Source organism: Mucilaginibacter angelicae, assembly GCF_042434235.1.
GTDB lineage: Bacteria > Bacteroidota > Bacteroidia > Sphingobacteriales > Sphingobacteriaceae > Mucilaginibacter > Mucilaginibacter angelicae.
Genome location: NZ_JBHLTS010000064.1, coordinates 1 through 56,539 on the forward strand (window position 1 = coordinate 1; position 56,539 = coordinate 56,539).

General features: G+C 43.1%; 51 protein-coding genes. 38 read left to right on the forward strand and 13 right to left on the reverse strand.

Going from position 1 to position 56,539, the window contains the following annotated elements:
• Positions 1–151: 151 nt before the first annotated feature.
• The 3 genes from ACFFGT_RS20520 to ACFFGT_RS20530 form a co-directional block, all read right to left on the reverse strand.
• Positions 152–580 (reverse strand): hypothetical protein, encoded by a 429-nt coding sequence (locus ACFFGT_RS20520; RefSeq protein ID WP_377024380.1) that lies wholly within the window; start codon positions 578–580, stop codon positions 152–154.
• 111 nt (positions 581–691) lie between these two features.
• A complete protein-coding gene (locus tag ACFFGT_RS20525) occupies positions 692–1,444 on the reverse strand; it encodes an SDR family oxidoreductase (protein ID WP_377024381.1) in 753 nt (250 codons plus the stop codon).
• Positions 1,445–1,563: 119 nt separating this feature from the next.
• Complete coding sequence (locus tag ACFFGT_RS20530) at positions 1,564–2,304, reverse strand: SDR family oxidoreductase (protein ID WP_377024382.1); 741 nt, start codon at positions 2,302–2,304, stop codon at positions 1,564–1,566.
• Positions 2,305–2,889: 585 nt separating this feature from the next.
• Here ACFFGT_RS20530 and ACFFGT_RS20535 point away from each other — a divergent pair.
• Positions 2,890–4,167 (forward strand): thioredoxin family protein, encoded by a 1,278-nt coding sequence (locus tag ACFFGT_RS20535; RefSeq protein WP_377024383.1) that lies wholly within the window; start codon positions 2,890–2,892, stop codon positions 4,165–4,167.
• Positions 4,168–4,338: 171 nt separating this feature from the next.
• Here the strand turns inward: ACFFGT_RS20535 and ACFFGT_RS20540 are convergent, their stop codons facing one another.
• On the reverse strand, positions 4,339–4,749 hold the full coding sequence (locus tag ACFFGT_RS20540) for a single-stranded DNA-binding protein (RefSeq protein ID WP_377024384.1): 411 nt from the start codon (positions 4,747–4,749) through the stop codon (positions 4,339–4,341).
• Between the two features lie 24 nt (positions 4,750–4,773).
• The gene (mutY, locus tag ACFFGT_RS20545) at positions 4,774–5,820 is read right to left on the reverse strand and encodes an A/G-specific adenine glycosylase (protein ID WP_377024385.1); all 1,047 of its coding nucleotides are present in this window, start codon (positions 5,818–5,820) and stop codon (positions 4,774–4,776) included.
• Between the two features lie 421 nt (positions 5,821–6,241).
• Here mutY and ACFFGT_RS20550 point away from each other — a divergent pair, with 421 nt between their 5' ends.
• From ACFFGT_RS20550 to ACFFGT_RS20560, 3 genes are all read left to right on the forward strand, one after another.
• Complete coding sequence (locus tag ACFFGT_RS20550; protein ID WP_090534644.1) at positions 6,242–6,538, forward strand: HU family DNA-binding protein; 297 nt, start codon at positions 6,242–6,244, stop codon at positions 6,536–6,538.
• Between the two features lie 12 nt (positions 6,539–6,550).
• Positions 6,551–7,405: a tetratricopeptide repeat protein gene (locus ACFFGT_RS20555; protein ID WP_377024386.1), complete on the forward strand. Its 855-nt coding sequence runs from the start codon at positions 6,551–6,553 to the stop codon at positions 7,403–7,405.
• A 234-nt stretch (positions 7,406–7,639) separates the two neighbouring features.
• A complete protein-coding gene (locus tag ACFFGT_RS20560) occupies positions 7,640–9,190 on the forward strand; it encodes an Rne/Rng family ribonuclease (RefSeq protein ID WP_377024387.1) in 1,551 nt (516 codons plus the stop codon).
• Positions 9,191–9,410: 220 nt separating this feature from the next.
• Here ACFFGT_RS20560 and ACFFGT_RS20565 read toward each other — a convergent pair whose 3' ends face one another.
• A complete protein-coding gene (locus tag ACFFGT_RS20565; RefSeq protein WP_377024388.1) occupies positions 9,411–10,049 on the reverse strand; it encodes a short chain dehydrogenase in 639 nt (212 codons plus the stop codon).
• Between the two features lie 88 nt (positions 10,050–10,137).
• Between ACFFGT_RS20565 and ACFFGT_RS20570 the strand changes: the two genes are divergently transcribed.
• Entirely contained in the window at positions 10,138–10,536 is a 399-nt protein-coding gene (locus tag ACFFGT_RS20570; RefSeq protein WP_377024389.1) for a winged helix-turn-helix transcriptional regulator, read from the forward strand.
• A gap of 4 nt (positions 10,537–10,540) precedes the next feature.
• Entirely contained in the window at positions 10,541–10,780 is a 240-nt protein-coding gene (locus tag ACFFGT_RS20575; protein ID WP_377024390.1) for a hypothetical protein, read from the forward strand.
• Between the two features lie 226 nt (positions 10,781–11,006).
• Here the strand turns inward: ACFFGT_RS20575 and ACFFGT_RS20580 are convergent, their stop codons facing one another.
• The gene (locus ACFFGT_RS20580) at positions 11,007–11,456 is read right to left on the reverse strand and encodes an SMI1/KNR4 family protein (RefSeq protein WP_377024391.1); all 450 of its coding nucleotides are present in this window, start codon (positions 11,454–11,456) and stop codon (positions 11,007–11,009) included.
• A gap of 85 nt (positions 11,457–11,541) precedes the next feature.
• Positions 11,542–11,844, reverse strand: a complete 303-nt coding sequence (locus ACFFGT_RS20585; protein WP_377024392.1) for a hypothetical protein — start codon at positions 11,842–11,844, stop codon at positions 11,542–11,544.
• Between the two features lie 229 nt (positions 11,845–12,073).
• On the opposite strand from ACFFGT_RS20585, the gene ACFFGT_RS20590 reads away from it, so the two are divergent.
• Positions 12,074–12,226, forward strand: coding sequence for a hypothetical protein (locus ACFFGT_RS20590; protein WP_377024393.1), 153 nt, complete (start codon positions 12,074–12,076; stop codon positions 12,224–12,226).
• Positions 12,227–12,294: 68 nt separating this feature from the next.
• Here the strand turns inward: ACFFGT_RS20590 and ACFFGT_RS20595 are convergent, their stop codons facing one another.
• Positions 12,295–13,062 (reverse strand): NYN domain-containing protein, encoded by a 768-nt coding sequence (locus ACFFGT_RS20595; protein WP_377024394.1) that lies wholly within the window; start codon positions 13,060–13,062, stop codon positions 12,295–12,297.
• A 222-nt stretch (positions 13,063–13,284) separates the two neighbouring features.
• Here ACFFGT_RS20595 and ACFFGT_RS20600 point away from each other — a divergent pair, with 222 nt between their 5' ends.
• The 3 genes from ACFFGT_RS20600 to radA all read left to right on the forward strand — a co-directional run bounded on the left by ACFFGT_RS20600 (position 13,285) and on the right by radA (position 18,085).
• Positions 13,285–14,310, forward strand: a complete 1,026-nt coding sequence (locus ACFFGT_RS20600; RefSeq protein WP_377024395.1) for a hypothetical protein — start codon at positions 13,285–13,287, stop codon at positions 14,308–14,310.
• Positions 14,240–16,528 (forward strand): hypothetical protein, encoded by a 2,289-nt coding sequence (locus ACFFGT_RS20605; protein ID WP_377024396.1) that lies wholly within the window; start codon positions 14,240–14,242, stop codon positions 16,526–16,528. Before ACFFGT_RS20600 ends, ACFFGT_RS20605 begins: the two co-directional genes overlap by 71 nt.
• A 78-nt stretch (positions 16,529–16,606) precedes the next feature.
• Complete coding sequence (radA, locus tag ACFFGT_RS20610) at positions 16,607–18,085, forward strand: DNA repair protein RadA (RefSeq protein WP_377024397.1); 1,479 nt, start codon at positions 16,607–16,609, stop codon at positions 18,083–18,085.
• A 233-nt stretch (positions 18,086–18,318) separates the two neighbouring features.
• On the opposite strand, the gene ACFFGT_RS20615 is transcribed toward radA, so the two are convergent.
• Positions 18,319–18,600, reverse strand: a complete 282-nt coding sequence (locus tag ACFFGT_RS20615; RefSeq protein WP_377024398.1) for a hypothetical protein — start codon at positions 18,598–18,600, stop codon at positions 18,319–18,321.
• Positions 18,601–18,728: 128 nt separating this feature from the next.
• Here ACFFGT_RS20615 and ACFFGT_RS20620 point away from each other — a divergent pair, with 128 nt between their 5' ends.
• The 9 genes from ACFFGT_RS20620 (at position 18,729) to ACFFGT_RS20660 (ending at position 27,316) form a co-directional block, all read left to right on the forward strand.
• The gene (locus tag ACFFGT_RS20620) at positions 18,729–19,022 is read left to right on the forward strand and encodes a nucleotidyltransferase family protein (protein ID WP_377024399.1); all 294 of its coding nucleotides are present in this window, start codon (positions 18,729–18,731) and stop codon (positions 19,020–19,022) included.
• A gap of 1 nt (position 19,023) precedes the next feature.
• Positions 19,024–19,359: a HepT-like ribonuclease domain-containing protein gene (locus ACFFGT_RS20625; protein ID WP_377024400.1), complete on the forward strand. Its 336-nt coding sequence runs from the start codon at positions 19,024–19,026 to the stop codon at positions 19,357–19,359.
• Positions 19,360–19,420: 61 nt separating this feature from the next.
• Complete coding sequence (locus tag ACFFGT_RS20630) at positions 19,421–21,295, forward strand: M61 family metallopeptidase (protein ID WP_377024401.1); 1,875 nt, start codon at positions 19,421–19,423, stop codon at positions 21,293–21,295.
• A 2-nt stretch (positions 21,296–21,297) separates the two neighbouring features.
• Entirely contained in the window at positions 21,298–22,605 is a 1,308-nt protein-coding gene (locus ACFFGT_RS20635; protein WP_377024402.1) for a M28 family metallopeptidase, read from the forward strand.
• A 269-nt stretch (positions 22,606–22,874) separates the two neighbouring features.
• A complete protein-coding gene (locus ACFFGT_RS20640; protein ID WP_377024403.1) occupies positions 22,875–23,408 on the forward strand; it encodes an AAA family ATPase in 534 nt (177 codons plus the stop codon).
• 250 nt (positions 23,409–23,658) lie between these two features.
• A complete protein-coding gene (locus ACFFGT_RS20645) occupies positions 23,659–24,219 on the forward strand; it encodes an RNA polymerase sigma factor (protein ID WP_377024404.1) in 561 nt (186 codons plus the stop codon).
• Positions 24,216–24,791: a hypothetical protein gene (locus tag ACFFGT_RS20650; RefSeq protein WP_377024405.1), complete on the forward strand. Its 576-nt coding sequence runs from the start codon at positions 24,216–24,218 to the stop codon at positions 24,789–24,791. Before ACFFGT_RS20645 ends, ACFFGT_RS20650 begins: the two co-directional genes overlap by 4 nt.
• Positions 24,772–26,232 carry a DUF4097 family beta strand repeat-containing protein gene (locus ACFFGT_RS20655; protein WP_377024406.1) on the forward strand — a complete coding sequence of 487 codons (1,461 nt, stop codon included), beginning with the start codon at positions 24,772–24,774 and terminating at the stop codon, positions 26,230–26,232. Before ACFFGT_RS20650 ends, ACFFGT_RS20655 begins: the two co-directional genes overlap by 20 nt.
• A 145-nt stretch (positions 26,233–26,377) precedes the next feature.
• Positions 26,378–27,316 (forward strand): helix-turn-helix domain-containing protein, encoded by a 939-nt coding sequence (locus tag ACFFGT_RS20660; RefSeq protein ID WP_377024407.1) that lies wholly within the window; start codon positions 26,378–26,380, stop codon positions 27,314–27,316.
• Between the two features lie 15 nt (positions 27,317–27,331).
• Here the strand turns inward: ACFFGT_RS20660 and ACFFGT_RS20665 are convergent, their stop codons facing one another.
• Positions 27,332–28,735 carry an MBL fold metallo-hydrolase RNA specificity domain-containing protein gene (locus ACFFGT_RS20665; RefSeq protein ID WP_377024408.1) on the reverse strand — a complete coding sequence of 468 codons (1,404 nt, stop codon included), beginning with the start codon at positions 28,733–28,735 and terminating at the stop codon, positions 27,332–27,334.
• A gap of 156 nt (positions 28,736–28,891) precedes the next feature.
• Here ACFFGT_RS20665 and ACFFGT_RS20670 point away from each other — a divergent pair, with 156 nt between their 5' ends.
• From ACFFGT_RS20670 to ACFFGT_RS20730, 13 genes are all read left to right on the forward strand, one after another.
• On the forward strand, positions 28,892–29,263 hold the full coding sequence (locus tag ACFFGT_RS20670; RefSeq protein ID WP_377024409.1) for a BlaI/MecI/CopY family transcriptional regulator: 372 nt from the start codon (positions 28,892–28,894) through the stop codon (positions 29,261–29,263).
• Positions 29,264–29,265: 2 nt separating this feature from the next.
• Positions 29,266–31,278 carry a TonB family protein gene (locus tag ACFFGT_RS20675; RefSeq protein ID WP_377024410.1) on the forward strand — a complete coding sequence of 671 codons (2,013 nt, stop codon included), beginning with the start codon at positions 29,266–29,268 and terminating at the stop codon, positions 31,276–31,278.
• Positions 31,279–31,402: 124 nt separating this feature from the next.
• Complete coding sequence (locus ACFFGT_RS20680; RefSeq protein ID WP_377024411.1) at positions 31,403–32,410, forward strand: LamG-like jellyroll fold domain-containing protein; 1,008 nt, start codon at positions 31,403–31,405, stop codon at positions 32,408–32,410.
• Positions 32,411–32,559: 149 nt separating this feature from the next.
• A complete protein-coding gene (locus ACFFGT_RS20685) occupies positions 32,560–33,243 on the forward strand; it encodes a class I SAM-dependent methyltransferase (protein ID WP_377024412.1) in 684 nt (227 codons plus the stop codon).
• A gap of 56 nt (positions 33,244–33,299) precedes the next feature.
• The gene (locus tag ACFFGT_RS20690) at positions 33,300–34,067 is read left to right on the forward strand and encodes a class I SAM-dependent methyltransferase (protein WP_377024413.1); all 768 of its coding nucleotides are present in this window, start codon (positions 33,300–33,302) and stop codon (positions 34,065–34,067) included.
• A 1-nt stretch (position 34,068) separates the two neighbouring features.
• Positions 34,069–35,199 (forward strand): glycosyltransferase, encoded by a 1,131-nt coding sequence (locus ACFFGT_RS20695; RefSeq protein WP_377024414.1) that lies wholly within the window; start codon positions 34,069–34,071, stop codon positions 35,197–35,199.
• Positions 35,200–36,684: a lipopolysaccharide biosynthesis protein gene (locus tag ACFFGT_RS20700; protein WP_377024415.1), complete on the forward strand. Its 1,485-nt coding sequence runs from the start codon at positions 35,200–35,202 to the stop codon at positions 36,682–36,684.
• Positions 36,685–36,732: 48 nt separating this feature from the next.
• A complete protein-coding gene (locus ACFFGT_RS20705) occupies positions 36,733–36,945 on the forward strand; it encodes a hypothetical protein (RefSeq protein ID WP_377024416.1) in 213 nt (70 codons plus the stop codon).
• A 360-nt stretch (positions 36,946–37,305) separates the two neighbouring features.
• Positions 37,306–39,306, forward strand: coding sequence for a T9SS type B sorting domain-containing protein (locus ACFFGT_RS20710; protein ID WP_377024417.1), 2,001 nt, complete (start codon positions 37,306–37,308; stop codon positions 39,304–39,306).
• A complete protein-coding gene (locus ACFFGT_RS20715; protein ID WP_377024418.1) occupies positions 39,303–40,301 on the forward strand; it encodes a PorP/SprF family type IX secretion system membrane protein in 999 nt (332 codons plus the stop codon). Before ACFFGT_RS20710 ends, ACFFGT_RS20715 begins: the two co-directional genes overlap by 4 nt.
• 1 nt (position 40,302) lies before the next feature.
• Entirely contained in the window at positions 40,303–42,252 is a 1,950-nt protein-coding gene (locus ACFFGT_RS20720) for an OmpA family protein (protein WP_377024419.1), read from the forward strand.
• 121 nt (positions 42,253–42,373) lie between these two features.
• Positions 42,374–43,276 (forward strand): glycosyltransferase family A protein, encoded by a 903-nt coding sequence (locus tag ACFFGT_RS20725; RefSeq protein ID WP_377024420.1) that lies wholly within the window; start codon positions 42,374–42,376, stop codon positions 43,274–43,276.
• A 113-nt stretch (positions 43,277–43,389) separates the two neighbouring features.
• Positions 43,390–43,776 carry a VOC family protein gene (locus ACFFGT_RS20730; RefSeq protein ID WP_377024421.1) on the forward strand — a complete coding sequence of 129 codons (387 nt, stop codon included), beginning with the start codon at positions 43,390–43,392 and terminating at the stop codon, positions 43,774–43,776.
• 73 nt (positions 43,777–43,849) lie between these two features.
• On the opposite strand, the gene ACFFGT_RS20735 is transcribed toward ACFFGT_RS20730, so the two are convergent.
• On the reverse strand, positions 43,850–45,043 hold the full coding sequence (locus ACFFGT_RS20735; protein WP_377024422.1) for an anhydro-N-acetylmuramic acid kinase: 1,194 nt from the start codon (positions 45,041–45,043) through the stop codon (positions 43,850–43,852).
• Between the two features lie 115 nt (positions 45,044–45,158).
• Between ACFFGT_RS20735 and ACFFGT_RS20740 the strand changes: the two genes are divergently transcribed.
• The 4 genes from ACFFGT_RS20740 to ACFFGT_RS20755 all read left to right on the forward strand — a co-directional run bounded on the left by ACFFGT_RS20740 (position 45,159) and on the right by ACFFGT_RS20755 (position 51,924).
• A complete protein-coding gene (locus ACFFGT_RS20740) occupies positions 45,159–47,078 on the forward strand; it encodes a glucosamine-6-phosphate deaminase (protein ID WP_377024423.1) in 1,920 nt (639 codons plus the stop codon).
• Between the two features lie 241 nt (positions 47,079–47,319).
• A complete protein-coding gene (locus ACFFGT_RS20745; protein ID WP_377024424.1) occupies positions 47,320–48,432 on the forward strand; it encodes an acyltransferase family protein in 1,113 nt (370 codons plus the stop codon).
• Position 48,433: 1 nt separating this feature from the next.
• Positions 48,434–48,991 carry a DUF2059 domain-containing protein gene (locus ACFFGT_RS20750; protein ID WP_377024425.1) on the forward strand — a complete coding sequence of 186 codons (558 nt, stop codon included), beginning with the start codon at positions 48,434–48,436 and terminating at the stop codon, positions 48,989–48,991.
• Between the two features lie 71 nt (positions 48,992–49,062).
• Complete coding sequence (locus tag ACFFGT_RS20755; RefSeq protein WP_377024426.1) at positions 49,063–51,924, forward strand: M16 family metallopeptidase; 2,862 nt, start codon at positions 49,063–49,065, stop codon at positions 51,922–51,924.
• A gap of 289 nt (positions 51,925–52,213) precedes the next feature.
• Here ACFFGT_RS20755 and ACFFGT_RS20760 read toward each other — a convergent pair whose 3' ends face one another.
• Positions 52,214–52,885, reverse strand: a complete 672-nt coding sequence (locus ACFFGT_RS20760) for a hypothetical protein (protein ID WP_377024427.1) — start codon at positions 52,883–52,885, stop codon at positions 52,214–52,216.
• Between the two features lie 84 nt (positions 52,886–52,969).
• Here ACFFGT_RS20760 and ACFFGT_RS20765 point away from each other — a divergent pair, with 84 nt between their 5' ends.
• The gene (locus tag ACFFGT_RS20765; RefSeq protein ID WP_377024428.1) at positions 52,970–55,606 is read left to right on the forward strand and encodes a ligase-associated DNA damage response DEXH box helicase; all 2,637 of its coding nucleotides are present in this window, start codon (positions 52,970–52,972) and stop codon (positions 55,604–55,606) included.
• A 368-nt stretch (positions 55,607–55,974) separates the two neighbouring features.
• Entirely contained in the window at positions 55,975–56,298 is a 324-nt protein-coding gene (locus ACFFGT_RS20770) for a hypothetical protein (RefSeq protein ID WP_377024429.1), read from the forward strand.
• Positions 56,299–56,539: the final 241 nt, after the last annotated feature.

Consider the following 56,539-nt stretch of genomic DNA (forward strand, 5'->3'; position numbering starts at 1 on the left):
AAAGGCCCCAAGGATTATACGGGGTCTGTAGTTTGACCTTGTTTTTCCAGGCAAATATCTTACTTCTCATCCCAAAGCACGTCATTACATTTTTTTTCAGGTTTCCCCTGATCGTTACTCGCAATGATGTGATGAATAGAAAAAGGCGATTTTAATAACCCGCCTGCCCAATCTCCAGTTTGCTGATCTTACCGTCGGCATCAACCGTAAACTTAAAATAAGTTTTAAAATCGCCCCACTGGTCGCTGTGAAATTTGCCGTAAATATGCGTGCCGTTTTGTTCAGCCTTATCAATGCTGGTAAAACGCTCATGCCCTAAAGCCTTTTCAAAAAAGCTTTTAAAGTTCATCTTGTTGCCATCGTCAAAAAGCTGCGAATCCTTGCCGAACAAAGCAAACCAGGCTTGTTTATCACCGCTTTGCAGGGCGTCAATGGCTTGTTTTACTACCGGGTTAGTTAGCTTTTCAGTATTCATGGTATTGATGTTTTGTATGGTTGAAGCAGGTGTTTTTGCAGCTTGAGCGTTTACAGTTGAAGTAATTAGTGTGCCGTATATGATATAATGATTAAGTGTTTTCATGACATAGTAGATGTATAAATCAAATAATACTCTTTTAAAATCCTGTTAAATAAAAGATAGCAGGTTATAGCTAAGACCACAACCTGCTACCCTATGTTACTAAACTGATAATTAATTTGTTGCGCCGCCGTTTACCAGCAAGTGCTGGCCGTTCACAAATGATGAAAGATCGCTGGCGAAAAACTCGGCCGCATTGGCCACATCTTCAACTTCGGCCAGGCGGCCCATCGGACAGCTGTCAAGCAATTGTTTCCTTAATTCGGGATAACTGTCAGCGTCTGCAAAGATACCTGAATGATCAACAGCAAAGGGTATGATAGAGTTAACTGTTACACCACGGTGACCAATTTCTTTTGAAAGGATATCAACCAGGTAACGGGGGGTGGTTTTACTGCCGCCATATACTGCCATTCCGGGTACAGGGAATGAAGTGGTGCTTGAAGCTATGTAAATGATGCGGCCATTATCCTCCACATTTTTAGCAGCCTGCTGCATGGTAAAGTACGTGCCTTTAGTGTTAATGCCGAACACGCGGTCAAACTGTTCTTCGGTAAAATCAACTACAGGTGTTTCAACCAGCTCGATACCGGCATTGGCCACTACGATATCTATTTTACCAAAAGCTGCTTTGGCTTCTGCAAACAGCCTTTCAATATCAGCCACTTTACTTACATCGGCCTGTACCGCAATTACCTTTACGCCCATTGCTTTGATGTTGCTTACCACTTCATCTGCCGATGCTTTATCGCGTGAATAGTTGATCACGATATCGGCGCCTAATGCTGCATAACGTTCGGCAATTGCTTTACCTAAACCCCGGGCTGAGCCGGTTATTACTGCTACTTTATTATTTAATGAGTTCATGATTGTTTTCTTTGATTTTTTGTGATTTCACCGATGAAGGATGATTTCACCGATTTTTTTTGTTTTTTGATTCTTTTCGTCTTGTTTCTCTATATTCCCCCTTTAGGGGGTTAGGGGGCTTAAGCCATTGCACCATTCAGGCCTATATTTTGTGCACTGATCCATTTGGCATCATCGCCGGCCAGGAAGGCTACAGTTTTGGCGATATCTTCAGGTTCGCCGATGCGGTTAAAAGCTGATAGTGATGCCAGGCGGTCGATGATTTCCTGTGGTTTGCCTTTGGTGAACAGTTCGGTATTGGTTGGGCCGGGAGATACTGTATTTACATTAATACCTCTTGCGCCAACCTCTTTTGCAAATACGCGGGTTAATTGTTCAACCGCACCTTTAGTTGCTACATAGGTGCTGTAGGTTGGCATCATGACGCGGGTAGTGGTTGATGAAAAGTTGATGATGCTGCCACCGTCGGCCAGTTTGGTAGCGGCCTCACGCATGGTGTTAAATGTACCGCGAACGTTGATATCAAACTGGCGGGTAAAGTCCTCGTCGGTAGTGTCTTTTAAAAGTTTTGTGATCATGATGCCGGCGTTGTTTACCAGCACATCAATTTTGCCGTAATGGGCTATTGCTGCATCAAACATGGCTGCCACTTCGGCGGCTTTACTTACGTCGGCCTGCAGGGCAATGGCGTCACCGCCTTGTTGTTTGATGGCGTTTACTGTTTGGTCGGCAGCTTCTTTACCGCCTGCATAGTTGATAATTACTTTAGCGCCTTCGGCTGCTAATTTGTGGGCTACTGCTGCACCGATGCCCCTTGAGGCGCCGGTTACTAATACTACTTTTGATGCTAATGTGTTCATGGTTTCCTTTGTTATTTTGTTTATGTTTTGTCGTTGTTGATTGACAATACAAAGGTGGGGAGAGCAGGCCCCCTGAATGATACACATATTAAAGCATTACATACGAATATCTAAGATTGGTGTTTTTTATGGATGGGCAGGGGTATTGATTGCTGATGTTTTGAGCCATCTATTTTTGTCCGCAGACAATCGCATTGAAAATGATATCAATAAGTAGCATATTAAATGTCTGAGATTAAATGAGCTTAATAATGACGTGATTGTTAGTTATAAATTATTAAGTATATTTTTCGATCGGTTTATGAATATGGGCGTTGCCTGCGGCCCGTGCTATCCGCTCATACTGCACAGGCATTAGCCACAAGGCCGGTATCCGCTACTATCACTAACGCGGTCCCGCGCACTATCGCTGAAAATGTACTTTATACGTCAGTACGGTTTTTTAAGGGGCGCCTGATGGTTACTCGCAGAGGCGCTAAGGAAAAACCTTTGCGTCTTTGCGCCTTCGCGAGAAACCAGGCTAACAAATAGAGCATGATTATTTATTGCTAAATATTTAACTTGCATTAACCAAATAAACCTGCCATGAATAAAGTATTGATAATAGCATTGCTGCTGCTAAGCACAACCCTGCAAGCCGCCGAAAAAGGGATTAAATTTGAACACGGCCTTACCTGGGCCCAGATCAAGGCCAAAGCAAAAAAAGAAAACAAGTATGTTTTTGTTGATGGCTTTACAAGCTGGTGCGTACCCTGCAAAATGATGACGCAGGAGATTTTTCCTCAACAAAAGGTGGGCGACTTTTTCAATAAAAACTTCATTAACGTATCTGTTCAGTTTGATGTAACCAAAAACGATAATGCCGATGTAAAACTGTTTTATAAGGATGCTAAATATTTAGCAAGCACTTACAAAATTACGGCCTACCCAACATTTTTATTTTTTAACCCGGATGGCGAATTAGTGCACACCATAGTAGGCGGCACAACTAAGGCCGATGAATTTATAGCCAAAGCAAAACCGGCTCTTGATCCGGCCACACAATACACGCATCTGAAAAACCAATTTAAACAGGGCAAAAGAGATCCTGCATTCCTGCTGAAGCTTGTAAATGCTGCCCAGCAAACCGGCGATTTTGAATTTATCCCCATTGCGGCAAACGCTTACCTGGCTACCCAAAAAGACCTGCTTGCTGAAGAAAATATAAAACTGGTAGCCATTGCCACCAAAAAAAGCACGGATCCAGGGTTCGCCGTATTACTTCATGATGGAGATAAAGTAGATGCCGTAGCCGGTAAAGGACAAAGCGCAATCATTATTAACAATATCGCTTTTGATGAGCTGATACTTCCGCAATTAAGAAAAGATGGAAAAAGAGTAGATAATGGGTTTATGTTTTATTACACAGGCGATGTTATAAAAGATGTGAACTGGGATAATGTTAAATCTAAAATTGAAGCCAAATACCCCAATCAGGCCGCCGATATGATCATTTGCGCCAAACCGGCTTATTATCAATGGTGCAAAGATAAACCACAGTTTATCGCAGCCGTTAACGCCTATACAGCCAAACCTAAAGGTTTTGACACCAATATGCTCAACTCATATGCATGGGATATATATCTTGAAAATGATGAAAAGGAATATTTAAAAACGGCAGCCGATTGGTCAAAATCCACACTTACCGGCAGCAATGAAGAAAACCTGAACTACCTGAACACTTATGCCTGCCTGTTATACAAAGCCGGAGAAAAGGACGCAGGCATCGCAGCTTTCGAAAAGCTGATTAAGATAAACGGGAAAGAAAACGAAGAGCTATCCAAACAGCTGGACAAAATGAAAAAGGGCGAAAAGATCTGGTAGTATTGCGGAGCAGTCTTATACACCATGCATAGCGAAGCAGAGCGTATAAGACTATTCTTTTCTAAAGGAACCTGTATTCTATCGAAAGAGCTGTGAGATCCAAACGATGTATATACTCATCCTTTGCAGAAGGGCATTTTTGTTGATGTAGTTTAGTAAAGTGAGGTCAAATTAATAATCCTCTCCGTTTAATTGATCAATGTACGAGTCCCCGTTTTTTGAAGTTGACTTTGACAGCTCGTTTTCAAAATCACTTTTACGGCCAAGCATGGTAAAGTTTTCTGCCACAATTTCGGTAGTATACTTTTTTATCCCTTCCTTATCCTCAAAGGAGCGGGTACGGAGTTTGCCCTCAATATAAACCAGCTTCCCTTTTGAAAGGAATTTGGCGGCTACTTCGGCCAATCCGCGCCACATCACAATGTTATGCCACTCGGTTTGTTCAACCTTGCGGCCGTCCTTATTAAAGGTTTCGGAAGTAGCTAAAGGGAAACTCGTAACGGATACTCCGCCTTCTAAATTCCGCACTTCAGGGTCTTTGCCTAAGTGGCCAACGAGTATTACTTTGTTTATTCCAGACATGCCATAAATTAACGCAAAATTATTTTACAAATTAAAAATATTTTTTAATAATATAAAAATGATTTTAGGTAATGCTAACTCCGGTAGGTTTTGAACGTTGGTTTTAACCCAGTTTTCATTCATTTTGGGGGGCTGATTTTCAATTTTTATCAGCCTTACAAAAAGCCGCTGATGGGTAAGGATATGTTTATGTACCGGCGAAATTTCAATTGTCTCAATATCATTACCAAAAACAGTTAAAACTTCAGGTTGTTTCAGCAGGTCTTTTACAGTTAAAAGTGAACCGGTTTCTACCATTGGCAAATCAAACATATTGGCCCAGATGTCTTTATCGCCCCTTTTGTTCATTAAAACGGTATCGCCATCAGTTATCAGGAAATAATTAAAAAAGCGTTCGCGAACTTTTACTGTTTTTAATTTCACGGGCAAACCGGCCACTGCATTGTTGTTAAATGCTACGCAGCCTGTACGGACAGGGCAAATTCCGCAGGTTGGATTTTTAGGTTTGCACAGCATGGCGCCAAACTCCATCATAGCCTGATTATGTAGTCCCGGCATTTTCTTATTAAGAAAATCATCAGCAACCTGCTGGAATGTTTTTTTACCGCTGGTTGAGTTGATGGGCTCATAAATCCCCAGGTACCGGGCCAGCACCCGGTAAACGTTACCATCAACTACGGCTTTGGCCTCATTGGCAGCAAATGAAGCAATGGCTGCAGCGGTGTATTCGCCAATTCCTTTTAGTTTTATCAGTTCGTCATAGCTGTCCGGAAAGCGGCCTTTATGGAGCTCCTGTACCAGTCGGGCTGTTTTAAGCATGTTGCGCCCTCTTGAGTAGTAACCCAGGCCCTGCCATAGCTTCAGGATCTCATCTTCATGAGCGGCGGCAAAGCTGCTTACATCAGGATATTTTTCAAGGAAGCGATAAAAATAAGGCATCCCCTGTTCTACCCGGGTTTGCTGCAGTATGATCTCAGATAGCCAGATCACATACGCATCGGTAGTGTTACGCCAGGGCAGGTCGCGTTTGTTGTTCAAGTACCATTGTACCAGTTCGTCGGTAAAATTCATTGATGTAAAAGTAACAATGTAATGGAAGAACCAGGAAACCGGAAATAAGAAAGCAAGAATCAAGAGGTAAGAAATCAGGACGCAGGACTTCAAACAGGACATCAGGAATTTAAGAAGCCTGAACGCTGAAAATCCAGGACCGAAGGACAATTTCAGTTTAAAAAAGTGTGAAAGCGAAGTGTTGGTCAGGCATATCAAAATGGTGGTTTTTCACACTTTTTTTCACACTTCTTTACACCTGCAAATTTGCGTTTAGCCCGTGATTTATAAGCCTCTCATACTCAAAATTGTAACGAAAATGTAGGTTTTACGCTATTGACAAAAAAAAACAGATAAATATTTCGCTGTTAACGGATAAAGCAATACTTTTGCAACCCCAAAACAGTTAAGTATTTATAAAATAAAATTAAGTAAATAAGATATGACTAAGGCAGAAATTATAACTGAAATCTCATCAAAGACAGGTATAGAGAAAGTAGACGTGCAGGAAACTGTTGAGGCGTTTTTCAAAGTTGTTAAAAGCTCAATGGTTGGCGGCGAAAATGTTTATGTAAGAGGGTTCGGTAGTTTTGTAGTTAAAAAAAGAGCTAAAAAAACAGCGCGTAACATTTCAAAAAATACTGCCATCATTATCCCTGAGCACTTTGTGCCAAGCTTTAAACCAGCTAAAACTTTTGTTGAGAAAGTAAAGTCAGGTAACAAAACCAGCAAAAAATAATTATACGCCATCATGAATAAAAAACAAATAGTCGTTAGTGCAGCCGTAGTTGTTATTATGGGCTATTTGTATTGGTTGCCCGTAAAAGGTTTAGTAAAGCCAAAAGACGATAAAAACAGCAAACCGACAATGGCCGCCTCTGCTGGCGCTGCTAAACCGGTAGCTAATATTACCGTTGATATGGTATCTGCCCCCGCCAAAGCAGCTATTGGGGATGCATTGGCAGCTAAGATAAACGACCTTGAAGCCCAGTTAAAGAAAGCATCAGACGCAGATGCACCAGCTTTGCAAGCGCAACTGGCTAAGCACTGGGACGATGTTAACCAGCCTGCACCCGCAGCTTTTTACTACCAGGCATTAGCCCGTAAGCAAAACAAGGTGCAAGACTGGATAAACGCAGGTAACCGTTTTAATGATGCATATAAACTTACTCAGGATACTTTATTGCAGCCCGCTTTTGTAAGCAACGCAGCCGAAGCATTTCAAAATGCTTTGAAATTACAACCCGAAAGCCTTGAAGGTAAAACCGGGTTGGGCATAGCTTATGTAAACGGAGCAGCAGGCCCCATGCAGGGCATTGCGCTACTGCTTGAGGTTGTTAAAAAAGATCCGAATAACTGGAACGCAAACCTTAACTTAGGTATGTTTGCCATGAAATCGGGTCAGTATGAAAAAGCGGTAGGCAGGTTTAAAACACTGCTTGCACAAAAGCAGGAACTGGAACCTACTTTTTATTTAGCCGAAAGCTATAAGCAATTAGGTATGAAAAAGGAAGCTATTGATGCTTACCAGAAATGCAAAGAAATGATGCCTGACCCTGTATTCAGTCAGCGCATTGATGGATATATCAAGGAATTAAATAACTAACACACATTTAAAAATTATTATTATGCCGAGCGGTAAAAAACGTAAAAGACACAAAATGGCTACCCACAAACGCAAAAAACGTTTGAGAAAAAACAGACATAAAAAGAAATAAGCTGCTTTAACCAATGCAGATTTTACCTGCCCCAAACCGGGGCGGGTAACTTTTTATTATTAGTGTTTTTTTACCCACTTATTAACACACGGTTTTTACCGTTATAAGAAATGGAGTAGCAATTGATAAAAGAATTAATTATCGATTCATCCCCCAACGGGGCTACCATTGCATTATTACAGGATAAACAACTCGTAGAGCTTCACAAAGAACAGGTAAGCAACAACTATACAGTTGGCGATATTTACCTGGGCCGCATCAAAAAGATCATGCCCAGCCTAAATGCCGCCTTTGTTGACGTTGGCTATGAGAAGGATGCCTTTTTGCATTATCTTGATCTTGGTCCGCAGGTACAAAGCCTGCTTAAACTAACCAAGCAAGTACGTAGCGGGGGATATCAGTCAAAGCTATTGGATGGGTTTAAGCTTGAGGCCGATATCAATAAGGGAGGAAAGATCTCTGAGATATTAACCAAAAACCAGCTTATCCCGGTACAAATAGCCAAAGAACCCATATCAACTAAGGGGCCACGCTTAAGTTCCGACCTGTCAATAGCAGGCCGGTATGTTGTTTTAGTACCTTTTTCGGAAGCAATTTCTATTTCGAAAAAGATAAAAAGCAATACCGAGCGTACACGGCTTCGTAAAGTAGTTGAGAGCATTAAGCCAAAACATTTTGGCGTTATCATCCGTACAGTTTCCGAAGGTAAAGGGGTTGATGAACTACAGAAAGACCTGCTTGACCTGATCTCGAAATGGGAGCAGTTTATTACCAAGCTGCCTTCTGTTGAGCCTTCAAAAAAGGTATTGGGCGAAATAGGGCGTACATCAACTATCCTCAGGGATATTTTGAACCCCGATTTTCAGCACATTTATACCAATGACAATAGTATGTTCGAAGAAATTCGTTCATACATTCATGAGATCTCGCCCGATATGGAAAGTATAGTCCGCCTGCACAAGCATAAGGAACCTATATTTGACCATTTTGGTATCGAGAAGCAAATCAAGGGCGCGTTTGGCAAAACTGTTAACCTTGCCGGTGGTGCATACCTGGTAATTGAGCATACTGAAGCCCTGCACGTTATTGACGTAAACAGCGGTAACCGTACAGCCAGTAAAGAAAACCAGGAAGAGAACGCTTACCAGGTAAACAAGGAAGCTGCCAAAGAAATTGCAAGGCAATTACGCCTGCGCGATATGGGCGGCATTGTGGTGATCGATTTTATCGATATGCACAAACCGCAAAACCGCAAGGAGCTTTTTGATTTTCTGCGTGCCGAAATGCAGTACGACCGTGCCAAGCACACCATTTTGCCCCCAAGCAAATTTGGACTGGTGCAAATCACCCGTCAGCGTGTAAGGCCCGAAATGAATATTGTTACCAGCGAGGTTTGCCCTACCTGTAACGGTACAGGTACTATAAGGCCAACCATTTTGCTTATGGACGATATTGAAAACAATTTCAATTACATTCTTACCGAGCAAAACGAAAAAGGTATAACCCTGTGTGTACACCCATATATTGAGGCCTTTATTAAAAAGGGCATCTATAACCGCCAAATGAAGTGGTTTATAAAATATGGCCAATGGATCAAGGTTAAAAGCAACCCATCCTACCAAATCACGGAGTTCCATTTCTTCTCCTCAAAAGACGAAGAAATTAAACTGTAAAAACTTCAGATGTGCAACTGTTTGAAAAGGGCACAAAATTAAAGATCTTTAAAAAGAGCAGATGTTTGGATGAGCATCTGCTCTTTTTTTGTTTAAGGGGAGAGTTAAGCTGAAAGCTTAACTCATTTTAGATCGAAGTTACGCTGTCGCTAAACTTCAACCAGTTGGAGCGTAAAACAAAGTTATCGCCTATTTTTAACGGAGTAAGGTTATACAATTGTTACTTTCGGATATATTGAGTTGACGGTTCCCATACTCTAAAAACCTGGCCGCTCAGATATCCAAACGCACTTTTATAATAAGCATGGACAACCCTTTCATGAGATACCGGGTATTGGCCGGCTATAGGCGTATTCATCATGCCATCATAATTTTCAAGAACAACACCAGGGCTGATTGCGTTAACCCGAATTCCACGCTTGAGTTCGATATTCGCTGCAAAGACAAAGTTTTCTATGCCTCCATTAACCACACTGTAATTGATCGTGCCTTTTATGGGATCATCGGATAAAAAACCGGAGGTAAGGGTGAAAGATCCGTTATCATTAATCAGTTCCTTGCCTATCATCACCAGGTTGATCTGTCCCATCATCTTTGTTTTGATGCCCGAGTACCAATTCTCTTCGGTCATTTCGTCAAATGGCCCTACCCAACAGTGGCCGGCAACATTGATCACCGAATCAAAGCTCCCCACTTTAGCATACATAGCTTTGATCTGGTCGGCTGATGAAATATCGGCATGAATATCGGTTGCCCCATTTCTTGAAACGGTGATAACATCAATGTCGTTATATTTTTTTAGCTCTTTAAAAATGATTTTTCCGAGGATCCCTGTTGCACCTATAAGTATGACTTTCATATGTATATTGGTTGATTCTAATTGTTTGCACGTCAAAATAAAACCTTTAACTTCATATAAAAAATAAGTACGAAATAGCATATACAGTATGAAAAACCATAGTATTGCTGATATCCAGCGGGATAAAATGCAAGCAGCATCAGAAAAATTTTGCCCGGTAATTGCAACTATCGATGTCTTATCCGGGAAATGGAAAATGCCGATCTTATGGGAACTGTATCATGGGGTTAAAAGATTTGGTGAATTAAAAGAAGCTATGCCCAAAGTGACACCAGGCGTTCTGAGCACACAGCTTCAGGCGCTGGCCAGTGAAGGAATTATCCGGCGTGAGCTTTACGCCGAAGTTCCACCAAAAGTTGAATATTCGTTAACGGCTAATGGCCGGGCATTAGTTTCGGTAATTTGTGCTATGGAAGAGTGGGGTATCGATTATCTTAAAAACGCAAATTCGGCTTTTAACCCGGATTGCCTTTGGACTAACGTATAGTTATATGGAAATAGTTGATAAAATAAAGGAGATTTTCACGCCGCACTTTGATGCCTTGGTAATAACACGGTCAATACCACATAGCTTAACTGAGGATGTCGTTATTACCATAGATGCAAATTGTAAAGGAAAGGCTTACAAACGAGTTTTTAGAGAGGCTGAACTTTTACAACTGAATGAAGAAGGTAAGTTATCTGAAACAATAAGAGCTCTTTGCGCGATAATGCTCACATCAGAAGAGTAGGCTTTCGACGTTTAGCTGCAGCTGTTACTGGTCGAAGTTTAGCGACAGCGTAAATTGTTCTAAAATAAGGCAAGCATTTTGCTTGCATACCTGGAATATTAAAATAGGAATTTACCCTTCTTATACAGTTAAGCTGAAAGCTTAACCTATTTTAGATCGAAGTTGTGCTGTCGCTAAACCTCGACCAGTTGGTGGCTATGCCTTGTGGCCTGTATACAAGGTGTAATTATTTGAGAATGTTGAATAATTCTGTCAAGTTGTTGGCTATGAAGTATACGTTTTCTGGATGATGGTGATTTGTGTTGACAGTTTCCCTTTCATGATCCCAAAAGTATATTCGGTTATCATTGCAAGATATACAAATTAAGTTACCCCCTGGATCATGAGCAATCGGAATGAATGATTCTGGTATTCTTATTTCATTTACTTTATAAATAGTTATATAGTCTTCTAAATTATCAAAGTCACCAGCATATATTGCCAGGAACCAATCAATATTGGACTCGGTAACTTGTCCATTTTCTACAAATTCGAAAGTATTAGGATTACACTGGCCACCATTATAAGTCAATAAATGTTTTACATACTCATCTGGAAACGACAAGCTATATTTTATTTCTATTGATCTTATATCATTCAGTGTTAAATTGTCTTCTGTATTAAAAAATTCCAGCATTGTCTTTTTTTGAAGTCGAATTTACATGTTATAATGAAAAGCCTTTGATGTGAGAGGTGTTTGTTGTTGCATATCTGGCATCATCTTATTTATATTTATATTCCAAAACCTTATGTCGCTTTTTGTCCTTGCGCAAAACGTCTAATGGGATATAATCACCCGTCACTACATCCATATATCGGATAGCTAATGTGTTACTGTTCACGAAAAAATTAAAATGAGTAAAATAGGCGTACCCATTATCTTCACATACTTTTACCCAGTAATCTCCACCTTTCTTAACCGGTCGCCCATTAATGTAATCAAGCAAGTGGCGTTTATTATGACTATGCTTAACCACGTAGGAATTAGCACGTTTAACTTCCTGGAGGTCTAATATCAAATCCATTATTTTTGATTCGAGCACAGAATCACGCTTAATTAGGGCTATTACTTTGGAATTAGGTACCAGTAATAATAAAATCAGGAGATTTAATAAGGGTTTCATTGTACAATAAATTTACATATTAAGATTGGTGGTTATAGTCAATCTGATAGTAGACAATCAACCTTCAAAAAAACTGTAACTTGCCGGCATCTACTCACACTATGAATAAAAGTTTTTGAGCTACGTTGCAATGCTGTTACTCGTTTCGGCCTGCAAAAAAAGCATAAATAACAACACTACTGCCGTCTACTACTGGAAAACCGGCTTCACACTCAACCCGCAACAAACCGCGCTGTTACAGCAAACCGGCAACAACTCCAACTTACACGAGGATGCAGTGTAAGCAAAGATCGCGGCGTACTCGTGATGCCCATCCAGGATAGAAACTAATTTGAAAACCCACGTGCATTTTTATTTCTTCCGGATATAAATGTGTTTGATGTGGTGATTTTTACCACTTTCGCGCTCATCTACTTCAAACTGTTTCATACTTTTTATAAAAGGGAGCATTTTAAGGAAACCGTAATTTCTTGGATCAAAATCGGGCTTCTTTTTCAACATCAGATTACCCAGATCGCCCAGATAGGCCCAGCCATTATCGTCTGCTAAATCGGTGATGCTGGTAACAATTAGTTTAATGATCTCCGGATCAATATTACTTAGTGGCTTATCTTCGGCTTGCCTGGTTTTTTTTGACGTGGATTTAGGTTCATCTTCAACTGGCGCAACAAGCTCTTTCTTAAGGATCTCGATATAAATAAACTTGTCACAAGCCGTTATAAAAGGGTTCAGGGTTTTCTTTTCGCCAATTCCAATCACTTTCATCCCTGCTTCGCGCAACCGTGTTGCCAGCCTGGTAAAATCACTGTCGCTCGACACAATGCAAAATCCATCCACCTTACCGGTATACAAGATATCCATTGCATCAATAATAAGCGCGCTATCGGATGCATTTTTCCCGGTAGAATAACTGTATTGCTGAATGGGGGTAATCGCATTTTCTAACAAAACGTTCTTCCATCCCGAAACCGTGGGTTTAGTCCAATCCGCATAGATCCTTTTAAAAGTAGGCGTACCGTACTTCGCAATTTCCTCAAACATTTCTTTCACATTGGCATAAGGCACATTATCCGCGTCAATAAGAACGGCTAACTTTAGGTCTTTTTGAGTTTCTATCATATTAAGTTTTAAGCTAAGCGCTTTTTATAAAACAGATCGTGCATAATGTAGGTACGGAAAATAAAAATTCAAAATAGTGACTATCACCTTCTTTGAGCGCAAGCCTGTCGTGTGCCCCGCTTGTAAAGTATAAGCCATACATCAACGCCGTATTTCCTCTTACCAATCTACCAAAAAATCCCGTACTTTACCCCCGGTAAAAATAGTCTGCTGCCTCAACTTATGTTTAGATATTTCCGGTGGTTTGCAATTGTAATCATCACGCAGATAACAGCTTCCTGCCGCAAGCCCGGCACAGCATCAACAGCATTTTACTACTGGAAAACCGGTTTCAACCTCAATGAGCAGCAAACAACCTTACTAAAACAAACCGGTAACAACGCATACATCCGTTTTTTTGATGTAAGCTGGAACGATAAGCAGCAACGCGCTTACCCCAATGCCGTAGTGCAGTTCAATGAGTTACCGGCGGGTTTAAACATTACCCCGGTTATTTACATCACCAACAAAACATTTGAAAACATTCCCGATACTGCTGTAGCCACCCTGGCGGGGCATTGCAATAAGCTAATAAATGATCTCGCCGGAGAAAAGCATATCAGCTACACCAAAGTACAGGTTGATTGCGATTGGTCGTTAAGTACCCGGGCCAAATACTTCAGCTTCCTTATAGCTTTTAAAAAACTGAATCAAAAGCAACTGGAAGCTACCATCCGCCTGCACCAGGTTAAATTTAAAGATCGTACAGGAGTACCACCTGCCGACCGCGGCGTGCTGATGTTTTACAATATGGGGAAACTCAATGCCGGTCTGCATCAGCCTAATTCAATATATAATGGCGATGATGCGGATAAGTATATTGCTTATTTGGGCAGTTACCCTTTAAAACTGGATATCGCCTTACCCTTGTTTTCCTGGGCTATCCACATCAGGGATGGCCGGGTGATACAGGTATATGGAAAAATAGGGCGAAGGCAGCTTGCCGATCAGGTTCATTTTGAATCAGTAGAAGGGGAAGCTAACTATCGTGCAAAAACAAGCTTTTTTCTGGAAGGTATTTATATCAAACAAAATGATATTTTTAAACTTGAAGAAACGGATAGCAACGCGCTGGATGCTGCCGCCAAACAATTAACACAGCATTTACCTAAACAAAAACATACAACCATCATTTACTATGAACTGGCCAACATCGATCCTGAAAAATTTAATGCGGAAACAATCCGGCAGGTTTCTGCTCGTTTTTAGCTTTTGTACGCTGGCCATAGCAGGCGTGATCTGGGCCTGTGCCGATTCTGACGATTCCGACTATTCTGTTTTCGCGCCCGAATATTTTGTTAATAAACAGTACTCTCCGTTTTTTTATTCCAGCTATGAGGTTTATTACGGCCTGCGTTATGCCGAAAGCAGCAATACACAATACAACAACATCATAGTTAACGAGTGGGACACCCACTTCAACCACCAGTTTGCCAATGTTTCGTTACAATTTTTGCTGCTGAAAGCAACACCCGGTCAGGTCGATTCGGTGTACCGCAGATTTACCGGCGCCCTAAAAACGCTGCCCGCCAGATATCCCGCGATAAGCACGGGTAATGTTTCGCCAAAAATGTTAACGGCATTTTATACCTACCTTAAACTGGCTAAAACCTGTGAAACATATGCTGTAAATGATTACGACTCGTGGGAAAAGGTTACCCCCAATCACGCTGCAGCCAATTTGGAAGGCACGCTGGTAGGCGCTTATAATAAAGAAACCGATCCGTTTATTAAGGAGCGCTTATGGTTTCAAATGGTGCGTTACTATTATTTTGCTAAGGGTAGTGACAATGCCAAAACCATAAAGCTATTTGATCAGTTTAAAACACATTTCCCCAAAAACCTTACTTATTACCGTACCATGGGCTATGTGGCCGGCTACTATTATCAGCAAAAAAACTACGCATTATCCAACTACCTGTATAGCCTGTGTTACAATTATACCTATACCCTCAAGATCCCGAGTTTCTGGAGCTTTCACCCGCAAAATGAAAGCGACTGGCAGGCAACACTAAAACTGGCAAAAACGCCCGAAGAGAAAATTACGCTGTGGCATATGCTGGGCGCTCGGTATGACGAAGGCCGGGCTATCAGAGAGATCATTGCCATTAACCCAAAATCTGAAAAGCTCGACCTGTTATTAAGCAGGCTCATCAATATCCGGGAAGCAGGAACTTTACCAATTGAAACCCCACCGGTGGATTCGGCACGGAAGGCGGATGCAGGCAACAGGCAGCTTGTTGAAAGCATCGCCTTAAAAAATAATACGGCCAAGCCTTATTTCTGGAACCTGGCGGCCGGTTACCTTAATTTTTTAGACAGGAACTACACCACAGCCGGTAAGTTTTACGCTGCTGCTAAAAAGCAATTACCAGCTGGCGATAAAATGCTTACAGCACAAAGCAAACTGCTTGATATTTTGCTGTATGTTAAAAACCTGAAGAAGATGGATGCCACTGCCGAAGTAAAACTGGTTGAACCCTTAAACTGGCTGGCTAACCTGCGTGATGATAAAATTGAAGTAACTGATTTAAGGTTTAATAACGCGATAAGCGATTGCAACCTTGCCATTTCCAAATTGTATAAAAAACAGGGTGACCATGTTAAAGCCGTGTGCTTTGATAACAGCAACCGCGATTTTTATGCCGATAGCGCCAACGTTACACATCTTATTAACTTGTTGAACAAGCCTGCTAAAACACCATTTGAGCAGGCTATGCTGCGCTATTACCCAATCGGTACCGACAATCTTTACTATCACCAGGCCATTATGCTGGCATACAGGCAGCAAACGCAAAAAGCCATAACATGGTTTAAAAAAATGCAGCCTGATACAACCACGTTTTTGGGGAACCCATTTAACGGGCGGATGATTGACTGCCACGACTGCGACCATGCCGCGCCCCAAAAACAAAAATTTACCACGTTGAGTTTTTTGCAAACGCTTAACGATATGGAAACCGAAATTAAGGCCGGCAAAAACCTTTACCGTAATGCCTACCTGGTTGCCAATGCCTATTACAATATTACTTATTATGGCAACGCCCGGGCGTTCTACGAGTCGGATGTTGTGATGCCTGGGGCTTTAAGCCGCGATTATTACGGGGACGAAGAAAAGATGGATGATAAGCTAACGTCGATGCGCATAGCTATAAAATATTACGAGATGGCCCGTAAAAATGCCGCTACCGATGAGCAGCGTGCCCGCTGTACATTTATGCTGGGTAAATGCGCACTGAATGATATTTATAATGATCCGGAATTTAAAGGTGCAAATAAATTTGCCGATATAAAAGCGAGCCAACCGGTAATTGATGCCTATTACAACTATTTTGCCGAGTTAAAGGGAAAGTATAACCAAACGGTTTATTATAAAGAGGCGTTGAAAGAGTGCGGATATTTCAGGGATTATGCAGATAAGAAATAAAAGTGAAATTGCTAATTAATTTAGTAAAAATCAAAATAATCTGCATATTTGCACATCTGTAATCTGCACATCTGAATAATGGCCAAATCCAAGATCGCTTATTTCTGTCAAAGCTGTGGCTTTGAATCGCCCAAGTGGCTGGGTAAATGCCCGTCATGCCAGCAATGGAACACTTTTGTTGAAGAGGTGATTGAAAAAGGCAATGCATCGGTACCGGCCTGGAAACCTGCATCAACCAGTCAGCAGCGGGCCAACAAGCCTGTGCAGGTGACCGATATTACCTATAGCGAAGAACACCGTGTACCTACGCCGGATAAAGAATTTAACCGCGTTTTAGGCGGCGGTATAGTACCGGGCTCACTGGTGCTTATCGGCGGTGAGCCGGGCATAGGCAAATCAACCCTGATGCTACAGCTTGCGCTCAATATGCCCCATCAAAAGGTACTGTATGTATCGGGCGAGGAAAGTGACCGGCAAATTAAGATGAGGGCGGAAAGGTTAATGCCCCCCCCGCCCCCTAAAGGGGGTGCCAACAGCGGCAACTATACAGGGCTAAGCAGTATAGAAGCACCCCCTTTAGGGGGCGGGGGGGGCGGCACATGCTATATCCTTACCGAAACATCAACCCAAAACATATTTAAGCAGATAGAGTCATTAGAGCCCGATCTCGTGGTGATCGACTCGATCCAAACCCTCCACTCGGCGCATATCGAATCAACGCCGGGCAGCGTATCGCAGGTTAGGGAATGCACCGCCGAACTATTGCGCTTTGCCAAGGAAACCTCGACCCCGGTATTTTTGATAGGCCATATCACCAAGGATGGCATGATAGCCGGGCCAAAAATATTGGAGCATATGGTTGATACCGTGCTGCAGTTTGAGGGCGACAGGCACCACGTATACCGCATATTGCGCACTATCAAAAACCGTTTCGGCTCGGCATCTGAGCTGGGTATTTACGAAATGATGGGTGAGGGATTAAGGGAAGTATCTAATCCATCAGAAATTCTGCTCTCACACCGGGAAACACCGTTGAGTGGTATCACTATTTCGGCCACTTTAGAGGGCATGAGACCGATGCTGATTGAAACCCAGGCATTGGTTAGCGCTTCGGCCTATGGCACGCCTCAGCGTACTGCTACAGGCTTTGATACCAAGCGCATGAGTATGCTGCTTGCCGTACTGGAAAAGCGCTGCGGTTTCAGGCTGGGCGCAAAGGATGTATTCCTGAATATTACCGGCGGCATAAGGGTTGAAGATCCGGCTATTGATCTTGGTTTGGCGGCTGCAATTATCTCCTCACATGAGGATATGCCTATTCCGTTCAAAACCTGTTTTGCAGGGGAACTCGGTCTTTCGGGTGAGATCAGGGCTGTAAACCGAGTTGAGCAGCGCATTGCCGAAGCCCAGAAGCTTGGCTTTAACCAAATCTTTATTTCCAAATATAACCTCCCGGCAAGCGGCCAGGATAAAAAGCGCATGGACTTGTCCCGCTATGATATCGACATTAAAATTGTAAGCAGTATTGAAGAGGTATTTGGATTATTGTTTGGATAGAGATGGGAAGCTTAAAGCTAAAAGCAGTTTTTGCTTCTTGTCATTTCGAACGAACCAGAGAAGGGATGCGGGTGGAGGTGAGGAGAAATCTTCTACACCATAAAAGCCGCACTGTATAGTTCGCTATTCATGTCGTAGAAGATTTTTCGCTATCGCTCAAGAGATAAGTTTCTCTTTCGCCCTGGCACCCAGGCCCACACCTGCTCTATCGAAATGACAGTTTTTATAATTACTTAAAACTTGAGGTTTGTTTTGAGCCAGTTCTGTACATCTTCCTGGCTGGTGATCTCGGCCGGAAGTTTATCGTGGATCAGTTTTTCCATTTTATTACCGGTGTTTGCAAAACGGTAATCCCATATCATCATTAACTTATTGATCAGGTATACCATTTCGTTGCCCTCGTTTTTATTAAACGCGGTATGATCGGGCCTGCCATTTACACGCGGATCATTCTGAATGTAAGTGGTCCATTGATAATCGTTATAGTGTAAGTTTCTTCTTGAAAAGAGGATCATAAGCCGGTAAATTTCTTTAAATGTACGTATAATTAAATGAACAGGGCCGGAAAGGGAGTTTTAAATGAGGCTTAACCGGCTTTTCAGGAGGATGATTTTAATAATCGATTCGTTATATTTGTATTGCGATGCAGTTATCAACTAAGGACATACAGATACTAAAGGATTACTTTTCGGGGCAGCCTGTAATAAAGGCATATCTTTTTGGTTCCTACTCGCGCAATGAAGCTGATCAGGAAAGTGACGTAGATATACTGGTTGACCTTGACTATTCAAAACATATAGGTTTGGGCTTTGTATCTATGCAGGCCGATATACAACAAAGACTCCATAAAAAAGTAGACCTTGTTTCATCAAAAGCTATTTCAAAATACCTTTCTCCATTTATCGAAAAAGATAAAATCCTGATTTATGAGAGGTAAGATGGGCGATAGCCAAAGGTTGCTTCATATTTTAGAAGCAATTGATGAGATCCATTCTTATACTTTAAATACCGACTTAGCAATATTTCTTTCAAATTCAATGATGCGGTTTGCATGCGTTAAGCAAATTGAAATAATTGGTGAGGCCGCAAACTATATTACCCCCGAAACAAAGGCACTGTTCACTGATTTGGAATGGAAACAGATCATCGGAATGCGGCACATTCTTGTTCATGAATACTTCGGCGTTGATTTTGACCTCATTTGGCAGGTCATCATTAATGATCTTCCTATTTTGAAGCAAAAGACCTTGACTGTATTAAACGCAATCGGGTAATAATATTGATATAAATTTTTTCGCTATTTAATAGTAATTTCAGCGCTGATAATTTAAGTTGATGAAAAAATTACTACTCTTTACCGCTGCCTCGGTGCTTGCGTGCAATGTTATGGCACAGCAGGAGCCACAAAAAGCTATTTACTATTCTATATCATTTCCTAACGCGGCCCATCATGAAGCCGAAATAAGCATGACCATTCCGCAGGCACCGTCCAGTGCTTTCAGGGTACGGATGAGCCGCTCATCTGCGGGGCGTTATGCTACACATGAGTTTGGTAAAAACATTTACAATGTTAAAGCCACCGATGTTGACGGGAAGGAGTTAGAGTTAACCCAAATTGAAGGCGATGTTTACGAGGTGGGAGACCATCCCGCTACCGTAAAAATAAGCTATACCCTTTTTGGCAACTGGACTGACGGCACCTACGCTTCAATTGATCCAAGCCATGCCCACCTGAATATGCCTGCAACTTTTATGTGGGTAGTTGGGCAGGATAAGCGCCCGCTTACCATTGAATTTAACGACCTGGAAAAATACGGCTGGAAAGTGGCCTCGCAGCTTAAACACGTAGGTTCCGACGTGTACAGCGCACCAAATTTGCAATACCTGATGGATAGCCCTACCGAACTATCCAATTACAATGTTAGCAGCTGGGAGGTGATAAATACTGATGGTAAGAAAGAAAAAATAAACCTTGCCATGCACTCTGATGACAGCCAGGCCGTGATTGATAATTTCGGTAAGATGATCCAGAAGCTGGTGTTTGAAGAAAAAGCTGTATTTGGCGAACTGCCAACCTATGATTTTGGTGAATATACTTTTGTGAGCGATGTAAACCCGGCCGTATCCGGCGATGGGATGGAACACCGTAACTCAACTTCTATAACTATCCCGGCCCCTAAAGTTGAAGGTTTTGAAAATAACCTGATGGGGGTTTACGCGCACGAGTATTTCCATAGCTGGAATGTGAAGCGCATCCGCCCAAAATCACTGGAGCCATTTAACTTTGAACACGCCAACATGAGCAGCGAGCTTTGGTTTGCCGAAGGTTTTACCCAATATTATGGCGAGCTGCTGCTTACCCGTGCAGGTTTTGTTACGGTTGACGATTACACTAAAACTATTGCCGGTTTGGTTAACCAGGTATTGAATACCCCGGCTGCTGCCAAATATTCGGCCGCGCAAATGAGCCGTTATTCGGTTTTTGCCGATGCCGGTGTATCTATCGATCCGAACAATAACGTTAATGATTTTACCAGTTACTATACCTACGGCGGTGCCATTGCATTAGCGCTCGACCTTCGCTTGCGCAGCGATTTTAACATGACGCTTGATGATTACATGCGTGCCGTTTGGCTTAACCGAGGTAAGGTAATGAAACCATATACCATTCCCGATCTGCAAAGTGATTTGGGTAAAGTAACCAACAACCCCAAATTTGCAGCCGATTTCTTTAAGCGCTATATCAACGGAACCGACAAAAATAATTACGAAGAGCTGCTGGCCAAAGCAGGGTTGGTATTGCGCAAGGTGCAGCCGGGCAAAGGCTGGGCCGGGCCGCTGGCTGCAACGCCGGGCCGTGGTCGCGCAGGTCAGGTACGTGCTGCCGATGCCGAAGGTTTACCAATACTTTCAAGCACAACTATAGGTACCCCGGTTTACAAGGCAGGCCTTGATGCCGGTGATATCATCCTGAAAGTTGACGGAAAGGATATTAAAGACCAAAAAGGGTTTAGCGATATCATTGCCGATAAAAAGCCGGGCGATAAAGTTATGGTAAACTATAAAAACCGTACCGGTGCCCATGAAACTACTATCACCCTTGAAGAAAACCCCAACTTTGAAGTAGTAACCTTTGAAAAGGCAGGTAAACAATTAAGTAAAGAGCAGGAAACGTTCCGTAACAACTGGCTGCAGTCAAAAGTTAAATAGTGATGAAAAAGATATCGATAGTAACGGCGGCATTATTAAGCGTTTCGGCTTACAGTTTTGCGCAGGATGTTAATAAACTGATCAGGAAAAATGATGTAACCCGCATTATCAAAACCCTGTCGGCCGATGATATGCAGGGGAGGGCCACTTTTACGCCCGGCATTGAAAAAGCTGCCACGTTTATTGAACGCGAATATAAAAAGATCGGCCTTAAGCCTATGGAGGGCAATACCGGTTACCGTCAAAACTTTACGATGGTGCGTTCAACCCCAGTAAGTTTAACCGTAAGCATCAATGGTAAAATTATAGCTGCAGACAGCGCGTTTGCGAGCAGTGCAGATTCGTTTAAATGGGCAGGCGATAAGGATGTACAGGTAATTACAGTTGGCCCTGATAAGGATTTTCGTACCGAATACCGTAAGGCATTTAAAAGCGGTACCAAAGCCCTGCTGTTGGTCGATCCGAAATTTAAAAGCCTGTTTAACCGCGTTAAGAGCTATGTTGGTTTGGGCGCTACCAATTTTAAGGGTAAAGCTAAGCCACCTGTTGTATTTGTATCAGGCAAATTTGATAGCGTTACTTCGTTTGATGTTAGCTGTGATGTAAAAAATCAGGAATTGCCGCTGTTTAACGTTGCAGGTATCATTCCCGGTAAAACCAAACCGAATGAATACGTGGTATTTTCGGGCCATTACGATCATTTGGGCATTATCAAGCCTGATAAGCCCGGCATAACCGACAGTATTGCCAACGGCGCCGATGATGACGCTTCGGGCACAACCGCTGTGTTAAGTTTAGCTAAATACTATAAAAAGCTCCATAATAATGCCCGTACACTCATTTTTGTAGCCTTTACTGCCGAAGAGATTGGTGAATATGGCTCACAGTACTTTGCTAAGCAGATAGATGCAGATAAAGTAGTTGCCATGTTCAATATCGAAATGATTGGAAAGGCTTCAAAGTTTGGAACCAACTCCGCATTTATTACCGGGTTTGAGAGGTCGGATTTCGGTAAAATCCTGCAAAAGAACCTGGAAGGAACCGCCTTTAAATTTTACCCGGACCCGTACCCGGACCAGGATTTGTTTTACAGGAGCGATAACGCATCCCTGGCCGAAGTCGGCGTACCAGCTCACACCATTTCAACCGACCAGATTGACATAGATAAACTATACCATACCGTTGGTGATGAATTCGGCACACTTGATGTGGATAATATCACCTCGGCCATCCGCGCGATAGCACTAAGCTCACGCACCGTAGTTTCGGGCCAGGATACGCCAACGAGGGTTCCGAAGAAAACGGAGTAAGGGAGACAGCTTTTGCGTTAGGGATAGAAGCGGATACCGGCCATGTGGCTAAAGCCCTGTGCAGTATGAGCGGATAGCCCGGCCGGAGGCAACGCCCGGATTTAAGATTTTTTATTCCCTCCCTCGGGAGGGGTGCGTTGGGTGTATGTAGTGGCAGGGAGGGGTTAACACGTTTTGTAAAAGAATAAGCATGTCGTAGAAACCCCTCCCTACACCCTCCCAGGGGAGGGAATCGCACTGTCCCACGTTTGTTATTATTCTTACCCCTCATGAACAAAATACTCAAAATAGCAGTTGTAGGTCCCGAATCAACAGGTAAATCAACCATGTCTGAATACCTGGCTGCTCATTATGAAACGATAGCCGTGCCTGAGTATTCGCGCGAGTATTGTGCAAACCTCACGGGCGATTGTACTTTTCAGGACGAGGTGAATATGTTCCACGGACAAATAGCGCTCGAAAAAAAGCTGCTGCCGCAGGCCAACGGGATCCTGATATGTGATACCACTTTTTTAACAGTAAAAATCTGGAGCGAAGAGATGTTTGGCAGCGCCCCGAAGGAAGTACTCGACGAACTGCCCCGCCATCCCTATGATTTTTATTTACTCTTAGATATCGATCTTCCCTGGCAGGACGATCCTTTACGCAATTTCCCCACCAAGCGAGAATATTTCATGAACATTTGGCACCGCGAACTTCAGGCGCTCAACGCCAATTATGTGGTAATATCAGGCCTGGGGCAGGATAGGTATGATAATGCGGTGACTACAATTGATAGATTTTTGAATACTGCTCTTAAATAAAAGCGTCATTGCGAGGTACGAAGCAATCCCAGACTATACAAAGAAACTTGCATAGCCGCTCTGTCTCATGGGGATTGCTTCGTGCCTCGCAATGACGCTTTTTTATCGGGCATTTTTTTGTGATACGTTTACAAACTCCCATTAACTTAAAAATTTCAAAAAAATTATCACCTAATAAAAATTATTTTTTTCACATACGTGCAACGTTGCAAAATGCCTTGCGTCTATTAACCTGAAGCTGGTCATAAATTTGGAAGCAATATATATTGACAAACATTACAACCTGGTGGTTGAGTGCAAGCAGGGGAGCAAAAAAGCCTGTTATGAGCTTTACCGTTTGTATTCGAAAGCTATGCTGAACGTGGCCTTTCGGATAGTGGGCGATATTGCCGAAGCAGAAGATGTGCTGCAGGAAGCTTTTGTGGATGCCTTTGCCAAGCTGAAGGATTTTAGGCAGGATACCACATTTGGCCTCTGGCTTAAGCAAATCGTTGTAAACCGGTCAATCAACCTGCTGCGCAAACGCAAGCTGGAGCTGGTTGAACTGGAAGACGGCCACCTTGAAAATATTGCCGATGATGAAGGCTGGGACGACGAAGATGTACAATACCAGGTTGCCCGGGTAAAAGAAGGTATGAAACAGCTGCCTGACGGCTACCGCATTGTACTATCGCTTTACCTGCTTGAAGGGTATGACCACGAAGAAATAGCACAAATATTGAATATATCAGAAAACACATCAAGAACCCAGTTTTTGAGAGCTAAAAGAAAGTTAATTGAAATTTTAAACAGGAAAGGAACAGTATCATGAGCAAGCGATTTGAAGATTTCATGCACGACAATAACGAAGAATTTAACGAAATAGAACCATCGGCAGATTTGTGGGGTAAAATTGAGGCACAGCTCAATTTTTTGGACGAGGAGCAGGAGCAACCCAAAAAGCGCGAAGCAAAAACTTTTTCGCTGGGTTTCGTGCTAAAAGTAGCCGCATCGGTGATCATCGTAATGGCGATAGGCTTCGGCACATATATACAAAGCCAAAAAGGCGCAAAAGGCGTTGACCTGGCCGCTATTAACCCCGAGTATGCACAACAGCAGGTGCACTATGCATCGCTTGTTGAAACTAAGCTTACCGAACTTAAATCAGCATCTAAAAATGATCCGCAGCTATACAAGGAGTTCAGCGCCGAGATAGCTAAAATGGATTCCACCTATAAAAAACTAAACAGTGATTTAGCCACCAGTCCTAACCAGGAACGTGTTTTACGTGCAATGATCCGGAACTTGCAAATACAAACCGAGGTGCTAAACCAGCAATTAAATGTAATTGAACAGTTTAACCAGATGAAAAAGGAACAAAACAATGAAACTAAAAATATTTAGTCCGGCACTGCTTACGCTTATCGGTTTGTTAACCATAAGTACAGCAAATTTTGCACAGGTTAGCCCTGCGCCCCCTGCTGCACCGGCAAAACCAAAATTACCGCCTACGCCTCCTCCTGCCGCCGAAATAAACGGCGACGAGTGGGCCCCGGCGACCAACAGCAAGGAGTACCAGCAAAAAATGAAGGAGCTGAACGCAAAAATGCGCGAGCTGCAAAAGGAAATGAGCAATCTGCGCGTGCAGCAGCAAAAGCAAATGCAGTTTAAAATGCAAAATATGCTTAAATTGAACAAGCAATTTGCCTTTAAATTCAAGGATAGCATGAGGTTTAAGAGCTTCGACTCCTTAAAGTTTAAAATGAAGTTTAAGAAGTTTGATACCATAAAGTTTGCCGAGAAATTTGAAAAGCTTAGCCCTAATATCAGCTTCGGTTTTAAAAACTTCGACCAGAATTTTAGCTACAGTTTCGACGGTGACGAGAGCTACGAAAAGCAGGTACAAAACGGCGATATAGTTGAGAAAACCAAAAGCTACAGCAAAAGCTATAACGTTGATGGCAATGATGTGATCAATATCGATAACAAATTTGGCAAGGTCACTGTAATTACCTGGGCCAAAAGCGAGGTTAAGGTTGATGTACAGATCAAGGTTGGTGCTAATGATGAGGATAAGGCTCAAAAATTGCTTGATAACGTAACTATTAAAGATAGTAAAGATGGCTCAGGTGTATCGTTCAGGACTTCTATCAGCCAAAACGATGATGATAACGGCAGCTGGGGTAACTTATTCGGCAAGAAAAACTCTGTTCGTAAAATGGAGATCAACTACACCGTTTACATGCCTGCCAAAAATCCGCTTACCATCAACAACAAATACGGCAGTACCGAATTACCCGATTTGAGCGGTAAACTCAATATCAATAATTCTTATGGCAGCTTAAATGCTAAAGCATTGAGTAACCCCGCCTGCCAGATCAGGGTTAGATATGGCAGCGCCACCATCGGTACCCTTACAGGCAGCGATCTGGATGTAGCCTATGGCAACCTTAATCTTGGTGATTGTGATAAGCTTAATGCCGATGTAAGTTACGGCTCGGCAAAAATTGGCCGTATCACCACTTCAGGCAATATCAATGTGAAGTTTAGTGGCGCGCTGAATATTGGTGAGGTTGATAAAAATGTGAAAAGCCTTTCGGTTAATTCATCATACTCAAGCGTGAAGTTAGGGATCAGCGATGGTCAAAATGCCGATTTTGATATCACTGTACATTATGGCAGCTTTAACTATGGCGGCCATGATGTTAATATCACCAGCAAAACCCCTGCCGATGGCGAACGTGGCTTTAACCCTACAAAAACTTACAAAGGCCATTTGGGCAAAGGCGGCAGTGATAAAACCATTACCATCAGCACAAGTTATGGCAGCGTAAGCTTTGATTAAAAATTCATAATAAACACTAAAATTCCAAACGGTGTATCGTTAGGCTGTTACTAACAAATAGCCTTGCGATACACCGTTTTTTATTGACTTACGGGCTCTTGCAAATCTCCGCTATCCCTCATAGCTTTGGAACAAACACCTTAGCATGTACCATCAGGAAAATGAAAAGCAGATCTTTAACACCCTTTATGATCAGTACAAACACCTGGGCCTGCCGCTGGAACTGATAAAGCATACCGATTTTACAGTTTTTAACCTGAAAGACATTAACCAGCCTACGCCGTTTAAATCGCCGTTGAGCAGGCTTAACTTTTTTGTTTTTGCCTTTATAAAAGATGGGAGCGGAGATTATACTATTGATGAGCAGAATTACAAATTACAGCCCCGCGCTGTTTATTTCACCAACCCAGGTCATTTTCGCTCGTTTAACTGGGAGCATATAGGCGATGTATACTTGTTCACGCTTAGCGAATCGTTTTTGAAGGAAAACGTACACGCCAATATCTTTGATGAATTCCCTTTCCTGCTGGCCGAAACATTCCCGGCCCGTGTGCTTACCCCCGAGGTTTTTGAAGAGTTTGATATTTTGTATCACCAGATCCTGAAAGAGTATAACTCGGATAGTGCATACCGTTATCGCATTATTGGTAACCTTTTTGTGGTGGTGCTGTTAAAATTCAAAGAATATTTCTGGAAGGATTACAACCCGATTTATGAAGGTAACCGGAGCTCGGAAATTGTGAAAAGCTTTAAACGCCTGCTCGAAAAACATTACCGCGACCTGAGCAGCGGCGTAGCCGAACAGGCTTTCCGTGTACAGGACTATGCCGACGCGCAAAGCCTTCATCCCAATTACCTGAGCAACGTTATCAAAATAAAAACAGGCAAAACCATCAGCACCTGGATAGCCGAAAAAACCATATCCGAAGCCAAATCCCTGCTGCAAAATTCAAAGGCATCCGTTAAAGAGATAGCATACCGTTTGGGTTTTTCTGAAGCCACCCATTTCAGCAATTATTTTAAAAAGCATACTGATACTTCACCCGTATTGTTCAGGAAAGAACATGGTACTATTACTTCATAATTAAAATAATTAAGTCTATTCCAATACTATCTTTTGATGCTGATATGGGATTTCAATATGATTGAACCCATGCGCCTTAAGTTTACCTGCAAAATGCTGCTGCACCTCATATTCGCCATGAACCAGGAATACGGTCTTCACATCTTCAGGATCCTGGCAGGCCAGGAAATGCAGCAGATCATCATAATCGCCATGGGCGCTCATTGATTTGATGGAACGCACCTCAGCCTTAACCTCGTACATCTCTCCGAAAATATGTACTTCATGATCGCCCCTCAACAGCCTGCCGCCTAATGAGTTGGGCTCGCAATAGCCTACCATTAAAATGGTGTTCTTTTGGCTGTTGATATTGTTTTTGATATGGTGTTTCACCCGCCCGGCTTCGGCCATGCCCGATGAGGAGATGATAACACATGGCCGCGGATCATTATTCAGCGCTTTTGATTCCTCTACACTCTCAATAAATCGCAAACCTTTAAAACCAAAAGGATTGGCGTCGGTTTTTAAAACATCCTGCACGTTTTTGTTGTAAACCTCCGGGTGGTTCATCAGTACTTCGGTGGCTTTTTCTGATAGAGGGCTATCTACATAGTAAGGAATATCCGGCAATGTGCCTTTAAGCTCAAGGCTGTTTAAAGCATACAGCAATTCCTGTGTGCGGCCTACGCTGAATGCCGGGATGATTACCTTGCCTTTCTTCGCTTCACAAGTTTGCTTAATGATCTCCAGTAACGATTCCTCAATAGGCCCAAGCTCTTTATGCAGCGAATCGCCGTAGGTTGATTCCAGTAAAATATAGTTTGCCTGCTCAAAGGTTTGCGGGCTTTTTAGTAGCAGATCGCCATAGCGGCCAACATCGCCGCTAAAAGTAATATGGGTGTCTTTATCGTTTTTGGTAACGGTGATATGTACTGCTGCGCTGCCCAAAATATGGCCGGCATCGGTAAAGTTAAATTTCAGGACAGGGGTAATGGCAAATTCCTCGCCGTATTCAACAATTTTAAACAGGCGCAGGGCTTCCATTACATCATCTTCGGTGTATAGTGGAGTAAGCAATGGCAGGCCTTTCCGGGCGCGATGTTTGTTGCTATACTCACTATCCTGTGTCTGGATCTTGGCCGAATCGAGCAATAGGATGCGGGCCAGGTCCATCGTGGCCGAAGTGCAGTAGATGTTCCCTTCAAAACCTTCTGCAACAAGTCGCGGGATCAGGCCGCAATGGTCAATATGGGCGTGCGACAGGATCATGTGCGTAACACCTTTGGGGTTAAAGCCGAAATGCTCATTCATTTCTTCGGTTTGTTCGCCCAGTCCCTGGAACATGCCACAGTCTAATAATATACTGGTTCCGTCGTTTAAGCGGAGTAAATGCTTGCTGCCGGTAACGTTACGGGCAGCGCCATGGAAGGTTATATTCATGTATAATTGGATGTGATCAACACAACGAAGATGGTGATTAAAAGTTTAAGAAATTAACAACTAAAAATTTAGTTGCAAATATAAAATACATCCCTTACCTTAGTTTAACCAATTAAACACATTAATACACGAGGTATTAATATTTAAAGTACGCACATGGAAATTAAAGAGTTAACCCGCGCCGAAGAGCAGATTATGCAAGTGCTCTGGCAGTTAAAAAAAGGGTATGTTAAAGATGTTATCGACCAGTTGCCCGAGCCAAAGCCCGCCTACAATACCGTGTCGACAATTATCCGCATTTTGGAAACGAAGGGTTTTGTTGGCCATACCGCATTTGGCAAAAGCCATGAATATCATCCGGTGATCAGCAAGGAGCAATACCAGAATTTTGCTGCTGATAAACTGCTGAGCGGCTATTTTGACAATTCTGTTAACCGCATGCTTTCATTTTTTGTAAAGAAGGAGAAGATTGACCTGAAGGAGGCCGATGAGATCATGAAACTGATTGAAAAACTAAAAGAAAAATAGTTATGAGCTGGTGGCAATATTTATTACTGGTAAATATATACCTGTTGCTGTTTTACGGGTTTTATGTGCTGTTGCTTCGTAAAGAAACCTTTTTTCAGCTTAACAGGCTTTACCTGGTAAGCGCTGCCCTGTTATCATTTATGATACCGGTTATGCAGGCTAACTGGGTGCAAAACCTGTTTATTACCCAGCAGGTAAAATATACCTTGTACAGCAGCCCGGTACTGGTTTATCATTTTAAGCCGATAGAAGAATCGCCTGTGAGCATAGGGCAGATCTTACTGATTTTATACCTTGCCGGAATTATGTTTTTATCGGGCAGATTGGTATGGCAGCTTTTTAAATTGAAGAAAGTGATCAGCCAGCCGGTATCTGATGTATCATATTCTTTTTTCAAAAAAGTAAAACTGAATGCCGATGGCGAAGAGAACGCGGCGATAGCCACGCACGAGGATGTGCATGCCAAACAATGGCATTCGGCCGATGTGCTGCTGGTTGAGCTGGTGATGATCATTAACTGGTTTAACCCGGTAGTGTATTTTTATCGCAGGGCAATAAAACACATCCATGAATTTATTGCCGACAGGCATGCTGTTAAAGCCGGTACTGATAAGGCCGCCTATGCCATGCTGCTTTTAAGCCAAACGTTCCATACACCAAGCCACGACCTGGTTAACTCATTTTTTAACAAAAGCCTCTTGAAAGAACGTATTATTATGCTGCAAAAAAACAACTCGCACCGTATGGCGCTCATTAAATATGGTCTTTCGGCACCGCTGTTTATCTTGATGATGGTCCTTTCGTCGGCAACGATCAATAACAGCGATACCATTACGGTGATCAATACCAAAGCCGACAAAGTTTTTTCGACCCCGGCCAGTAAGGTAACTGAAATAACCATTGATGAACCGTCAAAAGCAGATGAAAGGGTGGTTGGAGCAGCAGATACCACACCAGTATTTTCTGTAGTTGAACATGTGCCCGAATTTCCGGGCGGATTGGAAGCTTTCAGTAAATTCTTATCAGGGAATATCAAATATCCGGCAACGGCCCCCGAGCAAAAGATCCAGGGTAGGGTGATCATTACTTTTGTTGTTGAAAGGGATGGCGCACTTTCAAACGAAAAAGTTGTTCGTGGAATTACCGAGGACCTGAACAATGAAGCTTTAAGAGTGATCAAATTATCGCCAAAATGGAAGCCCGGTGTACAGAACAATCACCCTGTACGGGTACAATATTCTGTGCCCATCAACTTTGCTCTAACTCCTGATGAAAATGTTAAGTTTTCAGGTACTTCGGCTCAAAATGATACCAATAAAGCAACAGGGGTTAAACCAAACAAGTCAGGTGATGTATTTACATCGGTTGAACACATGCCCGAGTTTGCAGGGGGAGTAGAGGCTTTTAGCAAGTTCCTGTGGGCCAATGTAAAATACCCTAAAATTGCGCGTGAAAAAAACATTCAGGGTAGGGTGATTTCAGTTTTTATTGTAGAAAAAGACGGAACACTATCCGATATCAAAATAGTAAAGGGAATAGGTTACGGCTGCGATGATGAAGCATTGAGGGTACTCAAGTTATCCCCGGCATGGAATCCCGGAACCCAAAACGGCCGCCCGGTGAGGGTGAAATATGCTGTTCCCATTAGTTTTACGCTGACAGATAGCAAACCGGCAAAACCCGGCGAAAGCAAAACCGGGGCCGTTGAAACAGGTAATGCAAAGGCCTCTTCGTTTGCAAACCGGTTACGCGAGGATTCTACTAAAGCTACATTCTCCATACGGGATAGTTTTACTAAGGGGGTACCGCCATTATGTATTATCGACGGAGTTACCCAATCCAAAACCTTTGCGTTAAATACCATCAACCCGGAAGATATTCAAAGCATTAGTGTTTTAAAGGATAAAAGCGCTGTAGCTATTTATGGCGATAAAGCTGTAAATGGTGTTATATTGATCACTACAAAGGCAACGGCGAAAAAGAAGGCTTCAGGCAGCCCGGTAAAAAATAATTGATGTTTAAATCAGGTAATTTATTTTTATTCAATTAGTGATAGGTTTTTGAACCGGCATTGTGATTCTGGTAATTTGTTTGCCGTTACTGTAAATGTTTATAGATTTGCGCCCAAAACCTTATCACATGAAAAAAAGAATTCCTTTTTTAGGGGCTTTGATAATCATTGCCATTTATAGTGCCTGTAACAAAGAGCACCACGATCCTGTACCTCAACCGGTAAAGCTTCAAAGCATAACCATCACGGATACTTTAACCGCTTATATTGGTAACGTATTACAAATGGATTTGAAAGTAGACCCGACTTCATTTGATACCTCAAAGTTTTCATGGCAATCGTCTGATACTTCAATTGTCTCTGTTTCCAAAACAGGAAAAATCACGGTTAAGAATGAAGGTATTTCAAAATTATCGGTTACCGACTCTGCTAAAACAAAAAGTGCTACCTGTTTAGTAACAGTTAAAGATAGTTTAAGCATTGGATTGTTAGCGTACTACCCTTTTAATAATAGCCTTAATGATTTTTCGCCATATAAAAATGATGGCAAGGCCAATGATATATCATCAACAGCCGATAAGTTTGGAAAAGCAAACAGCGCTTTTTATTTTAATGGATTAAGCAGCCATATTGCCGTGAAAGACAACCAGGCGCTGCGCTTAAGCAATACAAATATTACTTTGAGCGCCTGGGTTAAGCTTGATGTATATAATTACTCGTACGGCGTTAACATTTTAACAAAACATCATTCGGGTGTTGAAAACGGATGGGCGTGGGGGATAACAGGATACGGGTTCGGAACCCCGGGTATTGTAACTTATGGAACAGGTGGCGGCAGCGCTGCCGCCCGCGGAACACGTACCATTAGTTTAAACCAGTGGCATTTGGTTACCAGTGTTTATGATTTATCCAAACAGCAATTAAGTATCTATGTTGACGGTACGTTTGATAACGTAACCAACAACATGCCGGCACCAAACATGAATACTGATGCCGACCTGTATATTGGCCGGGATAATCCGGATGTTTCAGCAGAAGGGTACCTTGTGCGCGGTTCGGTAGATGAAGTTAGAATTTATCATAGAGCATTAAGCGCCTATGAAATCCATAAACTATTTGTGTCAAAAAAATATTAAAACTACACAGGTGGTTTAAAAGTAAAAGGACCGGCGGTTGATACGCTGGTCCTTTTACTTTTTAAAAATACAGGCAGCCTGGTATTGCAAATGGTGATGCTGTTTTCAGTTAAGATTTATTTATTATTTAAAACTGTTAAATTAGCCGCATGAAAGGTAACGACCGATTATACCCCTCTGTTTTTCACACACGCTATGTAGCCCTTTCGCAATTGCGCGATAAAACCATTGAAACGATAAAACAGCTTACGGCTGCTGATAATAAACAACTGTTAGTTGATTTTGGTTGCGGCGATATGCCTTACCGCGAATTGATTGATCCCCTTGTAGGTAAATATCTTGGTGTTGATCTGGAGATGAACCCTAAAGCTGAACATCATATTGGTTTTGACAGTAAAACTACCCTGCCTGATAACTATTGTGATATAGTACTCAGCAACCAGGTACTTGAACACGTAGATACACCGTCGGGCTATTTGCAGGAAGCTATGCGTATTTTAAAACCTGGCGGCTCGGCCATAATAACTACGCATGGTTACTGGTTTTACCATCCTACACCCAATGATTACTGGAGATGGACGAGTGCCGGTTTGCGAAAAACCATTGAAGCCGAAGGATTTAAGATCAATACTTTTTATGGTATTATGGGCTTGGCTGCAAGTGGTTTGCAACTATTCCAGGATGGCATTGCTGTGAAAATGCCTAAGTTTTTGATTCCTCCATTTGCTTTGGTTATGCAAACACTTATAAGTTTGTTTAACAGGATCAATACGCAGGCACAGCGCGACCGCGATGGTGCCATCTACGTCATTGTTGCCCAAAAGCCCCTTTAATATTATTTATTTAACTTTGTGCCTGCAAAGCATATCCTCAGATACTCTGTACTGTAATGACCGAAAATCCGAACCGCGAAAATGTAGTGTCATACTATGACGAACACGTTAAAAATAAGCTTAACGACTATATCGTAGTTAACCCCCGCATAGAGCTTGGCTGGGAAACCATAAAACGGTTTACGGCAGCAAAACCAACCCGGATATTGGAGGTTGGTTGCGGTATGGGCAATATCTGCTCAAGGATGCATAAATATTGGCCTGATGCAGTTATCACAGGTATTGATATCAGTACTTTATCTATTCAGGTTGCCCAAAAGCTTTTTGCCGATAGTAAACTTGATTTCAAAGAAAGCATACTCACCACAGATACTTTTGATGAGCAATTTGACCTGATCATCTTTATGGATGTTTATGAGCATATTGCAGTTGTTGACAGGCCGGAGGTGCATGCCGCCCTCGCTAAAATATTGCGTAATAAAGGCCGCATAGTTTTAACCGTGCCCACACCGCATAACCTCAAATGGTCGCTGGTAAACAAGCCGGAGACCATGCAGCCGGTTGATGAACATATCTCGTTTGAAACGGTTGGCAAGTTGGCTGCCGATACCGGTACGGAAGTAATATTGTATGAAGCCAAAAATGTTTGGAATGTAGGTGATTATGCCCACATTGTGCTGGAAAAAAATGATGATTTTGAAGCAGCTTTCTTTTATCCCAAGCCCGTTACCTCTTCACAACGCGCGCAGCGGATCATGAACAAAGCTATCAACAAGTTTAGCAGCATATTTCGTAGGTTTTATGTGAAGAGAAAACTTGGTTGATATGAAGGAGCCATACAACCTGTGCATAGTTAAGCCTAATAAATCCGCCTTTTCCGAAACCTTCATACAAGCGCAAATTGACAGGTTGAAGGGTAACAAAAAAGTACTATATGGCGGTGACTTTCCGCTTTATGACGACCAGGGGAAATTTCTTATCCGTTCAAAGCTGTGGTTATTGGTTTATCTTATTCAAAAAAGGCTTTTTAAAAAAAGGGAGATAGGGGTACGTACAAGAGCGCTTGCTGATTATTTAAAGAAAAACGATATCGATGTTGTACTTGCTGAATATGGCATGGTGGGTGCAATGATTGCTTCAGCGTGTAAAATGGCCGGTGTTCCGTTAGTTATTCATTTTCATGGCGCCGATGCGCACCATAGACCAACCATTGCAAAGTATCAGCAACTTTATCATAAAGCTTTTGATTACGCGTCGGCAATTGTTGCGGTATCAAACGATATGGTCCAATCCTTAAAAAAAATCGGGGCTCCGGCGGCAAAAATCCATCTTAACCCTTATGGTGTTGACGGGGAAAAGTTTCCGCTGATAGACATATCAAATTCAGGCCCTTATTTCTTGTCGGTTGGCCGCTTTGTTGAAAAAAAATCGCCGCAGTCTGTTATTCGCGCTTTTAAAAAGGTGAATGAGGATTTCCCCGAGGCACATTTATGGATGGTGGGAGACGGGCCTCTTTTTGATGAAGCTAAGCAATTGATAACAGAACTTAGCCTTACAGGCAATGTTACGTTAACGGGTGTAATGACAGCTACTGAAATACGTAAACTTATGGAAAAAGTACGTTGTTTTGTACAGCATTCCGTAACAGCGGCCGATGGCGATATGGAGGGTACGCCAAATACTATTCTTGAGGCTGCATCGTCGGGTTTGGCTATTGTGAGTACGGCGCATGCCGGTATAAAAGAGGCTGTTTTAGACGGTATAGCCGGTTTCCTGGTGCCAGAGCATAATATAGATGAGATGGCTGCTAAAATGCTCAGCATAGCGGGCGATGTAAAATTGGCGGCGAAAATGGGATTAGCAGCTCATGATCATATTGTCCAAAACTATGACATCAATAAGCGTATTGCTTTGCTTGACGGTATTATTCAAAGTAGTATCAGTAACAAAAATTAAATGAACCTTTTACAAAAACAGGGATTTTTTAACAGCCTTATATTATACGCAGGGGTAGCTCTGGGTTTTTTTAATCTTATCATCCTGTTTCAGCGGATCCTTACCACTGAAGAGATCGGTTTTTTTATTTTAATAGGAACCATATCGTTACTTTATGCACAGTTTGCCGGGTTAGGTATTGGTAATATCATCCTTAAATATTTTCCTTACTATCGCAGCGACGATAAAAAGCATGGTGGCTTCGTGTCTTTTGTTACTGTTTGGAGCCTGATTGGTTTTGTGATCTTCACTGTGCTTTTTGTGCTTTTTAAAGACGCTATCATCAGTCACTATAAAGATAGGGATGGTGCCTCGCTGCTTACTAAGTATTTTTACTACCTCATTCCCTTATCGTTTTTTACCCTTGTATTTTCTGTATTAGAGAATATGGCGCTTACAGTATTTAAAAATGTACTGTCTTCGTTTTTGCGCGAAGTTGGATTGCGTTTGTTTACAACTGCCGCCGTTTTATTGATAGCGATTAAACTGGTTGATTACCACGTTTTTTTGCTCATATATATAACGGCTAACCTGGTAGCTGTGTTAGTATTACTCGCATATATTGCGAAGGGCAGGCATTTTAAATTTTCGACCATTGGTACACAATTGATCAGTGAACGGAAAACATTTCTCAGTTATGGCATTTTTACGGTATTGAGTGGTAGTTCATTTGTAATGATCCAGAATCTGGATACCCTGATGCTGAGCCTGCTTACCAAACAATCATTCAGTTACGTGGGTATTTATGGGACATTTTTTGCCATTGCAGTAGTTATTAGTTTACCTGCCAAGGCATTGAGCCGTACTTCACTGCAGATCATAGCTCAGTCCTGGGTTACTAATGATCTGGCCAAAATTGGTAAAATTTATTATAAAACATCTGTGGTGCAAATGTTGATAGGCTGCCTGCTGTTTATAGGCCTGGTTATCAACAGGCAGTTTATTATCATGTTATTGCATAAACATGATTACGCTCCCTATTTTAACGTGTTTATAGTGGTAGGTGTGGCGTTTTTGGTTGATATGACGGGTGGTTTAAACGGCTATATCATGAATGTATCCAAATACTACAGGCTTACTACTGTTTTTATAGTTTCGGCTGTAGTGCTTTGTATAGTATCAAACTGGATCTTAATACCGCGAATGGGAATGATGGGGGCTGCCGTATCTTACCTGATCACCATGTTTGTACTAAACTTTGCCTATTGGTTGTTTATTAAAATTAAGTTTAACCTGCAGCCTTTTGCAAAAGCTCATTTGTATATCTTATTGATATTTACGGTATGCCTGCTTATTGGGCTTTACCTCCCTCCTTTAAAAAATCTGTTTGCAGATATGGTTTACCGTTCGGGTATTATTGGTGTGGTTTATGTGTTTTTTGCATACGTTTTAAAAATTTCAGAAGATATTAATATTATATTTGATCGCATCCTGAAAAAAGTATAAATTAGGTTGCATTAAGTACTAAAATACCCAAACCTGTCACAATACTGCATGCCTAAAGCTTTTACCAAAGTCTTATTCTTATTCCTGTGCATAATAACCTTTTCGTTTGTGTTATTGGCCCAGCCGTATTTGCCTGTTAATATGGGCTGTCGTTTTAATAAAATGGCTATCGGCGCAAGCTATGATCTTAATACTTCGGCATTGCGTACAGCAACAGCGGCCCAGAGTGAATTTCCATTGCCGATAAGTTATGTTTTTTAATGGCACGCACCCAAACCAGCACAGGTTTGACCGCCCTTTTAGCGAATGGGAATTTGTAACAGCTTCAATTGCTGTAGAGTACAGTTTAAAAGTTTGTTGATAATATGAACATTATAATTAATTATCCCGTAAAAGAGATCAGGGTACCGGTACAGAGTACCGATATCCCGAAACCTGGATTAACAATAAAGTATTTTATTAATACCACTGATTGAGTTAAATTAATTGTGATTGACTTTAAAATATTTTTGTTATAGGTTAAAATAATTTGAAAATTTAATAATATGAAGGATAATTATTATCATTATCCGTTAATTTAAGCTATGCACCCTGATGCCTCCTCGCCTGTATAAACCTTTTTTGTGGGCAATATTTTGCCTGTTTTTTTCCCTTTTTACTGTTTTTGGCCGGACGCCTTCGCCCAGGCTGGCAACCAATATAGAGAAGCGGTCGGCGGATCTGCGATTAGAACCATACAATCTTACAGCAGCGCCCCTGCAGTCGATAACCATTTGTTCTGCAGCAGCGGCTGTACTTAATGGGGATGTAAAAAATCCAACACCCAATAGCTACCTCTGGCAAATAAGCCGCGGTGGGAGTTGGGTAAGCGCACCATCCGGCAATACAATGAAAGATTATATAACATCATCATTGACAAATACCGGTGCAACAAGTATAGTGTACAGTTTACGCAGGCAAACTACTACGGGCGGTGTTGTTGCTTATGATTCATTTTACGATGTTACGGTTAGACCGATAAGCTCTGTTACCAATAATACGATCACGGCACCTGCTGTTATTCAGTTTTGTAATACAGGCAACCCTACTGTTATTATTGGTAGTACCCCGGCCGGTGGAGATGGCACCTTTTCATACCAATGGCAATCATCTGCAGATAACGCAACATTTACTGATATTACCGGAGCAGTATCGAAAAACTACGATCCGCCGGTGCTGAACAATGATACTTATTACCGGCGGATCGTTTCATCCGGTGCATGTACAACCCCTGCTACCAGTAATGTGGTCATATTCAGGGTTTCGCCCCCTCCTGCGGCCCCACAGCCCAACACCAAGGCCTTAACTATTTGCCAGGGTACTTCGGTTTTCATATCGCTGGAACCAACACAGGCAGGGTTAACTTACAATTGGTATGATTCGCCATCTAAAAATGTATTATTAAATACCGGAACTTCCTACACAACGCCGGTATTAAATGCCAGTAAAAATTATTACGTAGAAGCTTCTAACGGTGTTTGCGGTAGTCAGTTAACAATAATATCATTAACGGTTGTACCTACCCCGGCTGTGCCGCAATTTGCACAAAGTACCGTTAACGTCTGCTCTGGTTCTACAACAACACTTAATATTCAAAACGCACAAAGCGGTGTTGTTTATAACTGGTACAGCAGTGCAACCGATGCTAATATTTTACATACCGGAACCAGCTATGTGCTTAGTAACGTAACATCGGCAACAACTTATTATGTACAGGCGGTTAACGCTACAGGTTGTGCTTCTTCTGCACGGGGTACGGTCAGCGTATCTGTTGTGACCCTGCCGGTGGTTACTGTAAACAGTACAGGTACCAGTATTTGTCCGGGAACGAGCGCTACATTAACGGCTTCATCAACTGATGCGGCAGCGGTAATATCATGGTATGACGCACCAACCGGCGGAAACCTGCTTGCAAAAGGCAATACATATACTACCGTTAACTTAACATCGGCAAAAAACTATTATGTGGAAGCTACCAACAGCACCGGGTGTAACAGCAACGCAAGGGTTGTAGTGCCGGTACAAATGACCAAACCGCTTGATGCGCCCGTGGTAACTGTTGGCGAGGTTACCTCATCAAGCGTAACTTTTAATTGGAGTGCGGTAAGTGGAGCTACCAGCTACCTGGTAAGTACCGATAACGGTTTAACTTATACTGCGCCAAGTTCGGGCAGCAGCGGTTTAACACACAAAGTGAGCGGGCTTGACCTTAACCAGCCGGTGACTATCACCGTAAAGGCTTTGGGGGCTACATCATGTACATTGAGTGAGGCTTCGGCTGCGGTTACAGCTGCTACTATCGATAATAATAACGTGATATACGTGGCCAACAATTTTACCCCCAACGGCGACGGAAATAACGATATTATTTATGTACATGGAAAAAATATAAACACATTGTCGTTTTATGTATATGACCAGTGGGGGCAGTTGATTTTTACGTCAACAGATGTTAATAAAGGATGGGACGGTTATTTTAAAGGCTCATTGATGCCCGTGGGCGTATATGTATACTATTTAAAAGCAACAATGAATAACGGGGCGCAATTGAGTAAAAAAGGAACAATTACGCTATTACGATGAAGAAACTACTACTTATCATTACCATAGCGCTGCAATTTGCAGCAGCAGGAACGGTGAAGGCGCAGGTTGATCCGCATTTTTCACAATATTACGCCTACCCGCTTTGGCTAAATCCGGCACTTACCGGTGTTTTTGACGGCGATACGCGCATATCAGCCAATTTCAGGGACCAGTGGGCAAACATTAACAATGGCTACCGTACAGCCGGGGCATCGGTAGATTTTAAACCGACCGATAAAGTTGGTATCGGCCTTAATGTGCTTGATCAAAAGGCGGGTACAGCCGGGTATAATTATTTTACAGCTTATGGTTCATTGGGTTATGGCATAGCCTTGTCCGGCGATGGTAATCAGCGGTTACACTTCGGTTTACAGGCAGGAGTTATCAGCCGCAGTTTTGATCCGGGTAAGCTCCAGTCAGATAACCAGTACGATCCAAACACCGGCTTCGACCCAACCTTGCCCAATTTTGAAAACTTTGGCTACTCGTCAAAAACAGTATTTGATGCCGGCGCCGGTATCTATTATTACAATGCCGACCCGATGAACAAAGCCAATTTGTTTGGCGGCCTTAGTATCAACCACCTTAATGATGTAACAGATCCTTTTGCAGCAGGCGGTATTAACAGTAAACTGCCTATGCGTTTTACTGCACATGGCGGCATCCGGATCAAAGCTTCTGATTTTTTTGACGTGATCCCTAATGCGGTTTATGTTAAACAGGGTAAAGGTGAGATCAAGGCCTTCGGTTTATATTCCGAATTTAAGTTTGCTGATGATAACGGCCTGGTGCTTGGCGGTATGGTACGGCTGCAGGATGCGGCAATTGCCAACATTGGTTACCACATAAAACAGATGGTTATAGGCGCCAGCTATGATTTTAACACTTCGGGGCTCCGTGCGGTTACCTCTGGGCGGGGCGGTTTTGAGTTATCAATAAGTTATATATTTAGTCGCTACACCGATTCTCCGGCCCCAATTTGCCCAAGGATATAATATGAAAAAGCTGTTACCTTATTTTCTCTTTTTGCTTTTCCCGGCGGTTTCTTTTGGCCAGGCGGCAAACTACAGGGCACTGGCCGATACTGCTTTTAACAGGCATGAATATTATACCGCTGCTTATTATTACAAGCATATTATTGATGGTACTACAATAGCATCAAAGAACAGTGTGCCATTTTCAGCAGCAAAAAAGGGTACTTCAAAAAAAGAAACAACCAATCAATATATAGTTTATCATCTGGCCGAATCATATAGGTTGTATAAGGATTATACAGATGCTACCATATGGTATACTAAAATGAGCAAGGAAGGATCCTTAGAGCAATATCCTTTAACCCCGCTTTGGTATGGCATCTGTTTGCAGGCAAACGGAAATTATGATGAAGCCCTTGTTCAGTTAAAGCAGTTTGCAGGCAGCAGTCCTGATCCTAAATATGTTGAATTTGCCAATAAGGAAATTGCATCATGCCAATATGCATTGAAGCAATTGGAGCACCCGCGCGCTGTTGATGTATCGCCTTTGGTGTTTTTAAATAAAGACCAGGGCGACTATGCCCTTACCGTAAATTTAGGCAGGTATTGGTTTACCTCATCACGTATGGTTGATAAGGATAAATTTTATACCAACAGGGTTTACAGCTCAGCTATTCTGGATTCGACTAAAGCGCTTGCTACAAACTTTAATGTTTTTGATAAAGAAGGGCAAATTGAATATGCCACACCTGCTCTTGACGGTACCGGCACCAAAATGTACCTTACCCGCTGGTATAAAAAGAATGGGAAAACAGTATCGGCTATTTACCTGAGCCAATTGGTAAGCAGCATCTGGCAGCAGCCGGTGAGGCTGAATAGTACTGTTAATGCCGAAGGCTATAATTCCAAGCATCCTTTTGTTAGTGCCGATGGCAAGCGGTTGTTTTTCTCGTCCGACAGGCCGGGCGGTGAAGGCGGCGACGATATCTGGGAAAGTAACCTGGATGATACCGGGCAGCCAAAAACAGTAAGCAATTTGGGCAATACAGTAAACACACCTTATGATGAGCAATCGCCATATTATGACGTGGCTGATAAAGTGTTGTTTTTCAGCTCGACCGGTTTTACCGGCATGGGCGGTTTTGATGTTTATCGAAGCGATGGCGATTTTGGACATTGGTCGGTACCGGTTAACCTGGGTTACCCGGTTAACTCATCAAAAGATGATCTGTATTATAGTCTTGATCCCACCAATGCAAACAAATTTTACCTGAGTTCGGCCCGCGGTTCTGATTGTTGTTTGAGCCTGTTCACCGGACAGTATAAATTCTTATACATCAGCGGCCGGGTCATCGACTGTCGAAACAATACCGGCATGGCAGGTGCAAGGGTGATACTTAAAGATCCGAATGTTAAAATGGGTTTGGTTGCTAAGGTTACCGATGCCAATGGCGATTATGTTTTCCAGGTAAAGGAAAAGCTGCCAAGTTATAAGCTGGAGATCTCGCAAAAAGGATATTTTACCAAAGTTGTTCCTGCACCGATAGTAAAGCCGGGCATTGATACGCTTATTAACCCCGAAATTTGCCTGCAGAATTATAAGGTTAATGTGCAGATAGTTATTGAAAATATCTATTTCGATTTTGGCAACGCTCATCTTCGGGCGGATTCATATAATACGCTTGATAAGCTGGTGGCTATCATGAACGATAACCCTAAAATAAAGATTGAGCTTGGCTCGCATACCGATGGGATTGGCAGTGATGCAGGAAACCTGAAGTTATCGCAGGCGCGGGCGGAAGCTTGTGTTGATTACCTGTTATTACAGGGCATCAAATCTGCCCGTATTACCGCCCGTGGTTATGGCAAAAAAATGCCCATTGCGCCTAACAAATTGCCAAACGGCAAGGATAACCCCGCAGGCAGGCAGCTTAACCGCCGTACCACCTTCACTGTAAAATCAGCAGAATAAAAACAAATTATTTTATTTGTTTGCAATCGGAAGGTTATGGTATAATTTTACCTTCGCAAATTAAATGCCCTGCTACCCGCAGGGCATTTAATCTCAATACCCGATCTGCTGAAATCATAAAATGCAAAATCTTGCCCCGATAGCCCTTTTTGTTTATAACCGGCCCGACCATACCCGCCGTACCATCAGTTATTTGCAGCAAAATTTACTGGCCGATGAGTCGCGCCTATATATTTTTTGCGATGCAGCCAAAACCGATGCCGATAAACCCAAGGTTGAGCAGGTAAGGCAGCTGGTGAATGATGTAAGCGGTTTTAAGTCGGTAAAAATTGTTGTGCGCGATCATAACCTCGGTTTGGCCGAATCCATCATTAGCGGGGTAACACAGTTGGTTTATGAATATGGCAAAGTGATCGTGTTTGAAGATGACCTGTTATCATCACCATATACCCTGCAATACTTCAACGACGCGTTAACAAAATATGCAAACCAGGAACAGGTAATGCATATTGGCGCATACATGTACAACCTGAATGATAAAACCTTGCCCGAAACGTTCTTTTATCGGGCGGCCACCAGCTGGGGCTGGGCAACCTGGGCCCGTGCCTGGAAAAACTTTGAACCAGATGTTGACAAACTGATCGACCAGTTTGATACGTTGAAAATAGCCCGGTTTTCGATAGAAGGTAAAATGAACTTCTGGAAACAGATTGAGCAGTTTAAGGCCGGTAAAAATAACTCATGGGCCATTCGCTGGTATGCCTCCATTTTTTTGAAGAATGGCTTAACACTTAACCCCTCACAATCGCTTATTCAAAATATTGGTCATGACGGCACCGGTGTACATTCCAATAACGAGGATATTTATCACGTGCAAATGGCACGGAAGCAGGTAACGCAATTCCCGGGTGTGATACAGGAAAATGAGCAGGTTTATAAGGCTATTAAACATTTCCTGGCTAACAGGAAAGGCACTTTGTTGCAGCGGGTCAGGCGTTTTCTGAAGCAGCAAATGGGGCGCTGATCTGTTTCTAATCAGTTTCTCAAAGACGGTTTAATGTAATGTAAAATGCTTGATAAGTATTTGCGGAATTTGATTTTAAAAGTATATTTTTATTTTCAAATCAAATTACCACAATGAAAAAAGTAACCGGTATTGGAGGAGTCTTCTTTAAAAGTAAAGATCCTAAACAATTGAATGAATGGTACGCTCAGAAGCTCGGTTTTAAAACCAGCCCCTATGGAACCAAGTTTCAATGGCGAAAGGATGATGCACCTGATGAAAAGGCTCTTACCGTTTGGACCCCGTTCCCGGAAACTACTACCTACTTTGCACCTTCAACAAAAGAGTTTATGATAAACTATATTGTTGAAGACCTGGAGGGCTTAGTTGCTGAACTTAAAAATGATGGCGTTACTATACTTGACGAAATTGCCGCGAGTGAATATGGCAAATTTGTGCACATCCTCGACCCTGAAGGAAACAGTATAGAGTTATGGGAACCACCCGTTGATGAGGCTTAAAAATAGTTTGTAAATATTTTACGTAGAGACGCAATTATGCGTCTCTACATTCTAAAAAAAATTAAACAGCCTCTTAAACCGGGAAACTGAATTTCCCCATCAATACCGCCGGATTAATTCCAATCCTGATCGGCTCGCCGCACAGGGCTTCATTCCCTAATAAAGCAAACAATATAGCTTCCTTGGCATCGGGATTAATTCCTAATGAACTGCTATCATCAATATCTGCTTCAGGCAATAATTTTTTTAGTTCACCAATTACAAAGGGATTCCTTGCCCCGCCGCCACTGGTGAAAATTTTAATATGATTGCCTGAGATATTTTCCTTAATAAAACCGGCTATAGATGTTGCTGTGAAAGCACTTAATGTACAAACAAGGTCTTCGTTATTAATTTGCCCGGTGCCTGATTGCTGCTGCGCTTCGGCAACCATGTCAAGATTGAATAATTCGGGTCCGGTAGTTTTAGGGGCTTTTTCTTTAAAAAAGAGATGGGCGAGGAGTGCTGTCAACAGATCTGCATGAACATTTCCGCTATAAGCTATGACCGAATCTTCATCATAAGGTTTATTAAAATATTTGCGGCAGGCAGCGTCGATGAGGGTATTACCGGGGCCGATGTCTGTACAAAGCACATGGTCAAAATTACCTTCGCCCGGCAGCCATGTTAAATTAGCTATGCCCCCTATATTTAACAACACCCGGTTTTCACCGGTTTTGTTGCCCAGTAACACATCGCCGTATAAGGCCAGCGGAGCCCCCTCGCCACCGGCAGCAATATGTTTCTGCCTGAAATCGCTGATGGTTAATATACCGGTTTTTACGGCGATATGATCACCATCGCCAATTTGCAGGGTGGCGTTAGGTGAGTTTTTATGCTGATGCAAACGTTGGGGTGCATGATAAATAGTTTGACCATGACTGGCGATGAAATCAACATCTTGTGTATTGATCTTCCATTGCCCAAGCGCCGCTAATATGAGTTCGGCATGGTAGGTGCCGATGTAGGCGTTGAGTAAAGTAACCTTTTCCAGATCGGCATTGCGCCGGGCAAATACCTGCTGAACTTCCAGCTTAAAATCAGCCGGATAAGGGATGGTGATAAACTGTACCAGCTCAAAATGAGTACTTAAGCCATTGCCTGTAAATTTGCACAGGGCAATGTCAAGCCCATCCAGCGAGGTGCCCGACATAAGGCCGATGCCCATTTTTGATGGTTTTTGAGCAATGTTGAACAGGCGTTGCAGATTTTGGTTCAATGGTATCATGGGCTTAAATTACTATTTGTGCGGCAAGCGGTAAAAGTTAAAATAATAGCCGCCCTATGTAAATATCTGATATATTTGTTTTGAACAACACATCCCATTACATTTCCTAAAATTCATGGCACGATTAAATTTATTGGAAGAGACGCGTTACGAGAAGTTACCTGTAAGCGTATACAGCAACCAGCATGAAGCCTCGGTGGCGGTAGCAAACCGGATAGCAGATCTGATCCGCTCAAAACAAGCCAAAGGCGAAAAAGCGGTATTGGGCCTTGCTACCGGTGTAACCCCGATAGGGGTGTATGCCGAACTGGTGAGGCAGCACAAAGAAGCAGGCTTGAGCTTTAAAAATGTGATCACTTTCAACCTGGATGAGTACTACCCGATGAAACCCACAGCGCAGCAAAGCTATGTGACGTTCATGTATGAAAACCTGTTCAGCTATATTGATATAGATAAAGCGAATGTGCATATCCCAGATGGCACACTTGATAAAGATGCCGTGGCAGGCTACTGCCTGGCGTATGAAAAGCAGATAGAAGAACTGGGTGGCCTGGATTTACAGATCTTAGGTATCGGCCGTACAGGTCACATCGGTTTCAATGAGCCGGGATCGGCACCAAACTCAGGAACCCGAATGGTGACTCTTGATGATTTGACCAGGAGTGATGCTTCAAGGGATTTCGGCGGTAAGGCGAATGTGCCAACCAAGGCGATCACGATGGGAATCGGTACGATCTTCAAGGCGAGAGAGATCATCCTGATGGCTTGGAGCAGGAAGAAAGCCCCGATCATTAAGAAGGCGGTAGAAGGGGAGATCTCGGGTGAAGTACCGGCAACGTACCTGCAACTGTCCGACCATGTGGAATTTGTACTGGACGAAGCAGCCGCATCGGAACTGACAAGATTTGATACCCCATGGTTAGTAAAAGACTGCGTATGGGATAGTCAGTTAAAAAAGAAAGCGGTGATCTGGCTTGCCAACGAAATCAATAAACCGGTACTGAAATTAACGGAAGAAGATTACAATAACCACGGCATGGCGCAGCTTGCGGTAGAGCAGGGCCCGGTATACAATATCAACATTGATATTTTTAACCAGATCCAGCATACCATCACGGGCTGGCCGGGCGGTAAACCGGATGCGGACGATTCGCAAAGACCTGAAAGGGCACTGCCAGCCAAAAAGAGAAGCATCATTTTTTCACCACACCCGGATGATGACGTGATCTCAATGGGTGGAACGTTCATCAGGCTGGTAGACCAGGGCCATGACGTACACGTAGCTTATCAAACCTCAGGTAACACAGCTGTTTGGGATGATGATGTATTAAGGTATATGGAATTCGCCATCGATTTTACCAATAGCATCGGCGAAGACACCGCACACCTGAAACAATCATATGAAGATATGCGTGCGTTTTTCCCGAACAAACAACCTAACGAGATAGACACCCAGGAGATCAGGAACGTAAAAGGATTCATCCGGAAAACAGAAGCGATCTCTGGCGCAAGATATGCAGGCTTACAGGACGATCATATCCACTTTATGGCGTTGCCATTCTATGAAACCGGCAAAACCAAAAAGAATTCAGTAGGCGAGGAAGACATCCAGCTAACCATCGACCTGTTACAAAAAATAAAGCCGCAACAAATCTTTGCAGCAGGTGATTTTGCGGATCCTAACGGAACGCATTTGGTATGCTTTAAGATCATCCTGGCGGCACTGGACAGGTTAAAAGGCAAAGAAGCCTGGGTAGAAGATTGCTGGCTGTGGATGTACCGTGGCGCATGGCATGAATTTGAGACCTACGAGATAGAGATGGCAGTACCATTATCGCCACAGGAAGTGATCAGGAAGCGTAACGCGATCTTCAAACATCAGTCGCAAAAGGACAGGCCGGTATTCCCTGGTGATGATGCAAGGGAGTTCTGGGTGAGGGCAGAAGACCGTACCCGTGACACCGCCCAACGCTATGACCGTCTCGGCCTTGCCGAATACGAGGCTATGGAGGCGTTTAAACGATATATGTTTTAATGAATTTGAACTGAACCCGGTCGCCCGTGTCCTCACGGGCGACATAATAATTGCACGTGGGGACGCGGGCAAGGGGAAAAAGATAGATAAAAGCCGCGGCCTGTGGGATTCCCTCCCTTTGGAGGGTGTAGGGAGGGGTTTCATCAGCCAGTGCATTTTTTTGATATAGCGTATAAACCCCTCCCTGCCACTTCGCATCCCAACGCACCCCTCCCTCGGGAGGGATTTCGATTAATAGCCTATGACCTCAACCATAACCGAAAAACCAAAACGCCTCCTTTCATTAGATGTATTCCGCGGAATTACTATCGCTATGATGATCCTGGTTAATGACCCCGGCGATTGGGGGCACATCTACGCCCCACTGGAGCACTCGAAATGGAACGGCTGTACACCTACCGACCTGGTTTTTCCCTTCTTTTTGTTTATGGTTGGCGTATCGGTTATATATGCCATGGAAAGCAAAAAGGCTACCGTATCGCACAGTAAGCTCATCCTGAAAGCACTGCGCCGGACGGTGATCCTGCTGCTGATTCCATGGGCAACCCAACTGATCTTTCACCCGGATGGCGGGCTGGCCCATCTACGGCTGCCGGGCGTGCTGCCGCGCATAGCCCTGGTGTATTTCATCAGCACGGTGCTTTATCTAAAAACATCACAAAAAACACGCGACTGGATTTTTGCGATTGCACTTATTGGGTATTTCATCATCATGACCTTTATCCCGGTACCGGGCGTAGGATATGCCAACCTTGAACCCGAAACCAATATGGGGGCCTGGATAGACAGGACGGTATTTACGCCCGATCACCTTTGGCGCGAATCGCACACCTGGGACCCGGAAGGTTTACTGGGTACTATCCCCGCTGTTGCAACAGCTTTATTTGGTATACGGGTTGGCAGCTGGCTTAAACGTAAAGATCGTGACGACCAGGTAAAAACCAACTGGCTGTTTACTTACGGTGTAATCGCGGTTATGGCCGGCCTGTTTTGGGATTTGTTTTTCCCAATTAACAAAGCCTTGTGGACAAGCTCATTTGTGTTGTATACCGGCGGTCTTGCTTCCATTGGCCTGGCGCTAAGCTATTGGCTTATTGATGTGCAGGGGCATAAAAGGTTTACCTACCCTTTTGTGGTATTTGGCGTCAATGCTATCACGGCCTATGTGCTGTCGGGCTTTATTCCGCATTATATGGGGATGATTAAAATACATGGCTCATCTGTTTACCAAACATTGTTTGCGCCTTATTTTTCGCCGGTGAATGCTTCGCTGGTAAGTGCTATATTTACAGTACTCATTTTATGGGTAGTGATGTGGATCTTCTACATCAAAAAAATCTTTATCAAAATTTAATATGAACCTAAAGCTTAAACTTATCACGCTTACCGGCGTAATTTTCTTTTCCTTTTCAACTTTAAAAGCCCAGACAACCAATCAAACTTTTGCTCCATCTCATTTAAAAGCAGCCGAGCAGGTAATGCTTGCAACCGGGATAAATATGCAGTTTGGCGGGATGATAAATACCATGATCGATCAGTTAAGCGGGCAAGTTCCGGCTGATAAACGTGACGGTTTTATTAAAGTGATGAAAACATTTATGGGGAAGTATTTTACCTGGGATTTACTTAAAGACAAAATGGCCGTTATTTATGCCTCCGAATTTACGGAAGATGAACTCAACCAGTTAACAGCTTTTTACAATTCACCGATAGGAAAAAAAGCGAGCTCAAAAATGACTGTTCTGATGCAAAGAGGAATGCAGGTTGGGCAGGAAGCCGTTGCTGCGCATAAAGATGAGCTGCAACAAATGATGCAGGACGAATTTGCCGAAAAAACAGATCCCCCTGCAGTTAAGGAACAAGTTTCTCCGGCCACGAAGAAACCGGCCTCAAAAGCACCGGTAAAACATTAATTTTCACAACTATACTTTGTAACTAAGATTTTCGTTTTGCATCTTAGCACCCTGATTATTCAAACTTTATAATGAACCTGAACAAATACGTTCCATTAGCCTTATTGGCTTTAACCCTTTCTGGGGGTAGTGCATATGCACAAGTAAAAAAGAAACCTGCTCCATCGCCTAAAAATAAACCCGGTATACAGGCTATAGCTGCCAAAAGCGATGTTTTACCGGTTGATCAGAATGTGATCATTGGCAAATTGCCCAATGGCTTAACTTATTATATCCGTGCCAATGCCGAGCCTAAAAGCAGGGCCGAGCTTTATCTGGTTAACAAAGCCGGTTCGGTTTTGGAAAATGACGACCAGCAGGGTTTAGCCCATTTTACCGAGCACATGGCCTTTAACGGTACACGTGATTTTCCAAAAAATCAGATGGTTGACTACCTGCAAAAAGCAGGGGTAAAATTTGGTGCCGATTTAAACGCTTATACTTCGTTTAACGAAACGGTGTTCCAGCTGCCTTTACCCACCGATACTGTTAGTGTGTTTGAAAAAGGGTTTAACATATTGGCTAACTGGGCCGGTTATGTAAGCTTTGACCCCACCGAAATTGATAAAGAGCGTGGTGTTGTTTTGGAAGAGGAGCGCCTTCGGGGTAAAAATGCCCAGGAACGCATGCAACAGCAAACATTACCGGTGTTGCTTAATAATTCGAGGTATGCGCTTCGTTTGCCTATCGGTAAGGAAGACATCCTGAAAAACTTTAAGCCTGAAACCATCAAAGCTTTTTACCAGGATTGGTACCGCCCCGATTTGCAGGCTGTTATTGCCGTTGGCGATTTCGACCCTAAACGTGTTGAGGCGCTCATTAAACAAAACTTCTCACAACTTAAAAATCCGGCAGCCGAAAAGCCAAGGACAAAATATTCAGTACCCGCTGCACCGGGTACCACGGTAAAAATTGTTACCGACCCTGAATATCCTTACACCATAGCGCAAATTATTGTAAAACATCCCGGTACAGTTACCAAAACTACCGGCGATTATATGCAGCAGGTAAGGGTGCAATTGTTTAACCAGATGCTTAACGCACGTTTAAACGAGTTGCTGCAAAAACCTAATCCACCGTTTTTATATGGCCGCACCAGCTATGGTAACTTTATTGGCGACCAGGATGCTTATACTTCATTGGTTGTTGCCAAACCCGGCGAGCTTGAAAAAGCGGTTAAAGCCGTTGTGACCGAATCAGAACGCGCCCGCAAATTTGGCTTTACCCTTACCGAATTGGAGCGCGCTAAACAGGATGCACTGGTAGGGATCGGCAATGCATACCGCGAAAGGGATAAAACTCCGTCTGCAAATTTTGTACGTGAATACCAGGCCAACTTTTTAACCGGTGAAGCTATTCCGGGGATCGACTATGAGTACAATTTTTATATAGGCAATATCTATAAAGTGAGCCTGGCCGATATGAATGCCATGGCAGGTAAATTTATCAGCGATCAAAACCGTGTTGTGATTGTACAGGCCCCGGATAAAGAAAAGGCTAATTTACCCGATGACAAAACATTGCTGAACTGGATTGCCACAGGCGGTCAAAATGTTACTGCTTATATTGATAATGTATCGAGCGATCCATTACTGGCCCAGGCACCGGAAGGTACTAAAGTTGCTAAACAGGATACAGACGAAGCCATAGGTACAACCACCCTTACACTGGGCAACGGTGTAAAGGTGATATTAAAACCAACCGAATATCGTAATGATCAGATCCTGATAAGCGGTTACGCCTTTGGCGGTACCTCACTGGCAAGTGATGATGATTTTACATCGGCAAACCTGGCTTCGTCAATTATCAGTGGCAGCGGTATAGCGCAGTTTAACCAGGGTATGCTTGATAAGAAGATGGCCGGCAAGAACCTGAGTATTTCGCCATATATCAGTGAGTTTGCACAAGGTATTTCGGGAAGTGCCTCGCCTGCCGATTTTGAAACAGCCCTTCAGTTGATCTACCTGTATTTTACCCAACCCCGTAAGGACAAGGATATCTGGGATGCCAACATTGATCAAACAAGGTCGATATTGAGCAGCCGCGGGCTCGACCCGGGAAGTGTTTACCAGGATACAGTATCTGCCGTGTTGAGCAACTATAATTTCCGTGGTATGGTTACTACTATTCCAAGGTTAAATGCTGCAACACTTGATAAAGCTTACGATTTTTACAAAAAACGCTTTGCTGATGCCAGTGGCTTTACCTTTACACTGGTGGGGAATTTTAACGTAGAAACAATTAAACCATATCTTGAGCATTACCTTGGCGGCCTGCCATCAACCAACAGCAAGGAAACCTATAAAAACATGAACATCCAGCCGCCTGCAGGTGTGATCACCAAAACGGTAAACAAAGGTGTAGGCGATAAAAGTACCGTGCAGCTGATTTTCAGCGGTGATTATGATTATAATGAAGCTAACAACATACAGGTTGATGCACTGGAAGAAGTACTGAATATTAAACTGATAGAGCGTTTACGTGAGCAGGAAAGCGGCGTTTATGCGCCGGGTGTGAGGGCGAGCTACCGTAAAATTCCGGGTGCCCGCTATACTTTTACCATATCGTTTGGCTGTGCACCCGAAAATGTGGATAAGCTGATCAATGCCACCATGGAAGAAATTGGTAAAATAAAACAAAGCGGTGCGTTACCTGCAGATATCCAGAAGTTTGTTGCCGAAGAAGCCCGTTCAACCCAGCAGCAGCTTAAGCAAAATGTTTTCTGGGCAGGATACCTTGCATCGTCAGCACAAAACGGCGAAAACCCGGATCAGATCCTGGGCCATGTAAACAGTCTTGAGCAAATAACCCCTCAAAGCACCAAAGACGCCGCCAACAAATACCTGAGCGGTAAAAATCTGATTAAGCTGATTTTGATGCCTGAAAAGAAGTAAGGTGTAATGATAGATAATAAGAAGGCCTTTCCGGAACGGAAAGGCCTTCTTATTTTTTGTAGGGACGCATAATTGCATCTCCTATAGGGCTACATATGTTGTGAAGACAAAAATGTCATTGCGAAGAGGAACGACGAAGCAATCGCACACTATACAGAGCCGCTCTGCCTGTGTGCGATTGCCACGCTGCGCTCGCAATGACATTTTTTTGTTTTCCAGGCAAATTCATCTTCCCAACATTTTTGATAAAGGACGAGTGGCTTTGCTTAGTTATTATAATTGCAAAAAATCAATGCATATTCAAATAAGCCGATGCCGTATCGTTAGCTTTATGCACCACTACGCCTACGCACTTGCCAGTGCCATCTATTTCAAAAGAAATGCCTTTGCCCAAATCGGTATAAACCTGCACATTGCCGCCATTTTTGCTATAAGTGGAGGTTGGTTTAAGCTTGTAAGTTTTTTGAATATCCTGTTTAGTTGAGCCCACACCTACGCCGTCATCGGTTTTAAATTGTGGGGATGTTACCAGGATCTTTTGCACATGGCTCACTGATTCATCTTTGCTGCCCATGTTATGGTGCGAAAACACAGCCGTACGATAACCTGTAGGATCATGTTTGGCAAACCAAACCAACAATGAGCTTCCCATAGCTGCGTCCGAACTATCGGGTTTGCCTAATTGTGTTATGGTGTTTTGAACATCGTCATTTAAAACAATATGCCCGATGCTTTTACCCGGGATAATCAACCAGCCGGACTGCGAGGGATTAGCCGCACTGGTATCCGACGCCATGGTTTGGTGTTTAGTCGTGTCGTTTTTATCGGGGATATGCTGACCTGTAGTATCCTTAGGTACTTTATTGGTATCAGCCAGGGTTGTTTGTTTTTTTGAATTATTGCCGCAGGCCAAAAGGCAGATGGCAATCGAAACGATTATTAAGCTATTTCTGATCATCATATTACGATAACCAATTTAATGGTTATTTTGTTGGCGGGATTATGCAAGCTATAACTAAACAGCTAAAATTTTGTTAAAGGGATAATGACAAGCAAAGGCCAACAGGTTATACAGCAATGGTACACAGAAAAAAGCTGGGAACAGTTTCCTTTCCAGGCCGAAATGATGGACGCTTACCTTGCCGGTTACTCGGGCTTGTTGAATGCCCCGACCGGCAGCGGTAAAACCTTTGCCCTGTTCCTGCCTTTTTTGGCCGGTTTTATTAATGCCCATCCCGATACTTATAAAACAAAACAAAATAATGGTCTGCTGATGCTTTGGATAACCCCATTACGGGCGCTCACCAATGATATCCGCAAAGCTATGCAGGAGGCCTGCGACGAAATTGGTTTGCCGTGGCGAATAGCAACCCGCACGGGCGATACCTCTGCGGCGGAAAAAGCTGCCCTTAAAAGAAAACTGCCCGAAGTACTGCTTACTACTCCCGAAAGCCTGCACCTCATGCTGGCCCAAAAAGAATATCCCAAATTGTTCAGTCAGCTGCAGGTAGTTGTAATTGATGAGTGGCACGAGCTCTTGGGCACTAAAAGGGGAGTGCAGGTGGAGTTAGGTTTGTCCCGGCTCCGGGCCCTTGCTTCAGTTGACGGTGAGCAGTTGACAGTTGGTAGTGAGCAGTTTGCAGAGGTTTATAAAAAACAAATTAAGGATACGAACCTAAATAAAGACCGCCAACTGTCAACTCAAAACTGCCAACTAAGAATCTGGGGAATAAGCGCTACCATCGGCAACCTGGAGCAAGCCGCTGAGGTTTTATTAGGCAACGATTTCCCGCCTGAACAGGTGAAAATGGTGCGGGCTAACCTGGAGAAGAAGCTGGACATCCGGTCAATCATTCCGCAGAATATTGAGAATTATTCATGGGCGGGGCATATTGGTTTAAAGCTGTTGCCCAAGGTAATGGAAATAGTGGCTAAAAGTAAAACCACGCTGATTTTTACCAATACCCGTTCACAATCGGAGATCTGGTACCATGCTATTTTGGATAATTATCCTGAATATGCCGGTATTATGGCTATGCACCATGGCTCGCTGGATAATGAACTGCGCAACTGGGTGGAAGCCGCCCTGCACGCCGAAGCCCTGAAACTGGTTGTGTGTACCTCAAGTCTGGATTTGGGTGTGGATTTTCGGCCGGTTGATACCGTGGTGCAGGTAGGCAGCCCTAAAGGCGTGGCCCGTTTTATGCAGCGTGCCGGACGAAGCGGCCACTCTCCCGGTGCGATATCCCGGGCTTATTTTGTGCCAACGCATTCACTCGAATTACTGGAAGGGGCAGCGCTTAAGGCGGCCATCAAGGATAAGATCTTTGAAAGTCGTGACCCGATGCTGCTCACCATGGATGTGCTGATCCAGTATATGGTTACATTGGCGGTATCAGATGGTTTCCGGGCCGAAGAACTGTTTAAAGAAGTTAAAACCACCTATGCCTTTGCCGATCTGAGCCGGAATGAATTTGGAGAACTGCTTGACTTCATCACCAGCGGCGGTAAAACACTTGCCCAGTATGACGAATTTTTAAAAGTTGAGGTTGAAAACGGATTATATAAAGTAAACAGCCGCAGGGTAGCTATGCGGCACCGGCTAAGCATCGGTACCATCACCAGCGAATTGAGTATCCGCGTAAAATGGCTCAGTGGCGGTAGCCTGGGTACTATCGAAGAATCGTTTGTGTCAAAACTAAAACCTGGTAATACCTTTTGGTTTGCAGGCCGCAGTTTAGAATTTGTGCGGGTGAAGGAAATGACAGCCTATGTAAAAAAGTCAAATTCAACCAAAGGGCTCATTCCAAGCTGGAACGGAGGGAGGATGCCTTTATCATCACAACTGGCAGCCGTTTTCAGGCTTAAGCTGGATGAAGTAGCACATGGCATCGAGAAAGATATAGAGGTTAAGGCTTTGAAGCCACTTTTTGATTTGCAGCAACAATTATCGCACTTGCCCCAAAGTCATGAATTTTTGATCGAGTCGTTTAAATCAAAAGAAGGGCACCACTTGTTATTTTATCCTTTTGAAGGGCGACTGGTTCATGAAGGCATGGCCTCACTGCTGGCTTATCGCATCAGTAAAATAAAGCCTGCAAGTTTCTCCATAGCCATGAATGATTATGGCTTTGAGCTGCTTACTGACGAAGACATCCCGATTGAACAAGCACTGGAAGATGCCGGTTTCTTTTCGATAGATAACCTGATAGATGATATTCAGCACAGTCTGAATGCCAACGAAATGGCCCGTCGCCGTTTCAGGGACATTGCCCATATCGGAGGTCTCGTGTTCACCGGCTATCCTGGTCAGCAGGTTAAGAACAAACATTTGCAGGCATCAACCTCATTACTGTTTGAAGTTTTCAGCGAGTACGAACCGGATAATTTACTGGTACGGCAGGCCTATAACGAAGCGTTGGCTTTTCAGTTAGAAGAGTTTCGGTTAAGGGCTGCTTTGCAGCGCATTCAAACGCAAAACATTATTTTAAAAGTGATAGAACGGCCAACACCTTTTGCCTTTCCGATTATGGTTGACAGCCTTGGCCGCGAAAAACTAACCACCGAAACCATGGAAGAGCGCATAGCTAAAATGGCCCGCAGCTATGGCGCGGAAGGCGTTCCCGAACCTGCAGAGCGTAAAAGCAGGAAACCGGGAATTACGAGGAAGAAGGGGTTTTGAAATATAAACATTGAAAAATACCACTACAGTCACAGATGTTGGGAAGATGAGAACAATTATAAATCGTAATATTAAAGTGCACTAATTCATGTCATTGCGAGGAGCGAAACGGAATAGAGCTGGGGCGCGACGCGGCAATCGCATACTATACAGGGCAGCTATGCTTCCGTGTGATTGCTTTCCAGAAACAAGTTCGGGACAGGCAGTGCCTCGCAATGACATCGTTTTTTGTTTATCTGGAAAAATAGTTTCATCTTTCCAGCACTTGTGGGCTCCAGAGGAGTGGCGGGTAAACTAACAAACTTGTTACCTCTTATCCATTAAACCTGCAACCCTTTTTTTACTCATAAGAATAAACACTTATCCTTATGAAAACCTTAAAGCTCCGTTACTTAACCATTGCATTTGCTCTTTTTCTTACGTCATGCGCCGTTCCCGCAGCAGTTTATTTAGGCGATACCTATCCTGTAACCAATAACATTGATGTTTACTATGATGCCAAAGATGTTAAGCAGGATTACAAGGTAATAGGCCACCTGGCTATCGCTTATACCCCAGATTCGGAGGTGGCAAAAAAGCTACTTTCTGATAAAGCTAAAACACAGGGCGCCAACGGGATCATTATTTTTCAGGTAGAAGGCAATAATGCCAATGCTACTATCAGGGCTGATGCAATTAAGTATAATAAGTAGAAGGTTCTAAATCATGTCATTGCGGGCGTAGCGTCGGATACAGAGCGGATTTTCAAAGTGTTTATGCATAGCTACGAGATTGCCACGTCGCGCCCAGTGCTCTGCCCCCAGCCGCTCCTCGCAATTGTACGGGTTTAGTAATTCGGTAACAGAATCAGGTATTTTATTTGTTGTTTACGGATGCCATTTCAATAGGTTTTTTACCATTAATACCCTGATGAGGCCTTTCCCAATTATAGTA

Excerpts from the sequence above, each read along its gene's own strand:
- ACFFGT_RS20770 (WP_377024429.1), top strand. The coding sequence starts at position 55,975 with ATGAAAACCTTAAAGCTCCGTTACTTAACCATTGCATTTGCTCTTTTT.
- ACFFGT_RS20620 (WP_377024399.1), top strand. The coding sequence starts at position 18,729 with ATGCAGTTATCAACTAAGGACATACAGATACTAAAGGATTACTTTTCG.
- ACFFGT_RS20765 (WP_377024428.1), top strand. The coding sequence starts at position 52,970 with ATGACAAGCAAAGGCCAACAGGTTATACAGCAATGGTACACAGAAAAA.
- ACFFGT_RS20600 (WP_377024395.1), top strand. The coding sequence starts at position 13,285 with ATGTTTAGATATTTCCGGTGGTTTGCAATTGTAATCATCACGCAGATA.
- ACFFGT_RS20555 (WP_377024386.1), top strand. The coding sequence starts at position 6,551 with ATGAATAAAAAACAAATAGTCGTTAGTGCAGCCGTAGTTGTTATTATG.
- ACFFGT_RS20625 (WP_377024400.1), top strand. The coding sequence starts at position 19,024 with ATGGGCGATAGCCAAAGGTTGCTTCATATTTTAGAAGCAATTGATGAG.
- ACFFGT_RS20575 (WP_377024390.1), top strand. The coding sequence starts at position 10,541 with ATGGAAATAGTTGATAAAATAAAGGAGATTTTCACGCCGCACTTTGAT.
- ACFFGT_RS20700 (WP_377024415.1), top strand. The coding sequence starts at position 35,200 with ATGAACCTTTTACAAAAACAGGGATTTTTTAACAGCCTTATATTATAC.
- ACFFGT_RS20535 (WP_377024383.1), top strand. The coding sequence starts at position 2,890 with ATGAATAAAGTATTGATAATAGCATTGCTGCTGCTAAGCACAACCCTG.
- ACFFGT_RS20565 (WP_377024388.1), bottom strand. The coding sequence starts at position 10,049 with ATGAAAGTCATACTTATAGGTGCAACAGGGATCCTCGGAAAAATCATT.
- ACFFGT_RS20750 (WP_377024425.1), top strand. The coding sequence starts at position 48,434 with ATGAACCTAAAGCTTAAACTTATCACGCTTACCGGCGTAATTTTCTTT.
- ACFFGT_RS20680 (WP_377024411.1), top strand. The coding sequence starts at position 31,403 with ATGAAAAAAAGAATTCCTTTTTTAGGGGCTTTGATAATCATTGCCATT.
- ACFFGT_RS20745 (WP_377024424.1), top strand. The coding sequence starts at position 47,320 with ATGACCTCAACCATAACCGAAAAACCAAAACGCCTCCTTTCATTAGAT.
- ACFFGT_RS20755 (WP_377024426.1), top strand. The coding sequence starts at position 49,063 with ATGAACCTGAACAAATACGTTCCATTAGCCTTATTGGCTTTAACCCTT.
- ACFFGT_RS20730 (WP_377024421.1), top strand. The coding sequence starts at position 43,390 with ATGAAAAAAGTAACCGGTATTGGAGGAGTCTTCTTTAAAAGTAAAGAT.
- ACFFGT_RS20590 (WP_377024393.1), top strand. The coding sequence starts at position 12,074 with ATGCTGTTACTCGTTTCGGCCTGCAAAAAAAGCATAAATAACAACACT.
- ACFFGT_RS20525 (WP_377024381.1), bottom strand. The coding sequence starts at position 1,444 with ATGAACTCATTAAATAATAAAGTAGCAGTAATAACCGGCTCAGCCCGG.
- ACFFGT_RS20725 (WP_377024420.1), top strand. The coding sequence starts at position 42,374 with ATGCAAAATCTTGCCCCGATAGCCCTTTTTGTTTATAACCGGCCCGAC.
- ACFFGT_RS20630 (WP_377024401.1), top strand. The coding sequence starts at position 19,421 with ATGAAAAAATTACTACTCTTTACCGCTGCCTCGGTGCTTGCGTGCAAT.
- ACFFGT_RS20540 (WP_377024384.1), bottom strand. The coding sequence starts at position 4,749 with ATGTCTGGAATAAACAAAGTAATACTCGTTGGCCACTTAGGCAAAGAC.
- ACFFGT_RS20690 (WP_377024413.1), top strand. The coding sequence starts at position 33,300 with ATGACCGAAAATCCGAACCGCGAAAATGTAGTGTCATACTATGACGAA.
- ACFFGT_RS20685 (WP_377024412.1), top strand. The coding sequence starts at position 32,560 with ATGAAAGGTAACGACCGATTATACCCCTCTGTTTTTCACACACGCTAT.
- ACFFGT_RS20675 (WP_377024410.1), top strand. The coding sequence starts at position 29,266 with ATGAGCTGGTGGCAATATTTATTACTGGTAAATATATACCTGTTGCTG.
- ACFFGT_RS20570 (WP_377024389.1), top strand. The coding sequence starts at position 10,138 with ATGAAAAACCATAGTATTGCTGATATCCAGCGGGATAAAATGCAAGCA.
- ACFFGT_RS20740 (WP_377024423.1), top strand. The coding sequence starts at position 45,159 with ATGGCACGATTAAATTTATTGGAAGAGACGCGTTACGAGAAGTTACCT.
- ACFFGT_RS20605 (WP_377024396.1), top strand. The coding sequence starts at position 14,240 with ATGAACTGGCCAACATCGATCCTGAAAAATTTAATGCGGAAACAATCC.
- ACFFGT_RS20595 (WP_377024394.1), bottom strand. The coding sequence starts at position 13,062 with ATGATAGAAACTCAAAAAGACCTAAAGTTAGCCGTTCTTATTGACGCG.
- ACFFGT_RS20660 (WP_377024407.1), top strand. The coding sequence starts at position 26,378 with ATGTACCATCAGGAAAATGAAAAGCAGATCTTTAACACCCTTTATGAT.
- ACFFGT_RS20650 (WP_377024405.1), top strand. The coding sequence starts at position 24,216 with ATGAGCAAGCGATTTGAAGATTTCATGCACGACAATAACGAAGAATTT.
- ACFFGT_RS20720 (WP_377024419.1), top strand. The coding sequence starts at position 40,303 with ATGAAAAAGCTGTTACCTTATTTTCTCTTTTTGCTTTTCCCGGCGGTT.
- ACFFGT_RS20640 (WP_377024403.1), top strand. The coding sequence starts at position 22,875 with ATGAACAAAATACTCAAAATAGCAGTTGTAGGTCCCGAATCAACAGGT.
- ACFFGT_RS20735 (WP_377024422.1), bottom strand. The coding sequence starts at position 45,043 with ATGATACCATTGAACCAAAATCTGCAACGCCTGTTCAACATTGCTCAA.
- ACFFGT_RS20655 (WP_377024406.1), top strand. The coding sequence starts at position 24,772 with ATGAAACTAAAAATATTTAGTCCGGCACTGCTTACGCTTATCGGTTTG.
- ACFFGT_RS20670 (WP_377024409.1), top strand. The coding sequence starts at position 28,892 with ATGGAAATTAAAGAGTTAACCCGCGCCGAAGAGCAGATTATGCAAGTG.
- ACFFGT_RS20665 (WP_377024408.1), bottom strand. The coding sequence starts at position 28,735 with ATGAATATAACCTTCCATGGCGCTGCCCGTAACGTTACCGGCAGCAAG.
- ACFFGT_RS20520 (WP_377024380.1), bottom strand. The coding sequence starts at position 580 with ATGAAAACACTTAATCATTATATCATATACGGCACACTAATTACTTCA.
- ACFFGT_RS20615 (WP_377024398.1), bottom strand. The coding sequence starts at position 18,600 with ATGATCCTCTTTTCAAGAAGAAACTTACACTATAACGATTATCAATGG.
- ACFFGT_RS20585 (WP_377024392.1), bottom strand. The coding sequence starts at position 11,844 with ATGGATTTGATATTAGACCTCCAGGAAGTTAAACGTGCTAATTCCTAC.
- ACFFGT_RS20580 (WP_377024391.1), bottom strand. The coding sequence starts at position 11,456 with ATGCTGGAATTTTTTAATACAGAAGACAATTTAACACTGAATGATATA.
- ACFFGT_RS20705 (WP_377024416.1), top strand. The coding sequence starts at position 36,733 with ATGCCTAAAGCTTTTACCAAAGTCTTATTCTTATTCCTGTGCATAATA.
- ACFFGT_RS20530 (WP_377024382.1), bottom strand. The coding sequence starts at position 2,304 with ATGAACACATTAGCATCAAAAGTAGTATTAGTAACCGGCGCCTCAAGG.
- mutY (WP_377024385.1), bottom strand. The coding sequence starts at position 5,820 with ATGAATTTTACCGACGAACTGGTACAATGGTACTTGAACAACAAACGC.
- ACFFGT_RS20550 (WP_090534644.1), top strand. The coding sequence starts at position 6,242 with ATGACTAAGGCAGAAATTATAACTGAAATCTCATCAAAGACAGGTATA.
- ACFFGT_RS20635 (WP_377024402.1), top strand. The coding sequence starts at position 21,298 with ATGAAAAAGATATCGATAGTAACGGCGGCATTATTAAGCGTTTCGGCT.
- ACFFGT_RS20695 (WP_377024414.1), top strand. The coding sequence starts at position 34,069 with ATGAAGGAGCCATACAACCTGTGCATAGTTAAGCCTAATAAATCCGCC.
- ACFFGT_RS20760 (WP_377024427.1), bottom strand. The coding sequence starts at position 52,885 with ATGATGATCAGAAATAGCTTAATAATCGTTTCGATTGCCATCTGCCTT.
- radA (WP_377024397.1), top strand. The coding sequence starts at position 16,607 with ATGGCCAAATCCAAGATCGCTTATTTCTGTCAAAGCTGTGGCTTTGAA.
- ACFFGT_RS20715 (WP_377024418.1), top strand. The coding sequence starts at position 39,303 with ATGAAGAAACTACTACTTATCATTACCATAGCGCTGCAATTTGCAGCA.